Origin of the sequence: Streptomyces sp. NRRL F-5122 (genome assembly GCF_001507435.1) — a bacterium.
GTDB classification, from domain to species: Bacteria; Actinomycetota; Actinomycetes; order Streptomycetales; family Streptomycetaceae; genus Streptomyces; species Streptomyces lannensis.
Window position 1 is genome coordinate 1 of sequence record NZ_LMWH01000281.1, and the last position, 55,505, is coordinate 55,505.

The following is a 55,505-nucleotide window of genomic DNA, read 5'->3' on the forward strand; positions in this document are numbered from 1 at the left end:
GGAGCACGGCGCCGCCGATGTCGGTGAACGGGACGTACACGCCGCTGAGGGTGAGCGCCTCGGAGTAGGTGATCAGGTGGGCGAACCACAGGCGCAGGGTGGCGGGATCGTCGAAGATCCTCTCGAAGACGGGGCGGAGCGCGTCCAGGTCGAGCAGGGTCTCGTTGACGTCGAACACGACGATCGGTCGCTCACGCATCACACGCCTTTCGTTGCAGCCACAGGCCATCAAAGGCAAGGGGAGTGTGGAACCGCCACGGCACCGGCCTCTTCCTCGGGCAGCGCCATCCCGCCACCGCAAGGAAGGTGTCCCAGCCGGGCGGCCGCCGCATCGGACCCAGCGACCGCATCCATCGGACGCAGGTCCTCGATGGACCGTATGGCCCACAGACCGGGCGGGGCAGACGGCCCGAAGCCGGCCGCGGGCGGGCGGGCCCCTGGCGCCCGCGGGGCTTCACGACGGCCGCCGAGCACAACTCCGGGCCGCCCCTTCCCCGTCTAGTCCCGCATGATGCGGGACAGCCACGGCGTCAGCCGTATCATCCCCGGCACCAACTCCTGGTAGGTCTCGTCGCCGGGCAGCGGCACCACGAGCCGCAGGCCGGGAGGAAACACCCGGCCCTTGGTGTAGGCGAGGCCGCCGTAGACGGACCTGAGGAACGCGGGGACCGAGTCGCGCGGCACGTCGTGGAAGTCCACCCCGTCCACGGTGATCTTCGCGTCGTCCTCCGGGAACAGGTGCACGCTCACCGACGGCGCCCCCCCGAGCTCCACGAACGCCTCGTGCGGCAGTGAGCCGTCGGCGTCGAGTACGGCGAAGACGCCGGCCGACGTGCGCCGCGAGGTCTGGTCCGCGCCGATGTCGTCGGTGACCGACACCTCCAGCGCGTACTCCTTCGCGATCGCGCGGACCGCGGTGACGGCCGCCTCGGTGGTCGGCAGATGCGCGTTCTCCATGACCTCGATCATGCCCGACACCGGCCCCGGCGCGCCCTGTTGAGAACGAACCCAACTCTGCGACGCGGGAGGGATGTTGCGGCCGCCCCGGATGCCGGCAGGGGCGTACGGAGGAGCGCGGCGCGCACCTGAAGGCGCCGTCTCCCGTGGGCGGCGGCCGGGTCGCCCTGCTCGCGTGACGGGTGTTTGTGCTGGTGGGGGCCTTGCCCGAGGGGAGGGGGAGTGGGTCGTGCAGCGGATGTGGTCTGCGCTACAACCATCCGGCGGCCCGCGCGGTCTTACCTGATGACCGATACGCGTGGACAGTGCTCTTCACGGGGTGTGAAGGCTTTCACGGTGGTTTGCCGTGCCTTGTGTGCTGTCCGGCGTGCCTGATCGTCACCAGCGACACCGTCATTTGGAGCAAGGGGGAACTTTCTCATGCGTGCTCGCAGCATCCTGGTCGTCGCGGCGGCCTCCGCCGCCGCACTGATCCCGGCGGCCTCCGCCGTCGCGGGGACGGGCCCGGCCCCGGCACCCGCCAAGCAGCACCTCACGGCCCGTTCCACCGCCCCGTCGGAGGCGGGCAACCCGCTCACCGCCACCGCGCAGGCCGCGGGCGTGTGCGCGGACGCCTACCAGATCGGCGCCACCGCCTACATCAACCGGGCCGGCGCCCACGTCGCGTCCGTCAAGCAGTTCTACTCGCCCTCCTGCAAGCGCAACTACGGCTACGTGTGGGTGTGGCAGAGCTTCCGCAGCAAGATCAAGGACTACGACGTCAGCGCCGGCGTCTACAGCTACTCCCGCGACCAGGTCGTCGGCCAGGACTGGTGGAACGCCACCAACGGCCAGGAGTTCTGGTCGCTGCCGGCGGCCACGGTGAGCGAGTGCACCGCGGCGATCGGCACCCTGCGCGCTCCCGGTGACCCGGTGGCCGGGCAGGCCGTCACGGCCAAGCGCTGCTGAAAAAGGCGTCACCCCTGCCCGGGGTCCGGCCGGCGCGCGGCGGCCGGACCCCGGCACGGTCCGCTCCCGGAGGGGAGAACGGGCTGCGTTCATGCCTGTGCGGTGACCCGCAGGACGGCCTGGCTGCCCTCCACGATGTACAGGTCGCCGCTGCGGCGGTCGACGGCCACGTCGAACGGTCCGGCGAGGGTGGCCGTCAGGGCGGGGCCGCCGTCGCGGCCGGTGGTGCCGAACGAGCCGCTGCCGGCCACGGTCGTGATGCGGCCGCCCTGCACACGGCGGACGACGTTGTTCAGGGTGTCCGCGATGTACAGGGTGCCGGCGTCGTCGATGTCGATGCCGTGCGGTGTGTTGAGCGGGGCGGCCGCCCCGCCGTCGCCGGGCCGGCCGGGGGTGCCGGTGCCGGCGACGGTGCGGATCCGCCCGTCCGCTGCGATGCACCGGATGCGATGGTTGTAGGTGTCGGCGACATACAGGGTGCCGGAGGCATCGACGGCTATCCCGCAGGGATGGTTCAACTGGGCCCACTCCGCGCGGATGCCGTCGCCGTTGTAGCCGGCGGTGCCGGTGCCGGCGAGGGTCCGGATGGTCCCGTCGCCCGAGATCATCCGGATGCGGTTGTTGTAGGTGTCGGCGACATACAGGATGCCGGCGCCGTCCACCGCGAGGGCGTGCGGATGGTGGAGCGAGGCGTGTACGGCAGGGGTGCGGTCGCCGCTGTATCCGGCCCGGCCGTCACCGGCGACCTCGACGAGCACGCCCGCCTGATCGACCCTGCGGATGCGGTTGTTGTAGGTGTCGGCGATGTAGACGGTGCCGTGCGCGTCCACCGCCACACCGTGGGGGTGGTTGAGGTGCGAGCGGGCCGCGGGCAGGCCGTTGTCGTAGCCGATGCTGTTCATGACCCCGGCGACCTGTTCGGTGGCGCCGGTGACCTGGTGCTGGCGCACGACGGCGTCGAAGACGGTGACGTCGAGGGCCGGCTGCGCGGACGGGGTGCGGATCTGGAACTGGCAGGCGGCGCCGGACACCGTCGTGGTCAGCGCGAGGGTCTGCGGTGAGTCGGTCAGCACCACGGGCGCGGTGCGGACGTCTTCGGCGCCGTTGTAGAAGTCGAGATACACGGTGCCCGACCCGCGCACGCTGACACAGCAGTCGAGGCGCGCGCCGGCGAGCACGCTCGGCACCGCGTACAGCCAGGTGTTCGCTGCCACGTCGGTGCCCGTCCAGCGGACGGCGCTGCGCCCGTCCACGGTGGCCGGCTCGAGCAGCAGGCGGGCCGGGCCGGTCGCGGAGGTGGCCTTCCAGGCCAGTGTGCCGGTGGGCGCGCCGAATCCGCCGGCGAGTTCCTGATCGCTCCACGAGGACGGCGCCGCTATCCGCCCGACGACGCCGGCGGTACTCGCCGCAACGTAGATTCGGCCGGCCGCATCGACGGCGGTGCCGTGGTTGTCCCCGAGGACGCTCTTGCCGCCGGCGATCGGCACGGCCTGCCGCAGGTCGAGGCCGGCCGCCGGGCCGCCGAAGCCGCGGCGGTCGGTGCCGTCGCCGGCGATGGTGCTGATCGTCGCCACGTCTGCCCTTCCCTCCCTGTGCCCGTCCCGGTGCGTCTCAGCCGCTTTGGCCGACGGCGGTGACGCGGGTCAGCGGCAGCGGGGCGATGACCTGACGCTGTCTCAGGTAGCGGATGAAGCCCTCGCGGTCGCGGTCGCCGCGGACCGGGTCGGTGAAGGAGGTGAACGCGCTCGTGCCGTCCGCGCCGATCAGCGTGTAGCTCAGGCCGGCCAGCCGGTAGCTGCGCCCGGCATCCAGCACGGTGTCGTCGATGAACACCGCCTGCGGGTCTATCCGGGAGCCGGGCGGCTTGCCCAAATCGACGCTGTAGCGCACGTTGTGCGAGACGGCCAGCGGCGCGAAGGCGATGGTGCCGCCTTGCCGGGCCGTCCACTGGCCCTCCAGTGCGGCGTGGACGGCGGCCCCGGTGACGGTGACGGTCAGTACGACGGCGCCGTAGCCGAACGCGTTCCACGCCTCGCCGAAGAGCACGACACCGTCCTCGCCGCCCGGCACATCGCCTTGCGCCCAGGTGAGTCCGTCGCCGCCCAGTGCTGCCGATCCCGTGGCCGGGGCGGTCGCGAAGAGTGCGAGGTCGGCGCGGGAGCCGTCCTGGTTGGCCAGCCAGTACACCGCGTCGGCGGCGAGGTCGCCCATCGTGCTTTCGCCCAGCGCGTTGGCGGTGCGGGAGAAGCCGGCGCTCTGCCGGGCCACGGGCTGCGCGTAGCGCCGGGTGGCCTGATCGACCCAGTAGTCGGCGATGGCCTGGATCTCCGGGTCGGGCGGCACGTCGTGCGTGGTCGGGTGGTTGACCGAGGTGGTCAGCTCGCGCACCACCTCACCGGTGCGCGGGTCCAACCGCAGCACGATCTCGCTGATCAGCTGTCCGTGGCAGCCCGCCTCGACCACCGGCCGGGGCCGGCCGAGCGGGTCGGGCAGCATGCCGTTGAACGCCGCGTGCCAGTGCCCGGTGACGATGGCCGCGATGTCGGGGGAGGCCTGGGCGGCGAGCTGGAAGCAGAACCCCGTCGGGTCGCTCAGGCCGTTGAAGTCCGTCCCCGCGGCGCCCCCGTCGTGCATGCTGACGACGATCGCGTTCACGCCCCTGGCTTTGAGTTCGGCTGCGTAGGTGTTGACGGTGGCGATCTGGTCGAGCTCGCCGAGACCGGGCTGGTACGACGTCGAACCGGTCACCGTCCCCAGCACGGTCAGGTGGATGAATCCCACCGGCAGCCTGCGCCCCTTGCCCGCGTCGACCCACACGATCGAGTACGGCGGCACGATCGACAGTCCCGAATCCGCGTACACGATGTTGGACGTGTAGAAGGGGAAGTTCGCGCCGCTGAATCTTTTGCCGGTGGAGTCGGTGAAAGAGCCGTCGAGTCCGGGAACGCCGTAAGGCTTGCCCTTCTCGATGTGGTCGATCAGGTATTCGGGGAAGCGCTGGTCGAGTTCGTGGTTTCCGACCGTGCTGAACTGCAGGCCGAGCTTGTTCAGCACTTCCACCGTCGGCTCGTTGGCGAGCGAGTCCGCCTCGAAGGTCCAGCCGGAGAAGTTGTCCCCGGACGCGAAGAAGATCGAGTTCTTCCGCCCGGCCCGCAGCCTCTTCAGATGCGCCGCCAGATATCCGGCACCGCCCACCACGACCTGGTCCCCGGCATGGTCGGTCAGGACGTTGTAGCCGCCGACCTCCGCCGGCTGGAGGTAGCCGTGCAGGTCGGTGATGTTGAGCAGCTGCACCTCGACATGGCGGTCCGGATTCGGCTCGATCGCGTTCGCCGACGCGTACGCGTGCTGACCGACACCGGCCCATCCCGGTGCCCCGACCAGCGCAGAGGCAATCGCCCCGGTGCCGGCGCGAAGAAAATTGCGCCGCCCGATGTTGTCACCCTGGGACATGCTCACCGAACTTCCCGTCCGACACGATCAGTGCCGGAAGGGAAGTTATCCACGCAACGGGACAGGCGAATGAATGCCCAGTGGGTTCCCGATGCACGCATCATGGTCCGCACCGAATGCCCGGGTGAACGGGACGGTGCCGGCGGGGTGTTGCCACGTAAAGAGCCGAAAACGTCGGTGAACTCTTCCGGCCGTGGGCGACGTTCCGGTCGGCTTTCGCCGAAAGCCGTGGCCGCCCCTTTTCCCTCCGCGGGTGGTCTCGGCGCTTCCCGGGCCAGGACGACCGCGCGCACCGGCTACCGGAATTCGGGCATACAGCAGGCGCGTGCAGTCCGTGCCGGCGAGGACACCGGTGACCGCACCGGGGCGCCGCCCGCCACCGACCGCCCGCGACGCAGGCGATCAGGCTTCGTGACGGAGGCGGAGCCCGCCTGGCGACGGCGGCCCCTCACAGTCCGGAACCGAGCCGCCACAGACCGTGCGTGCCCGGGCCCCTGACTATGCCCCTGTCCTCGGTTCCCGCGCCCTCTTGGCGCCGGAAGCGCCCACCGTTGTGCCGTCCCGGTCCCGACGCGCTCCGATGTCGCCGCTGCCCGCCCCGGAGGACACTGGTGGCGTACCGAGCTCTGAGGCGAGCCGAAAGCTGATGACTATGGGTGCATCTCATGCCACCGAGCGCGGCGGCCACCCCAAGGTGGCCCACCCAGAAGACCCGGCGGCCCACATCATCGTCGACGACAGGGGCACGGTGGCCGGATGGAGTTCCGCCGCCCAACGGCTCCTGGGCTACCCCGTCCACGCGATGCTGGGACGCCCGGTAACGGACCTGCTGGCCGATACCGGGCCCCCGACCGACCCGCGCCCCGCCGATGACGCCTTCGCGGTGCGGCTGCGGCGCGCCGATGGCGCCGTTGTCTCCTGCCAGGTGGGCATCCGCCCCGAACGCGCCGGGCAGGCGGGAACGAGGTGGCAGGTGACGCTCGCCTGCGCGCAGGAGGAAAACCCGACCGCCGCACTCGACCACGCCCTGCTGGACACCCTCTTCACGGCCTCACCCGTAGGCCTGTACCTCCTGGACCCCGAGCTGCGGATCATCCGCTTCAACCCCGCGGCCGAAGGCATGGAGAACACCTCGATGGCAGAAGCCGTCGGCCGGCGCCCCACCGAGGTATGGCCGGACTTCGCGGTGGAGATGGTGGAACGAATCATGGAGCAGGTCCGTGCGACCCGGCAGTCGGCGATCGCCGTCGAAAAGCGGATGTACCCCCCGGGAGACCCCGACCACGAGCATGTCTACTCGGCCTCCGTCTTCCCGCTGGAGGACCGTCACGGCCGGCTGCTGGGCATTGCGGACGCCACCGTCGACGTCACCGCCCGCCACCTGGCCAAGGAGCGGCTGAACGTGCTGGCCCTGGCCGGTACCCGGATCGGGGCGACCCTCGACGTCCTCGACACCGCCTGCGGACTGGCGGAGGTGTCCGTGCCGGGGCTGGCCGACGGCATGGCGGTGGAAGTGCTGGAGTCGGTCCTGGCCGGAGAAGACCTCGTCCCCGGCCCCGTACAACCCGACACCGTGCTGCGCCGCGCGATCGTCCGCATGCGGGACGAGGAGAATCCTGCAACGGTCGGCGACCCGGAGGGCAGGGTGAGTGCCGCCGAGGCCCTCGCCGACTTCCAGCCGCGCATCCTCGACCCGCTCAGCGCTGTCGGGCGCCGGGCCATGGCCGGCCTGCCGACCCACCGCGATGAGCCGCACTCTCTGATGGTGGTCCCTCTTGTCGCGCAGGACCGGGCTCTGGGACTTGCCACGTTCTGCCGCTGGGGAGCACGCCGGCCCTTCGAACAAGACGACCTGACCCTGGCCGCAGAACTCGCCCAGCGCACCGCGGCATGTCTCGACAACGCCCGCCGCTACTTGCGTGAACGCAATTCTGTTGCCGCACTGCAGCACGCTTTGCGCCCGGGCGGCCTGCTCCCCGAACACACCATGGACGTGGCCCATGCCTACGTGCAGGCAGGTTCCGGCGGCGACTGGGTCGATGCCGTCCCCCTCTCCGGCGCCCGCGTGGCCCTCGTCGCCGGCCGCGCGCCAGGCCACGGCCTGCAGACCGCCGCAGCCGCAGGACGGCTGCGCGCCGCGGTCCACACGCTGTCGGACATGGACCTGCAGCCGGACGAACTCCTCGCCCGACTCGACGACCTGGCACGCCGGCTCAGCAAGGAAGACGGCCACAACACCCCACGGCCGATCCCGGACAGCGACGCCAGAGAGGCCGGCGCGACCTGCCTCTACCTGATCTACGACCCGGTATCGCTGCGCTGCTCCATGGCCAGCGCCGGCCACCCCTGGCCCGTGATCGTGCACCCCGACGGCACCACCGTCACCCTGGACCACCCCATCTGCGCCCCCCTGTGCTACTCCGACGGGCCGTTCGAAAAGATCGACATCGACCTCCCCGAACACTCGATGCTCGCCCTCTACACCCCCGGCCTGTTCCAGGAACAGTCCGAAGTCCAGGCCCGCGAGCACATAGCCGACCTCCTCACCGGCTACACCGGAACCGTGCGCCAGGCGTGCAGCATGCTCACCCAGGCACTCGTCCCACCGCACCCCCACGAAGACGCCGCCGTCAAGGTCGCCCGCACCCACTCCCTCAGCCCCGCACGCGTCGTGTCCTGGGACCTGCCCAGCGACCCCTCCGTGGTCTCCACCGCCCGCTCCCTGGTCACCGAGCAGCTCACGAGCTGGGACATGAGCGAGACGACCTTCACCACCGAACTCATCGCCAGCGAACTGGTCACCAACGCCATCCGCTACGCCAAACCCCCCGTCCGCCTCCGCCTTATCCGCGGCCACGTCCTGACATGCGAAGTCTCCGACGGCAGCAGCACCTCCCCCCGGCTGCGCCACGCCCGCACCACCGACGAAGGCGGCCGCGGACTGCTCCTGGCCGCCCGCCTCTCCGAACGCTGGGGCACCCGCTACACCGACGACGGCAAAACCGTTTGGGTCGAACAGAGCATCCCCGAACTCGCGACCGCATAAGGACGCGTGGAAGGCCGCCGGCTGCGCTGGAACACGCAGTGTCCACACAGCTCAGGTGTCGTCTCAGCCGGTGTAACGGCGGTGGCGGACGAGGGCACCCTGCGATGCCGCGGCGAAGGCTGCCGACCTGGCGCTCCAAGTCGGCCCCGCGGGCGGCAGCCTAGACCTTCGCGTCCGGCTCCCATTCCTGGGCCAGGAGCCCGAGCAGCACCTCATCCAGGAACTCGCCCATCACCCAGGCCGAGGAGCGCAGCACACCCTCACGGACGAAGCCGTTGCGCTCGGCGGAACGCAGCATCGCGGCATTGTCCGACAACGTCTCGATCTGCAGTCGCTGCAAGCCGCGCACGACGAAACCGTAGTGGCACAGCACCGCGACCACGTCGGTGCCGTACCCCTTGCCGCGCGAGGACGGCAGCAGCCCCAACCCGATGTGCGCGGACCGGTTGTGATTGTCGATGCCCCACAGCGTCGCGGTTCCGACCAATGCGCCGCGATCCAGCTCCACCACAGAGAACGGGACGTGCCCCTGTTCCTTGTCGTCCACCACGAGCCGCGAGTCCTTCGATCCGGGCGTGATCGGCCGCCACGGCCCGCTTTCGGCCCGGGAGGAGTTGACCACGTCATCGTAGAGCTCGGTCCGCAGGACCGGGATGTCGTCCTCATGCCGGGCCCTCAGCCCGACCTTGCTGCCCCTTAGCATGCAGGCTTCCTATCCGACCGGTCCGGCCGGCGGCAAACCAATACTGATGCGAGCCGCCGCACCCCTTCGCACGAGATGCCCTCACCCTTCGCCTTGAATCCCCGAGTTGACCTCGAGCGGCGCGGCGATCCCCACGGCCCGCTCGTAGTGTTCCAGCACAGGGACAGGTTCCTGCTCAGAGTCAGGTCCCTCCATTGGAGCCGCAGCCTTGGTAGACGGTGAGGGCCGTCGGTGGGAAGGGCGACCTTCAAGGTGCTGAAGGTGCGCAGCCATCGAAGCGATCGCTGCGCAGCGGAGTGTCGACGCCTCCCGGGGGAACACGTGTGCCATCAACTCATGAAGGGGCGACAGGCATGGAGATCTCAAGCATCATCAGCGCGATCGTCATCGGCATCGTGATCGGTGTCCTTGGCCGACTCGTGGTCCCTGGCCGACAGCACATCGGCATCCTGTGGACGATCGTCATCGGCATCATCGCCGCCTTCATCGGCACGGCCATCGCAGCGGGCATCGGCGTCGCCGACACCGACGGCGTCGACTGGATCGAATGGCTCATCCAGATCGCCCTCGCGGCAGTGGGCGTGGCTGCACTCAGCAAGGTCAAGGTGCGCCACTGACAGACGACTTCAGCCCCTAGCGAAACCTGACCAGCTCGGTTTGCCGCGCCTGCAGGTGACACTTTGCCCCGCAGGCGCGGCGGCCGCGTTCTGATGGTCATGCTGCCCTCCCGGCGGCCAAAACGCGCACGCTGTGTACCGAGAAGAGTTGGTCCAGCGGGGCGAACGGCCCTCCGGTCACAAGTCGTCGGGTTCTACCTGAGTCTGCAGACGTGCACCGATGTCCATAGCCCATTCCAGAGCCCACGCCCGCAGGGCGTCGATCTGCCCGGACTCAAGCCCGTAATCTGCGTAGTCCTGGTCATCCCACCATTCCGTGCCGGCCAGGCGGTCGCGAAGGTCTTCCAGGTTGAAGTCGTACCGTGCGTGCCGTCGACCCAGGTTCTCGAGGTCTGCTTGGGAATGGTGCTGGGAGGCAGCATGGACGTCGATGAGATCGCGGACCGCGCCTCGGTCGGCGAGGGCTCTCACCTTCGTGCCGATCACGTCGTCCAGCGACAGTACAGGGCCGTACTCGCTGGACACCGGCGGATGCCACAGGACTTCTTTCAGGATCGACCTCGCACCGTTCGCCGGAACCGGGATCGGTGGCCAGGAGACGGCCCGAGAGCGCTCCGACCTCGATCTGTTCCACCTGCCAGCCCTGTGCTGTGAGCCCGTCGCTCACCACGCGGATGATCTCGCTGATCGGTGCCGGGTTCTCGGTGGCCACATCGACGTCCTGGGAGAGGCGGTCGACCAAGCCATGGACTTGGACGGCGTAACCACCGGTGATCACCAGCGGGTATGGGCTCCCACTGCCAGGACGTCGGCCAGGAGGCGACGGTGCAGTTCTGACAGCCTCACGCGGCCGTGGCCCCGCCCGGGCGCAGTTCAGGGAAGCGGATCTCCCAGGCGTCGCGGAGGGGACGGCTGATCAGTGTGCGCAGCACCGGCCACTGAGCAATGAGCAGGTCACGGTCGAGGAAAGCGGTCAGGTCCTGACGCTGCCCTTCCGTCAGAACGGTGCGGTAGAGGCTCATCCGCGAGCGGGCCTGGCTGAGCCCGTACGAGCGACGGCCGGACCAGACCACGTGCAAGGGCAGCTCCACCGTGCCGGCCACCGGACCGGCGAGCTCGTCCAATGAGGCCGGCAATCGCCGGGCGTACTGCTCGCGCAGCGTCTCGAATGCGCCCGGTGCCGGGGAGGAGGCGGACATGCCTGCCAGTATCGCCCCTCGAGCACCGTGATGACCACGCAATCCACGCGATCGCCCCCGGAGGCTCAGCCGCCCGATGCATGGATCGTCGGCGTCACCCCCCTGTGCTTCGCTGCCATCGGATCTCACCCTCGTGCCATACGCCGGTGGGAGTGAGCCCGGCGGCAGCGGCGACGGCAGCCGATGCCCGATGTTCGGGATGGATGTGGGCGATGACGGTGTGCACCGGCTGCCGGCCGAGCCAGTCGACGAGTCCTTGGGCTGCTTCTGTGGCGATGCCCCGCCCTTGCCACGGGGTCCCCACCACCCAGGCGATCTCGGCAACCAGGCCGTCCGTGGACGGACCGACCGTCGCCTGGACTGTGCCCGTCAGACAGTCTTCGTCGCGGAGCAGGATCACCCAGTTCAGCCAGGACACGGCGGGTTCGGGAGAGCCCGCGGTCATGCGCTGATAGCGCGAGCGCAGAGCGTGCAAGGTGTCCGGAGCACCGCCGATAAAGGTGTGCAGGGCCGGATCGGACAGCACCGCGGCCATCTCCTCGGCATGCTCAACTTGCAGCGGAAGCAGTATCAGTCTCTGGGTGCCGATGGCCTCCGCCACGAGCCTGCTCACGCAGCCACCGCCTGTGGGCGCAGAAGCGCCTTACTGCCGGATGGGTATCCGATCCCGCCGGACGCGCCGACGTCCGCCCAGGTGCCCGACGAGGCAGAGATCGCCCAACGCACCCGACCGCCGGTCACAGGACCACGGGCGTCCATCCGCAGTACCGGTCCCGTGAACAGCTGGTCCACGCTCATACCCTCCACCCTCGCACCGTGCCGGGCCGGTCAAGCATCGGGCACCTCCATCGAGGCGGCCGTGCCGCGACCAGAACCCCCCAAGGCGAAGACCGTCTCCCGCTACACCCGGAGCCGTCTCCAGCCCCGGCAGTGTCTTCTGAAGCCTTTGCCGCCGTCTACCGGTGTGGAAACTACTACGGCAGCGCCCGTACCGACTGGTCCGGGGGCCCTTACCGAGGTCCGTACCGGGGTGAGCAGGTCAGCTCGGCCCGCGTGACCGCGGCATCCGCACACTCCGCTCCATGGCGGCCCTTACGGCGGCAGGCCCCCGTATCGGGTGAGGCGGGGAGCGGGCCCTGCACGTGAGGGCGGTGCGGCCGCAGTGCGCGGCCACACCGCCAGGGTTCTCTGTCGCCTCAGGTGCGCTGCCGACAACGGAGACGGCCTTCTCGGGCAGCCGTTCGCGTCGTAGCAGGGGACGGGGTCAGCCCGTGCAGCGGGGGACGCTGTGGAGGGGGGCGCAGTTGGCCGGGAAGTTCCTCACGACGGAGCTGCGGATGAGGTCCACCGGGAACGGCGGCAGGGTCGCGTTCGGCTGGGCTTCCATGCGTGCGCTCGTGCCGATGAACAGGTGCAGGAAGCTTCCGGGGTTCGAGATGCCGCCGCCGGAGCTGCCGTTGGAGGTGTTGCGGGTGACGGTGCTGCGGTAGAGCGTCGTCGGCTCGTCGGCGCCGAGGCGGATGCCGCCGCCGTCGTTCCGGGCGATGTTTCCGCTGACCTGGGTGGAGTTCAGCCGCAGCGGCCCGGTGTGGAGGTTGATCGCGAGGTTGACGAGGCCGCCCCCGAGGTCACCGGAGTCGTTGTGCTCGACCGACGTGTTGGTGAGCGTGGTGTTTCCCGCGGTGGCGAGACCCCCGCCCCAGATCCCGCTCGCGTTGCCGCGCAGGGCGCCGCCCTGCATCGTCATCGTGCCGTTGGTGGCCACGCCACCGCCGAAGGCCGCCCGGTTGTAGCTGACCGTGGTGTTCCTCAGGACGAGCGTTCCCTGCTGGTTCCAGATCCCGCCGCCGGTGCCGGCCCGGTTGTTCCTGACCGTCGAGTCGGTCAGGGTGAGGGCGCCGCCGGCGTTGAGGATGCCTCCACCGTCGGAGTCGTCGGCGCCCGTCTCGCCGTAGCGCACGGTGACCGACTTCAGACTCAGGCTGCCGCCCGCCCGTACGTGGAAGATGCGGAAGGGTGCGGCGGCATTGCGCTCGATGGTGGTGTCGTCTCCGGTGATCCATACCTTGCCGGCGATCTCGGGCAGACCGTCACCGGGGTTGTCGGCCGACGTCAGGGTGTAGACGCACCGGGGGGCAAGGACGATGCTGCCGCTGCCGCTGGTGTTCGCGTTGGTGATGGCCGTCTTCAGTGCGGCGACGTCGTTGCACGGGACGCGGGTCGCCGGCTGCGCCTGCGCGGGCGCGGCAGGCAGCAGGGCCAGGCACAGGCCGAGGCCGGTGACGGCGGTGACGGTGGCGCGTCTGAGCGTGTCAGTCATGCGGGTTCCCTTGGCTGTGGGGGGAGGTGAGGCGATCCGGGCGACGCCCAGCTACCGAGCCTTCGCTCCCTGAGCGCCGGTGATCACCACTCAGGCATACCTGATGATCAGTCAGGTATATCGGGGGTGCCCCCGCCCGGCGCACTGCGGTCCAGCCGTTCGGACGCACCGCCGAGCCCCGGGCGGGCCATGGGGTTCGCTGGGGTGGCATCCAGGCCCTGAAGATTCCCGTCGAAGGCGATCAGAGGCCGGCGCTCCGGGACGAGCCGACACCTGGCCCGGTGGGGTCTCTGGGCCGAGTAGCAGCGCGGAGACGCTGAGTTCGAGCCGCACCTTGTCGCTGAGCAGGATGTTCCCGGCCGCGAGGAGGACGTTCCAGGCGAGGCCCCAGTCGCCGGAGGGTGGCCGAGCCCTCGAAGCCGATCCGCCGCTGCCGTCGGGGTCGCGGACGGCGCCGCCGTAGCCGAGGCCGAGGCGCAGCGGCGGTTCGACGTTCTTGATCCTCAGGTTCCCCCGTCATGCCGAAGACGCCCCCGCCCAGGGGACGACCGCGATGGACCGGAAGAGGATGAGGGGGAAGGCCGCGGCGTCCAGGAAGCCGGGGCCGGCGATGCGGGAGTCCCGCACCGGGACGCCCGGGTCGAGGCTGCCGGTCTGCACGCTCACATGGGCCTCGGAACGGGCCGGCCGGGGGGCGTCGAGCCGCCCGAAGCCCTCGAAGGCCGTGAATCCGCCCCACACGTCGGTGAGCATGGCGTGCCGGACGGAGAGGCCGACCGCGCTGTGGACCGGGCCGACATGACGTACGCACCGGTCACTTCCTCCCGAGGAGGAGCCGGGGGAGTGCTCTCCGCGCCGTTCCCGGGTATGGCGGGTCGACCTCTTCGGACGGGGTGGATCTCGGGGGCTGCGGGTGGCCCTGCCGGCGAGCAGGGCCACCCGCGGAGGCTTACCGCTGCTGCGCGAACCAGTCGGCGAAACGGGTCGCGGCGAGCTGCGCGCCGGGGCCAGGGACGAGGGAGTCGTCCTGCAACTCGGACCCGTAGTACCGGGCATGCGGGTCCGCGACGACCTTGCGGGAGTCTTTCTGGGAGGTCAGCACGTCACGCACCAGATCGTCGAAGCGGAACACGTCCGGGCCGGCGATCTCCACCACGCCGTTGAGGGGCGCGCCGGCCGCGGTACGGGCGACGGCCGTGGCCACGTCGTCGGAGTAGATGGGCTGGAACTTGACGGGCGCGATGCGCACCGTGTCGCCCTCGGTGCCGGCGTCCGCGATGCCGTTGACGAACTCGAAGAACTGCGTGGCGTGGACGATGGAGTAGGGAATGCCCGACGCCTTGATCAGCTCCTCCTGGGCCAGCTTGGCGCGGAAGTAGCCGTTCTCCGGGAGCCGGTCGGTGCCGACGATGGAGAGCGCGACGTGGTGGGTGACGCCGGCGTCGGCGTTCGCCTTCATGAGGTTGCCGGTGCAGGTGCGGAAGAAGTTCATCACCGCGTCGTCCTCCCACGAGGGCGAGTTGGAGACGTCGACCACGACCTGCGCACCCTGAAGGACCTCGGCCAGACCCTCACCCGTCAGGGTGTTCACGCCGGTGTTGGGGGAGGCCGCGACGGCCTCGTGCCCGTGCGCGTTGAGCTTGCTGACGACCTTCGAGCCGATGAGCCCGGTTCCGCCGATGACTACGACCTTCATGAATGGAGTCCTCTCGGGTGCTGTCGTGCGCGGAGCGCACGGGACGGTGACTCGCCCACCGGCACCGGTAGGTAGGTGTTCGCCGGTATGACCGAGCAGCAGGGCAGTTTGTGACAGGGGTCCCGGCCCGGCGGGCCCCCGGTGCCTCCCCTGACCCTCATCGACCTCTACGCTGCTTCTTGACCTACGCAGACGCTGCGACGACCTGTCCGAGATCTTCGCGACCGGGCGACGTCTCCAAGCACGCGTCACCGGTGCCTCAAACGACGGCGATGCGAGTCTGATGGCGCAGGTTCCAGCGGCCCAAGGCATCGCGATCCACACGCTCCACGTCGGCCCACCCCTCGACCAGGCGCATGCCCCGGTGGCTTCCCGTCTCTGATCTGGCACGGACGACGGCCACACGCACCGCCTGCTGCGGATCACCCGCCTCGGGAACGAGGTAGAAGGCCCGAAGGGGAGACCCTTCCTGCGAGCGATGATGAAGCTCGACCAGCCACCCGTGGATGCTCATATCGTCTGCCCTCGCGTGTCGCGGTGAGCCAATCGGTTCACCTGGCTACAAGGCCAGCGTGGACATCCTGCGCCCGCGACAACCAGAGCCGCCTCGTTCCTGGGACTGCCATGACCATGTCCGCCCCAGACAGTCCCACCTGCCTTCCACCGGTTCAGAGCCCGAGGCAGCGGAAGCTCAACCGCGTACGAGACGGTGGACCCGTCCGCAGGACCGCATCCACCCGAGCACTCCGCCAGCTCATCCGCTCCGCCACCGGGTCGGCTCGGGAGGGTGGCCCTGGGAGACCGTAGGCTCGGGGAACTGCGTTTGCGAATCCGGCGTACACCCCGGCCGGGGGTGTGACAGCGAGCAGCCGGCAGGCACTTGGGCCCGACACGGTCAACCACCACTCCCAGGACGCCGTACGCGGTGCCCGGAGGATAGAAGGCGAGCGCTTTTCCGTCGCAGCCGTCAACCGCGATCTCCGAAGCAGGCGTCGTCCAGTTGCGGGCGGTGACCCCTATCCGGTCATGGCCTGGGTGCCGAGGACGGTGAGCAGGGTGAGGCGTTCGGCGTCCTCGGTGCCGGGTTCGGCGGTGTAGACCATGATGCGCAGGTCGCTGCCGGCCACGGTCAGTACATCGCAGTCCAGGCGCAGCGGCCCGACTTGGGGGTGGTCGATGGTTTTGCGAGCGGCTTCGTGACGGCCGACCGCTCCGGAATCCCACAGTTCGGCGAAGCGGTCGCTGTGCTCGCGCAGTTCGTCGACCGCGGGGCCGGAAGTGCGGGGGCCTGAGGCACGCCGGCCGCGGGCCTGCCATGGCCCCTCGGCTTGAGGTTGCGATAGACGTCGCGCCTGGGAGCGGCGCCCTGGCGTTGCGGGAGGTGTTGCGCAGCTCAACGGCCGGCGTGCATGTCATCCCAGGTCAACAGCCCGAAGCTCGTGGCCGGTCTGCCGGTGTCCCTCCCTGCGTGCCTTCTCGCACCCTGAAGGGCGTCTTGTGTCCGCGCCACCGTGGCGTGACGCTGCCGGTGCGACACGGCCTGCGGGGTCAGCCTGCCGTTGCGGCGGCCTGTTCCTTTCTGCGCTGCCGGTAGGCGCGCATGGACGCGCGGGAGGCGCACTTCGGGCCGCAGTAGCCGGCCGAGCTGTTGCGCGTCCGGTCGAAGAAGCAGAAGTGGCAGGGTTCGTGACGGCACGCCCGCAGCCTGTCCCACACGCCCGCGTGGGCGAGTTCGGTGACGTTCGCGAGTACGGTCGCGAACAGCCCGGGGATGCCGGTCCGCGTGCCGGCCAGGCTGGCTCCTGCAGCAGTGACGACCGTGGTGAGGGGATACCGGGTCGAGAGGCCGCGCAGCTGCTCCTCCGCCCGGGCGATTGCCTCGGGTGTGGTGTTCTTGTCGCCTGCATGCGCCAGCAGCACGGTGATCAGGGCGTCGCGCAGTTCGCGTGCTCTGGCAGCGTCGGCTTCGGTGACGTGGGCGCTCCCCGTGACCAGGCCCTGCTCCTGCAGCCAGGTGTGCATGGTGCGGGCGTCCGCGAAGCGCTCGGGGAGCCGCCGGGGCCCCGAAGCGTGCGTGTTGAGGAAACGCAGGAGTGTGTCGGCGGCTGCCGGCTGGGTCAGCGGACTGCGCTCGGTCGCGGGTGCGGGCATCGTGCGCGCCTCCTTTCCCGGTCAGTCTAGGTTGCCTCCCGTTAGGGGTGAAACCGATACGGCCTTCATCCCCTCCCGGTCCGGTGAGGTGTGTCACGAAAGCCCGGATTCACGCCGGCGCACCTTGGTGGGTTAGTGGCTAATCGTCTACGGTCCTCACCAAGAAGAGGGGCTGAGCCGCTCCTGGAGGTACGGCTCGAAGCCTTCGGTGATCCGGCCGGTACCCGGCGTGCGCGCACGGTACGGCTCCGCCGCCCTCGTCCCCCTGAGCCGGTGACCCGCCCGTATGCGGCGCGCCACCGTCAACCAAGAAAAGGACTCTCCATGTACATGAAGCTGGAACTGGCCGTGCTGCCCGTGTCCGATGTCGATCGGGCCAAGGCGTTCTACGAGGCGGCGGGATTCCGCCTGGATCTGGACAAGGCCGTTCATACGGAGTGGCGCGCGGTGCACCTCACCCCGCCGGGCTCGGAGTGCTCGGTGATGTTCGGTACGGGGCTGACGTCCGCCGAACCGGGCTCCGCCCAGGGCCTGTATCTGGCCGTCCTCGACATCGAGGAGGCCCGTGCGGAGCTGATCGCCCGTGGTATCGAGGTGAGCGAGGTCTTCCACGACGCCGGCGGGCTGCTGTTCCACGGCCACGAGGACGGGGAGATCACCCACCGGCGGGAGGGGCAGGGGCGGCTCGCCGGTCCGCACCCCGACCGCGCCTCCTATGGCTCATTCGCCACCTTCAGCGACCCGGACGGCAACGGCTGGGTGCTCCAGGAGATCAAGCAGCGCTTCCCCGGGCGCTGACACCGGCTCCCTCCCGCAGGGCCCGTTTCGATCCGGCGGGTCCTGCACCCAAATAAGAGCATATGCTCGTTTTCTGTGAAAGGAATTCCCGTGAACATGCCCCCCGCGGAGCCGTCCGGGCAGGACAACCCCGGCCCGGAGCCGGTGTCGCACCGTGCCGGCGCGGACTGTCCAGGCGTGCCTTCGTCGGCGGTGCGGCCGCCTCCGCCGTCGCCGCTGCCGGTCTCTCGCCGGCCGGCGGCCTGCCGTCGGCCTGCCGTCGGCCTCCGCCACCACGGCGCCTTGACGCGATGACTGCGTCATCATGTCATTGCTTCATGCTGTACCCCACACCCGCCCTCACTGACAGCGACAAACGAGTCCTCCAAGGCATTGAGCGGATGCGCACCTTGCTGCGCCACCAGGTCCGCTCTGAAGCCAAGTGGACCCCGGGCCTGCGGAAGTTCCTCACTGCGGATGCTGTGGCAGCTTCCAACTCCATCGAAGGATTCAAGGTCGCCACCGTCGATGTGGAAGACCTGATGGACGGTGAGCGGGACGTCGAGGTCTCCGACGAGAATCGAGAGGAGACCCTCGCCTACCAGCGCATGGTGACCTACATCCAAACGCTCCACGACGCCGCGGACTTCACGTACAGCACGAGCTTTTTCAACGCCCTGCACTGGATGCTTCAAGGCCACCGTCACCACCCGCGCAAACCCGCCGGACAATGGCGCCGCAGCCCCGTCTACGTCACCGACGCCCGCGACCCAAGTATTGCCGCCTACACCGCACCTGATGCCGAGGCAGTCCCCTCACTTATGCAGGAGTTGGTCGACTGGCTCAACGCCGGCGACACCACCCACACCTTGGTCCGGGCAGCCATGGCACACCTCCATTTGGTCTCCATCCACCCATGGGCCGACGGCAACGGCCGGATGTCTCGCTCGCTTCAAACGCTGATAATCGCCCGGGAAGGAGTCCTGGCTCCCGAGTTCTCCTCCATCGAGGCCTGGCTGGGGCGGCCGGGCAACACCTGGGAGTACTACCGGGAACTCGCCAGCCGCGGCGCCCACTACCTGCCCGACCAGGACGTGTCCAGCTGGCTCCGCTTCAATCTCACCGCTTACCACCAGCAGGCTCAAACCGTGCAAGGCCGCCTGACCCGAGCAGGCAACGTCTGGGGAGCTCTGACCGACTTCACCCAACAAACAGGCCTCGACGAACGCATCGTCGCCGCCCTCCACGACGTTGCCATGGCCGGACGAGTACGCCGCTCCCGTTACGAACACGCCGAAGGCCTCAGCCTCCAGCAGGCCCAACGCGATCTGCGTGACCTCGTCGCCTCCGAAGTGCTCAGACCCGTCGGGCGCACCCGCGCCCGCTACTACACCGCCGGAGCCCGCTTTCCCCAGCAAGCACTGGACATCGCCCGCACCCCTATGGCCCTCATCGACCCCTACACAGCTGCCTGACAGACGCTGCGCGAGACCTGCCTTGAGATCTCGACGAACCGGCCAGCGCTTCGTCGAGGCCACCCCCGACCCCACGTCTACACCAACGGATCGACGGCGCGGACGCGCAGCCGTACATCACACCTGCCGACCGCACATCCCGCAGCGCCGTACCGGCAAGACCGGGCGGCGCTGCCGCTGGATCCTGGGGGATCCGTCGCGGAGACCAGGAGCGGGAGTCCGGCCCGGGCAGTGCAGAGGTATCCCCTTCGCTACCCTCGCCTGTACTCCGGGGTCAGGTCCTGGGTGCCGATCACCGAGAGCAGCTCGAACTGCTCCACCGCCGGGGTGCCGACTGCGGGGGTGAACCACAGCAGCCGCTGACGGCCGTCCTCGCTGAACAACGACAGGCAGTTGACCTCGATCGTTCCCAGAGTCGGATGGACGATCCGCTTCCGGTCGTTGCGCCGCACGGCGACGTCGTGCTCGGCCCACAGTTCGGCGAACTCCGCCGAAGCCTCGATCAGGTCGTCCACCAGATGGCGCGCCTCCTCGTCCTGGCTGCCGCGGCGGGCCACCGCGGCCCGCAGGTCGGCCGTGAAGGCGTGCGCATGGTATTCGTGATCCGCCTCCGGGTAGAGCTGCCGCCTGTCTGGTTCGGTGAACCACCGGTAGACCAGGCTCGCCCGCCGCCCCGTATAGGCCGACTCGTCGCCCACCAGCGCACGTGCCAGCGAGTTCTGGACCAGGGCGACGTGCAGATCGGTGACGACCATGGCCGGTGTGTGCGGCATCCGGCTCATCAGGTCCAGCATGCCCGGGTGCACGTGCGATGCGGCGCTTCCCGCAGGCGGCACAGGCCGGCCGGCCAGGTGGTACAGATGGTTGCGCTCGTCGAGATCGAGCCGCAGCGCGCGGGCGAACGCGGCCAGCATCTGCTCCGACGGCTGCGCCCCGGACCCCTGCTCCAACTCGGTGTAGTACTCCACCGACGCCCCGGCCAGATGAGCGACCTCATCACGTCGCAGCCCCGGAACACGGCGCCGGGGACCGCCCGGCAGGCCCACATCGGAAGGCCGGATCCGGTCGCGGCGCGACTTGAGGAACGCGCCGAGCTCGTGAAGGTCCATGCCACCAGTCTCGCTGCTGCCGCACCCGTTACCCAGGGGGTGGCAACCCCTGGGTAAGCGCCATCTGCCTTTTCGGGCGTTCGCGACCGACAGTGATGGCGGCAGCCCACGGCGCTGCCGCCATCACACAAGCCCCCTAGGAGCCGGATATGCCCTTCGCGAACTTCAAGGTCCCTGCCGGATCCCTCACAGCCGAGCAGACCAAGACCCTCATCGCCCGCACCACGGACCTGTACGCCGAGATCTACGGGGAGGCGGCACGCCCCACCACCCTCGTCCTCGTCGAGGAGGTTCCCGACGGCGGCTGGGGGATCGCAGGCACCGCCCTGACCCTGTCGATGATCCAGAGCAGGCACGACCAGGGCTGAACCTCCCACCCGCCCTCACTGACTACTGATCATTCAACGAATCGAGTTTTCGTCATGGCTTCCACCCAACCGGCCACGGACCGCCCCGCCAAGATCGCTCTTGTCACGGGAGGCAACCGCGGCCTCGGACGTTCCGTCGTCGAGTCGCTCGCCGCCGCAGGCACCGACATCGTGTTCACCTTCCGCTCCCACGAGGAGGAAGCCAAGGAGGTCGCCGACGCCGTCGCCGCACTGGGCCGCATCGCGGTACCACTGCACCTGGACACCACGCAGCCCCAGACCTTCGCCGCGTTCACCGACCGGCTCCGGCAGGCCCTGGAGACGAACTGGGGCCGCGACAGCCTGGACATCCTGGTCAACAATGCAGGCTTCTCCGGGAGCACCGTCCTCGGCGCCACGGACGAGAAGACGATCGACGAACTGTTCGCCGTCCACGTCAAGGGCGTCTACCTGCTCACCCAGGCCGTCGCCGCCGCCGAGGAGGGCGCCGAGCCCCTGCTCGCGGACGGCGGGCGCATCATCAATCTCTCCTCCGGCCTGGCCCGGTTCGTCACCGCCCCCTACGCCGTCTACGCGGCGATGAAGGGCGCGGTGGAGGTCCTCACCCGCTACTGGGCGGTGGAGCTCGGGTCCCGCGGTATTTCGGTGAACACCATCGCCCCGGGACCCGTGGCGACCGACTTCGCCGACGGCTACCTGCGCGCCAGCCAGGACGTGCAGAAGGCCATGAGCGGCATGACGGCCCTGGGACGCATAGCCCACGCCGACGACATCGGCCCCGCCATCGCCGCCCTGACAAGCGAGGGAACCCACTGGATCACGGGCCAGCGGATCGAGGCCAGCGGAGGCTTCCGGATGTAGCCGGACACTGTTCCCGGCACAGGGCCCGGCCGGAGCGCCTTGCTTGGGCGGCGGGAAGCGGGCGCGGAGGGTCAGGGCCAGTGGCGTGACGGATCATGCCGGCCTGCGGCAGCGTCGGCCCGCCCCACGGGCTCCACCCCGGCCGGTGCAGGCCGCCCCGCACCACCTCGGCCGGAGCAGGACCCGCCCGCCGTGCCGAGGAAGTTCTGCGGCGGGGCGGGAACATGCGCCGGGTGCCGGTGGTTATGGAAGGCGTGGTGGTGAAGGGGACAGTGTCCCCGGGCCTCACCTATTGCCCATGAGGACGATCGTTCGGCTGAAGCCTCATGGAGCCTTTCGCCGCGTAGGCGACCTCGTCACTGCCGGTGCGAGACCGACCTGCTTGCCTGGGCGTGGACGCTCACGGTCATTTTCGACCTCGACGAGATGTCGGGCCCACGGCCGGAACCTCACGATCTGCCGCTCCTGCTGGGGCTGTTGCCAAAGAAGCCAGGCCGATAGCCAGCAGGGGAGGGCGCCACCTGCATCCAGCGAAAGAACCGTCTCTATCGGGGTGGCCGCACCCGAGTGCGGGGCGCGGCCTTGCGCGTTCCGATGTCTCAAGCGGCGCGCGTCACGTCTCGATCAGCGGACGAGGCGGATCAGGTCGATGTCGATACGGAAGGGCACCGCCGCCGTCTTCATGCGATCCCGGTGAATGCCAGTGGCGACATAGGCGCGGGTGGTTTCGTCCAGCTCGTATGTGTGGATTACAGGGAGGCCGCCTTCCTCCTCGATACGCCAATAGTGGGGAATGCCCGCCTGTGCGTACGTGAACGGCTTCAGCGACCTGTCCCGGTCGGCCGATTCGTCTGAGACCACTTCGATGGCGAGGGCTACCTCGTCGGGGAGATAGCACGTACGGTCCGGGTCGTAGGGAACCGTGACAGCCAGGACGTCAGGCTCGGGCCGTGTCTTCGTATTCAACTTGACCGTCATGTCCCGGTCGATCTCGAATCCCTCGGGGGCCTGATCGTCCAACACGGTCGTAAGCCGGGTGACGACGCGGGCGTGCCAGGAACGCTGCGGCGACACCATGAAGCAGCGCTCCATCGATCAGCTCGGTGTGCCGGGGGAGACCGGGTGCGTTGTCGAGGTCATCGGCTTCCCACCCACTCGGCCGAGGAGGCAGCATCCAGGGCGGGAGCGCGTCCCAAGCGGTAGTCATCGTCTCCTCCAGGTGCCCTGGCCAGCTTATCCGCCGGCGTCGCATGGCCAGCGGACGGCGGCGATGGAGGCTGAGAGCGAGACACCGCGAGGCCATCGACTGGACCGGGAGGGATGGGAATCGGAGGCGTCTGCGCCGCACTGTGGACCACCCCGCATCTGCGGAGAACACTCAGCCGAGGCGCACCTGACAGGTCCTCAAGCACTCTGCGGGACAAGGCAGTTAAAGGTGCTCCCGCGGGAGCACCCCACGGGGTGTGCCGCGGGCAGCCGATCCGGCCCGATGTGCCGACCGGGAGCGGAAGAGTACAGCCGCCGTGACTCGTCATCCGGCTTTCGTCGTTCCCGGTGCCTGGGTCCTCTCGCGCCGGAAGCGGGCGGGTGTCGTGCCCAGATGGGCCCGGAAGGCGCGTGAGAACGCGGACTCGGAGGAGTAGCCGACCTGGCCGGCGACGCTCGCCACGGTCGCGTCGGTGGTGGTGAGCAGTTCCGCTGCCGCCATCAGCCGCGCCCGGGCGAGGAAGGCGCCCACGGTCGTCCCGGTGTCCCGGCTGAAGTGGCGCAGGAAGGTGGCGCGGGACATGGCGGCCGCGCGGCTGAGCCGTTCGATCGTCCAGTCGGCCCCCGGCTCGTTCAGCATGCCCTCGACGGCCGACGCGATCCGGCCGTCGGCCGCCGCGGTCCACAGGGTGGCCCCCGTGGCCTCGCCCCGCGCGGTCCGCAGCACCATCGCCAGCAGCACGGTGCACAGGGCGGAGAGGATCGCCGCGGTGCCCTCGCCCTCGCGTAGCGCCTCACCGCGCATCAGGGCGCTGAGCATCCGCAGCACCTCGTCGCTCTCGGCCGACTGCCCGAAGGAGACGTGCACCGGGTCGGGCAGGCTCGCGAACAGCAGCGAGCCCGCACCGGCGTCGAAGGTGTAGTGCCCGCAGAAGAGGTCGATGACGGGCTCTTCGCCGTGCTCGCTGCGCGTGGTCACGAACGCCTCGCCGGCCGTCTCCGCCGTCCCCGTCGGGCCGGCTTCGCCGGCGGTGATCACCCGGTGCGGGGCGCCGCTCGGGATCATCACCACGTCCCCGGGGCGCAGGTCGAGCAGGACCGTGCCCACCTGCAGCCGGCATGCGCCGTCCAGCAGCACATGGAACGGCGCCTCCAGCTCGCCGTAGGCAGGCACGTTCATCCTGGTGCCGGCCCCGAGCAGGCAGCGCTTGTCGAGGGCGGCCCCCAGGCGGGCCATGCGCAGCAGCCGGCTGACTGAGTCCACGGTGAGACTTTCGGGCAGGAAAGCGAGACGGTCGAGTCTATTTGTACCAGCGCAGGGCGTCGCAGACTCGAGGCATGGAGATCACCACAGCGCTCACCGCGGATATTCTGGTCATCGGCTTCGGCAAGGGCGGCAAGACCGCCGCCCGTGTACTCGCCGACGCCGGCCGCCGAGTGGTCCTGATCGAGCAGTCCGCGAACATGTACGGCGGGACCTGCCCGAACGTCGGCTGTGTACCGACCAAGATGCTCGTCCACTACGCCACCACCAAGCGCCTGCAGGACGACGCGCAGCAGTTCTTCGCCCAGTCGGTCGCCGGCGTCCGCGCGCTGACCAGCGCCTTCCGCGCCGGCAACTTCGAGGCGCTGAACGGCAAGGACACCGCGACGGTCATCACCGGCACGGCCCGGTTCCTCGACCCGCACACCGTCGCGGTGGGGGAGGGACGGGACCTCATCACCGTCACCGCCCCCACGATCCTGGTCAACACCGGGTCCGAGCCGGTCATCCCCCCGATCCCCGGCCTCGCGGACAGCTCCCACCTGGTCTCCAGCACGGAACTCACCCAGACGCAGAACCTGCCCGAGCGTCTCGTCGTCCTGGGCGGCGGCTACCTCGGCCTGGAGTTCGCGGGCATCTACCGGCACTTCGGCACCGAGGTCACCGTCCTCGAAGCAGCCGACCGGCTCCTTCCCCGGGAGGACGAGGACATCGCCGAGGCCGTCCAGGAGATCCTCACCGGCGACGGCATCCGCATCATCACCGGCGCCAAGGTCACCGAGGTCCGCGACAACGGCGCCGTCTCCACGGCCGTGTACGACAAGGACGGCCGGACCCACACCGTCGAGGCATCCGCGCTGCTGCCCGCCACCGGGCGCCGCCCCGTCACGGACGGCCTCCATCTGGATGCCGCCGGCGTCCACACCGCGCCGAACGGCGCCATCGTGGTGGACGAGTACCTGCGCAGCAGCCAACCGCACATCTACGCACTCGGCGACGTCAACGGCGGCGAGCAGTTCACCTACATCTCCCTGGACGACGCCCGCATCGTCCTGGACCAGCTCCTGGGCGAGGGAAAGCGCATCACCGGCGACCGCAGGGCGGTGCCCCACACCCTGTTCATCACCCCGCCGCTCGCCACCGTCGGACTGACCGAGAGCCAGGCACGGGCACAAGGGCTGAACATCACCGTCGCGCGGGAGAAGGTCGCCGACATCGTGGCCATGCCCCGCGCCTACACGGTCGAGGAGACCCGCGGCGTCATGAAGTTCATCGTGGACTCGGACACCGACCTGATCCTCGGAGCCGCCCTGCTCAGCATCGACGCGCAGGAGATCATCAACACCGTCGCGCTGGCCATGCGGCACCACATCACCGCAACCCAGCTCCGCGACTCGATCTACACCCACCCGAGCTCGACCGAAGCCCTCAACGAGGTCTTCGACAAAGTCCTGCCCTGACCGGCCCGGCCGCGCACCCGGCGGGCATCCGCCCCGACACGGCACACGGTCAGAGGCACCTGCCGCGGGCCGGGCACGCCACATCGACGCAAGCCGGAGTGCGTGTGGCGCGGGTCGAGGCGGTGCGGTGCGCAGCGGCCGCCGCCACCGCGACGACACCGCCTCGGTTCGCCGGATGGCGTCACACAGCGCGGCTTCCCACCCCCGGGAACCCGGCGCAAGCCGATCAAGGCTGCCTCAGTCCACGGACCGGGCGTATACCCGAAAAGCCTCCCATCGCATGCCGCACTGCCCCTCACACGGCGCCGACGCGACTGTCCCCCCGCCATGAGACACCGTGACCGCTCGACGAGGCAGGGACACCCCGTGCACACGTCGGGAAGAGATTCCAGCCGGCGACGGAGATGATGCAGAAGGAAGAAAAAGCCGTCGCCCCCTTCGCTGTGCGGCCGGGCCCGGCCGACGTCCGCCGTCGACGACGTGTGCGCCGACGGCACCGTCGAACGAGGTCGATCAGCCGGCCCGCCTTCCCCAGGAGAAAACGACCATGCACCACCAGAAGAACAGGCCCTTCGAACTCGCCGACGTCCAGATGCACACACGCCGACTCACCGACGACGTATACGCCGTCATGGCGAGCGACGTCGACGACACCGACCACACCGCGACCACGCCGGTTTCGCCGTGGGTGATTCGGGAGTGCTGGTGGTCGAATCGCTGAGCAACGGCCGATTGGCGTCCCAGGTCATCGGCGAGGTGCGCAAAGCGACCCCGCTGCCCATTCGATTCCTGGTCAACACCAGTTTCCACGGCGACCATTGCTTCGGAAATTTCGCCTTCCCGGCGCAGACGGTGATCATCCATCATGAGGCGACCAAGCGTGTCATCGACGAGCGCTTCGAGCAGGACCGCGCCTTCATGATCGACCTGCTCGGCCCGAACGCCGGCATCGAAGAGGCCGTGGCCCGCTCAGCGGACGTCACGGTCACCGGGTCGTGCTCCCTCGATCTGGGAGGCAAGCATGTGGACATCGAGCACATCGGCTACGCCCAGACCGACGGCGACCTGGTCGTGCGCATACGCGAGGACAACATCGTCTTCGTCGGGAACATGCTGCAGGCGCCGCCCCCGGCGTTCCCCTGGCTGTTGGAAGGGCGAGCCGACGAGGCACTCGTCACCTACCGGCGCCTGCACGACATCCTCGACGACGACACCCTGATCGTGCCGGGCCACGGCCGGACCATGCACCGTGCCGACATCCTGCATTCCATCGCCTACCTCGAGAAGCTGATCAGCCTGGCGCGGGACGCCAAAGACAACAAACTGCCCGCCGACCAGGCCCGCGAGGCGCTCGCGATGAAGGAATACAGCGACTACAGCATGTACGAATTCATCCACTTCCAGGTCAACATCCCCGCGGTGCTGAGCCCGCAATGAGCGGCGAGCGCACCATCCGCGACACCGAGGCCTCTCCACCGACCCGGCAGCAGGAAGAGGATGTTGACGCGGCAGAGCAGCCCAGACGCCGATAGACGGCGGTGCCGGCCCAAGGCGGCCTTCTGCCAGGAGCCGCACTACGCATCCGGATTGATTGCGGCGACCTTTCAACGGCGTCACAACGCGGCCGTTCTTTCGCCTGCCGCGGCGGGTGCGTAGGGCGCGCGCCAGGCATCGCCAGGTCCGTGTGCGAGCCGCAGACGACGACCGGCCATGGATCCATCCCCGCTCACGGTCCGGTGACGGGGGACACAGGGGTCTGGTCGCGTAGGCACCAGTCCAGTGCGGCCGGCCATGGGCCGTATCCGTCCTGGGGGGTGATGTGGCCGGCGGCGGGCAGGACGTCGCAGTCCAAGCCGAGCGCGGCGCTCCACGCGCGTGGGTCGGCGGGCGCGTAGGGGTCGGTCGCCGAGACGACCACATGCGGCGGTTTGGTCGACGCGGCGGTAAGGAGTTCACGGTCGATGCGATCGAGCCTGAACTCTTCATTGCCGTTGGCCACGGTGAACGCTTGGTCACCGAGCGGGGACACCAGCAGTACCCGGGTGACACGCAGGTCCTCGGGCAGGCTCTGGGCGGCGTGCAGCCACAGGGCGCACCCCAGGGAGTGGCACACCACGACGCGTTCCTGGTCGCCGAGTTGGGCCAGCTCGGCGTGCAGCAGATCGACCCATTCGCTCATCGACGGCTGCTCGGGTGAGGGGAACTGCGGATAGAGCACCTGCTCGCCCCGCTGACGCAGGGCCTCGGTCAACCACCACAGCCAGTGTTGCCGCGGACGACGATGCTGCACGCCATGCACCATGAGGAAGCGCCGCGCCGGCGGAGGTGAGCTGGGCATCTCGGTACCTGTCTCCTTCGTCCCGAACCTGATCTACAGGTTGCCGCTAACTCTAAGGCCGCAGTGCAGATGATCTTCCGAAGTGAACCGGCGGAGGCGCGCTGAAGCCGGGCGACACCTGGCAGGGGGAATCCCCTCAACCGTGCCGCACATCCTGGCAGTCCACGCCCGGCAGCCGCGTCCTCATCACTTCTTGGCCCGCACGGCAGCGGGCTCACTGGCCCAGACACGGCGGGCGCCACGGCTGGGGCACGCAACGGCCGCTTCGACCTCCTGGCCGCCGAACGACCTCGGTTGCACCCTGCAGGCTGCCCTGCTCGAAAGCGAGGAACGCCCCGTCGGCTATGCCCGGTATCTATTCCTCGACCCGCGTGCGAAGGACTCCTGCGAGCGGGAAACCGTGGCACACGACCCCGTCGCCTCGCTCCGCAGCCAAGCAGGGCGAGCCCTTCCCGACAGCACGCTGACTGCGGTGAGCGGCGACCTCTCGGCCCACAGCAAGGAGCTCCAAAAGACAAGGGCGGCGAATGTCGTCCGCTTCCACCACACCGGGGACGAAGCTGCGCACCACTCGATCGCGGGCCGACTCGAGTTCCCCTGGGAGGCCATGCAGCTACCGTCGATCCCGGCCTCACATGGGTGACCTGCACAGCTGAATCGGGTGGCCCGTCAGCCGACGCCCTTTCGCTACGGCCCAGTTGGCCGGCCCGGCAGGGACTGCGCCGACGCGCGTTGCTCCCCGGGGGTCTCACACCCGGGCCTCAACTCGCCTGGGCGATCAGCTTCCTGATCGCCCAGGCTGCTGAACAGCACAACAGGCGTTCATGCCCAGAGGGCAGTTCAGGACCTAGCGCGTACTTGGAGACGCACCCGCCCGGGATCCAGGTGCGGCTCCAACTGGTTCCGATGTTTCCATCCTTCCCCCGTCGATTTCAGAAAGGGATAAAGCCATCGTGATCCGCCTCTGACGGGCGCCGGCGCAGCCAGGAAGGCGTTGAACGCCGCATGTGGCCGGCATAAGCGCCGGCGACCACGCCGCCCTGAGACCGGTCCGGCAGATCGCATGCCGGAGCCGCGCCGGTGTCGTTGCGGTCGGCGTGGGGCAGGCGATCTTTCGGTCGTGAGAGGGCCCGTCTCCTCCGGCCTGCCCACCCCGCCTTCGCCGCCCAACTCGACGCCTTACAGGGTCAGCCGCGCCTTTACCCACCCCCGGTCCACCGGTGCAGCTCGGCAGAACATGCTGACAGTGATTGGGCAGGTCCGCCGCACGCCGGAAGGACCACCTCCCTCTCCCCGGGATGATCACCGCAAACCCGGTGTGCGCACAGCATCGGAAACATCCCGCGAACAGCCTTTAGCCACCCAAAGTAAACAAACCGGATTAATAGGGTCGGCTGTGTGTGGTACTCGCTGCGGAACCCCGACAGAACGGACGCACCATGATCATCAAGAGCATGCACGAAATGGGCATCCGCAGCGAACACGCCTACCTGGCCGGCATGGCATCCATCGGCCTCTCTGTTGCCGCATGGGTAGGCAGCCTCAAGGTGGAACCCGGCGTCAACGTCGCCCGCGCCGACCGGTGGGGTATCTACGTGGGCGAATGGGCACCCACATTCTTCGGCCTCGGCCTCGCCCTGTCTCACTACGAGCAAGAGGACGGCACGATCACCGCAGGAAGCGTCCACGAGCTCCGAGAGAGGCAGAGGGCAAGCTGACCGCATACCGGCACCCGCCGGATCCTTTGCCACCGTGGACGCTGGCGGGTGTCATGGCATGCCCGACCTCCCTACGGCTGCCGTTCCCGCCCACGGTTAGAGCGCCCCGTGTGGTGCGCGACCGGCACCCGGCCCTCTCCGCGGCCTACGGCGATGGTGCTGCTGAGCGACACGGGTGCCGGCGACGCCTTTGCCCGGACGCCACCTGGGCCGCAGTCAAAGAAATAGGTCGTTTGCGGTACAGCGCTTTAGCCTCTCCCATCGGCGCGCCGGCGCGGCAGGATCCACTGACCGCGCAGGGATGGGGGGCAGGGATGCGGGCAGAAAGGTTCGGGCCCGTGGCCGAGCGTGCCCTGGTGCGCCGGATCGGCGCCGTCGTCGTGTCTCTGGCAGCGCTGGGCACTGCGGCGGGGCAGGGATGGGCGCAGCCCCGGTCGGCGCCGGTGGATCGGGCCGCCTTGCGCACTGAGAGGGCCGTGGCGACCCCCTACGGCAGTGCCCGGGGGGAGAGCGGCGGATGGCTGCCCAGCAGCGACCAAAACCAGCCGCCGCAACGGCCCGGGACCACCGCCGTCCGCGTGTTGCCCACGACCGCATCGCACGGCATCGCCCTGACGCCTGGAGGCACGGCTCTTTCCGTTGGTGTCTCCCCGTCGTCTGCGTCGGCCGACTACGCCCCAGTCACCGAAACGGTCAAGGGCAGGGTGGGAGACACCGTCGTGGTCCGGTTCGGAGTGGCGAACCGGGGCCCCGGCTCCCCGGACGGCTGGATCATTCGCGGTGGTGCCCCCGGCCGGGACCACGGTCACGTCCATTCCCTGGGAAGGGGACGACGACGATCGCAGATACTCGTGCCGGCCGCCGCAGGACAAGGACAACAACTTCTTCCTGTGCGAGATCTCGCAGCGGCGTGCCCCAGAGCCTGGGTCCTCGGTCACCATCGGTTTCCACATCCGCATCGACAAGCGGATTCCCGGCGCCGAGGGCTCCATCACCGTCTACGGTCCGAACGACCCCGTGCCCGGCAACGACCACGACGCGATCCCCGTCGAGGCCGCCCCTGCGCCGCTGTGGCGGTGGCAGAACCCGCTCTGGCGCTGGCAGCATTGGGTGCTGGCGGCTGGGGTGCTGGCCTTTGCGGCTTCAGCGGGCAGGTGGTTCGTCAAGAGCCGGTGGCGGGACAGGTCCTAGCGCCGCCCCGCCGCCCGTCTCCTCGGCGGCGTTCGTGGTGGGGCCGCGCCTCGCGGCAAGGCGAGCAGGGGAGGCGGCGCCGTGATCGAAGTGGTGGACGCGGTGCCGCGACCAGCACGAAGGGTCGCCACCCGAGGTCACCGCAAGGCTCCGCCCAGCCCTCCCACGGCGCGCAGACCTCCCGGATACGGTGTCCCCGACCTGAGTGCCAAGGAATTTTTCTGTCCGCCTGTCGATCCGCGTCTGCCTCGTTCGACCTTGAGGAGAGAGGGCCGAGAGACGGCCCTTCTACCAAGGAGACCGAAGATGGCGAAGTACATGCTCATCATGCGCGGCACGGACGAATCCGTCGCGAAGATGATGGCCACGCCCTTCGAGGAAATGCTCGAGACGGTGGGCCGCTTCAACGAGGAGTTGATCCGCGCCGGCGTGCTCGTGGCCGCCGAGGGCCTGGACGACCCTGCACAGGGTGTGGTGGTCGACTTCAGTGGTGAGACGCCGGTGGTCACCGATGGTCCGTACGGTGAGACGAAGGAGCTGTTCGGTGGCTTCTACGTGATCGACGTGGCATCGAAGGAGGAGGCCGTCGAGTGGGCCAAGCGGCTCCCGGCGGTCGCCGGCTCGAAGTGCGAGGTCCGCCGCGTTCCGGGCATCGAGGAATTCCCGCAGGACAACGAGTGGATCATCAAGGAGCGGGCATGGCGCGAGAGGACCGGCCAGCTGTGACGCCCGAGGCCGCCGGCGGCCCGCCGAGCGCCGAGTCGGCACGGCGGGCCGTCGAGGCCGTCTGGCGGATCGAGTCCGCACGGATCGTAGCCGCGCTGGCCCGCTACACCGGGGACTTCGAGCTCGCCGAGGACGTCGCGCAGGAGGCGGTGACGGAGGCGCTCGTCACCTGGTCGCGCGACGGCACTCCGACGCACCCGGTGAGCTGGCTGCTGGCGACCGCGCGCCGACGCGCCATCGACAGCTTTCGCCGCCGGTCGGCACTCGACGCGCGGTACGCCGTACTCGCAAGCCGGCTCACCGAGGGCGACCTGAGCTCGGGCGTGGTGGACCCGCCGGGCCGCTCGGAGGACCTGCCGTGGGATCCCGACCGGATCGACGACGACGTCCTCGCGCTGATGTTCATCTCCTGCCACCCGGTGCTCTCGCCCGAGGCCCGCGTGGCCCTGACGCTGCGAGTGGTCGGCGGCCTGTCCAGCGAGGAGATCGCCCGGGCGTTCCTGGTGCCCACACCGACGATTCAGGCACGGATCACGCGGGCGAAGAAGACCATCGCCGCGGTCGGAGTGCCGTTCGAGCTGCCACCGGCACAGGAACGGCACAAGCGGCTCGGAGGTGTGTTGAGCGTGCTGTACGTGATCTTCACCGAGGGCTCGACGGCGACGACCGGTGACCGCCTGCTGCGCCCCGACCTGGCGTACGAGGCCATCCGACTGGCCCGGATGCTGGCCGCCTTGCAGCCCGATGACCCGGAGGTGCATGGGCTGCTTGCCCTCTTGGAGCTCACGGCCGCACGCTTTCCCGCACGCACCGGCCCGGATGGCGAGGCAGTGCTCCTGGAGGACCAGGATCGGCGCCTGTGGGACCGGTCGGCGATCCGTCGCGGTGTGGCCGCGCTCGGCCGCTCCTCGGCCCTCGGACGCGGCCTGGGACCGTACGGTCTGCAGGCGTCGATCGCCCTGTGCCATGCGTCGGCGTCCTCGGTGCGGGAGACGGACTGGGAGCGCATCGTGCTCCTGTACGAGGCACTGTGCCGCCTTGCACCCTCACCCATCGTCGAGCTCAACCGGGCCGTCGCCATCGCGATGGCTGAAGGCCCGCAGCAGGCGCTGCCCGTGGTGGACGAACTGGCGGCCTCCGGCCGCCTGTCGGGCTCGCACCTGCTCCCGAGCGTGCGTGGCGAGTTGCTCATCCGGCTCGGCCGGACTGCCGAGGCACGGACCGAGCTGGAACTCGCCGCTCGCCTGTGCCGCAACGCCCGTGAACGATCCGTGCTGCTGCGCAAGGCAGTTGCGCTGGGGTGACACCGGGTGCAGCCCGGCGAGCAGCCGCCGGGCGGAGCCCGCCCCTCGCTGCCTGCTGGCGGGCGTGGACAGGCTGGTGGACCTCGGCGATCGCCTCCGGGGAAGGCCTGAAGCAGCGATGTTCGGCGAGCTGTCCCATCACCCGGGCGCGCCCGAGGGGAGCTCGGTGCGGCGCCGGGGCCGGCCGGCCAGGCGCAACCCTGGGCGAGAAGGGTCCGTGAACCGTTGGCGCTTGGGAGTCGACGACGGCTCATGGCCCCTGTGTGTTTGTCGCACCCGATGGGGAACGCAGCCAGCAGCCCGCGCCGTCCCCACCTCGGGCGTGGCGTACCGCAAGGGCGCCCTGGTCTCGGGTGGAGACCAGGGCTTCGATCAACGATCGGCGTCACCCCTGCGCCGGGTGCCGGGGGAGCAGGGCCCGCTCATGCGGCGGGGGTGAGTTCTGCGCGGCCGAACAACAGCGCGTACCCGGAGGGGAGTTGGCGCAGGATGCGGGTGAGGAGGTCGGGCCCGGCCAGGGCTGCCACCGCACACAGGACTGAGCCGGTGTCCCAGCGAGTGGTGGCCACGGTGGCGCCGGTGCGATCGGCGAGGTCCTTGACGAAGTCGAAGCCGGTGAGGGGCTGGATGTCGGGAATCTGCCCGGTAAGGGTCTGTGCGGCTTCAAGAGGCAGGCGGGCGGCCAGCTCGACGCGTTCGTCGCCCGTCAGCTGACGTCCAAGGCCGGCAAGGACCAGGCGGACGGCTTCCTCGGCCCGTTCCCGCGTGGGGTAGGCGCCTTCGTAGCGGACCTTCTCCAGCAGCTGCTCGTACGTCATCGCGGACAGGTGCTGGAAGGGCGCACGCCTGTCGGATATCACTGCGGTACTTGCCTTTCTGATCGGTCCGGTGCTGGTGCGCGGACACCGGGGATGGCGGTGGTCAGGTGGGCTGGGGGCGGCCGAACAGCAGGTCGTATCCCCCGGGGAGCTGGAGCAGGATCTGCCCCAGCAGGTCGTCGCCGACAGCGTCGGCGACCGTGCTGAGGACGGCGCTGACGTCCCAGGCCGCGGTCTGTTCGGTGGCTCCTTCGATCCAGGCCGCCGTCGCGCGCACGAATCGCTCGGGTGAAAGGGGTTCGGCGCTTTGCAGCGGGTTGAGCAGGATCAGGGCGAAGTCCTCCGGCAGGCGAGCTGCGAGCTGGGCGCGCACTTCACCGACCAGATGGGCGCCCAGCAGCGCGAGGACCACGCGGGATGCGCGTTCCGCCTCCTGCCGGCTGTCGTACTTGCCGCGTTCCTGGACGTAGTCGAGGAACGCTTCCCATCGCAGGGTCACGTCGCCCCGCCACCCTTCGTTCGTTTCCGTGGGTTGCGGAGGACGGGATGAAGGGGAGATCAGATGCCCGTCCTCCGCCGCCGTTCGACCCGTATCGGCCGGTTCAGCCGGAGATCTCCTTGCGGTCGGAGCCCGCGCCGATGGCGATCTTGCGGGGCTTGGCGCGCTCGGCGATCGGGATGCGCAGGGTGAGCACCCCGGCTTCGTAGTCGGCCTTGATGCGGTCGGTGTCCAGCGTGTCCGCCAGCACGATCTGGCGGGAGAAGACACCCAGCGGTCGCTCCGACAGTTCCATCTGCACGTCGTCGGCCTTCGTCACGGGCCGGCGTTCGGCCTTGACGGTCAGCATGTTCCGTTCGACGTCGATGTCGATCGCCTCCGCGCTGACGCCGGGGAGGTCGAAGGCCACCACGTACTCGTCGCCCTCGCGGTAGGCGTCCATCGCCATCGCGGCCGGCCGTGACCAGGTGCCCGGTCCCAGCAGCTGCTGCGTCAGCCGGTCGAGCTCACGGAAGGGGTCAGTGCGCATCAACATCGTGAAACACCTCCAGCAGGTTCAGGCAGTTGCTGCCAATGCGCCTCACTGAGACCGTTGTAACATGTCATCCAATGGATGACAAACATGATGTCGTCCACACGATGACAGACCTGAAGGAGGTGCCATGACCCCAGCCGACCAGCCGGCCTCGTCCCACGCCGACGCCCAGAGCCCGGCGTCGTTCCTCGCCGCCGCCTCGGCCCTCGAAGCCATAGACGAGGCCCTGCGCGGCGCCCATCTGAAGACCCCCGACTCCTCCGACCTCGGCCTCGGCCCGGAGCAGGCCCTCGCCTGCCTCCTGCTGCTGCGGCAGGTGCGCGAGCAGCTCGCCGGATGGGAGACCGGCCTGATCGAAACCGCCCGCGACGCGGGAGCCAGCTGGGCCGACCTCGCCCACCCCCTCGGCGTCGCCAGCCGCCAGGCCGCCGAACGGCGCTACCTGCGCAACCGGCCCGGGCCCGCCGGAACCACCGGCGAACAGCGCGTCCAGGCCACCCGCGAACATCGCGCCGCCCAACGCACTGCCGCCACCTGGGCCCGCCGCAACGCCGCCGACCTGCGCCGCATCGCCGGCCAGATCGCCGCCCTCACCGACCTGCCCACCGCCGCCCGTCGCCCACTGAGCCAACTCCATGCGGCCCTCGCCCACGACGACCCGGCCGATCTCCTCCACCCGCTCGAAGCCGCCCGCCCCCACCTGACAGCCACCCACCCCGACCTCGCCGCCCAACTCGACGCCCTCACGGACCCCGCCACGCCTCCACCCACCCCCGGCTGACCACACGGCACCACCGGGCTCACCCGCGCAAGCTGTCGGTATGCCGGCCATCCAGCGGCCCGTCGCCGCAGGTCGCAGCCAGAGCATGGATCTGCCGAATGCAGAAAACCGCGCCAGAATGCAGATATGAGCGTGCTGACCATCAGGGACGTGCCCGAAGATCAGATTCGTGTCCTCAAGACCCGTGCCGCCCAGGCCGGGAAGTCCCTCCAGGCGTACCTGCACGAGCTGATCGCTGCAGAAACCACCAAGCCGACCATAAACGAAATGGCTGCACGACTGGAGCGCGAGGCCGCCGCGGAGTACGCCACTGACGACGTGCTGGCAGCGATCGACGAGGGCAGGCTGGGCGGTTGATCGCCATCGACACGTACGCGCTAGGGGTCCGCCTGACCGATCACGGCGCCACAGCGCGACACTCTCCCCTTTGTGGGAACGGGTTCGCACTTCCCACGCCAACTCGAGTGCCTACGACGCACAGTATGTTGCGCTGGACGAATCCCTCGGCCGCACCGCTGATCACCTGCGATGGGCGGATCAAGCGCAACGGTGCAGCCTGGTGCGCTCGACCAGGCGTCCCGGCGTGACGACGCGGTAGAGCGCCCGCGGACGGGAAATCTGGCCTACCGCTGCCGAGAAGGGATAGGCGACAGGGCTTCGGCGGTGTTGTGTGAGGCCCGGTTCGTGGCGGTCTGTCAGCTCGGTGGCGCCCCGGAACGTGGCAGGCACGGGCTTCCAAGATCATGGAGTTCTCTACGCCCCGTGATCCGAGTGGAAGACCGTGCCTGTCGACGCATCATCGCTGACCCCGCGTGCCCTTGACCAGCTCCGCCAGCATCCCGAGGTCGTATCCGACGAGGTCCCGCGCCTGCTGGAGCGGCTGGCCGAGGTGCCCGACCCGCGAGACCCACGCGGCGTACGGCACGTGCTGGTTGCCGTACTCGCGCTGACCGCGTGTGCGGTTCTGGCGGGGGCGACCTCTGTGTCGACAGTCAGCGAGTGGATCGCCGATGCCCGCCGCACATCCTGGACCGCCTTGGTATACGCCTCGACCCACTGTTCCCGAAGCGGTTCCTGTCTGCGGAAACGACGGTCCGGCGGCTGCTGGCCCGCGTCGACGGCGACGCGCTGGACCGGGCGGTCGGACGCCGGCTCGCCGACCGCCGTCCGAAGGCGACCGGACTGCGCGGCCTTGCAGTGGACGGCAAAAGCCTGCGCGTTTTTCGCGGCCAAAGCGAAGGGCCACAAGATCCACCTGCTCGCCGCGCTGGAGCACGCCATCGGCCTGGTCCTGGCCCAGCTGGACGTCGGAGAGAAGACGAACGAGATCACCTGCTTCGAGCCGCTGCTGGGCACCGTCGCCGACCCGGCAGGAACCGTCGCCATCAGCGACGCGATGCACCCCCAGCGCGAGAATGCCGACTACCTCCTCGGCCGAGGCGCCCACTACATCGTGATCGTCAAGGGCAACCAGAAGAAGCTGCGCCGACAGCTCAAGTCCCTTCCCTGGAAGGACATCCCGCTTCAGGGACGCACCCGGGGCATCGGCATCGGCCACGGCCGCTCGGAGATCCGCCGGATCAAGGCCGCCACCGTGAACAGCCCCCCATTCCCCGGAGCCCGCCAGGCCGTCCAGATCAAGCGCCGCCGCACCGACCGCAAGACCGGCAAGACCACCGTCAAGACGGTCTACGCCGTCACCAGCCTGACCGCCGAGCAGGCCACCGCGGCCCAGTTCGCCGAACTCGTCTGCGACCACTGGAAGATCGATGCCTTGCACCATGTCCGCGACACCACCGTTGCTGAGGACGCCTCCCAGCTGCGGACCGGCAACGCGTCCCGCGCGATGGCCACTTGGCGCAACCTCGCCATCGGAGCCCTCCGCACGGCCGGCGTGAAGAACATCGCGGCCGGCCTCCGCCCGCAACGCCCGCGACCCTTGCCGCCCCCGCGCACTCCTCGGCCTCGGATGATCACGAACCGGACGTCATGCGACTACGCCGAAGCCCTGGCCGTATAGGGCACAGCCTTATTCGTGATCGGTGGAGAGGGCGACGTGCCGCCAGGCGTCCATCTCCTTGCGGAAGGTGTCCAGTTTGGCGTCGAAGGCTTGCAGGGTGTCGGCGCCGAGCGGGAGGCGCAGGGGCGGTTCGGGGGTGGCGGCGATCTCGACGATGGCGTGGGCGGCCTTGACCGGGTCGCCGGGCTGGGCGTGGTTCAGGCTCGCGGCGGCTGCACGCATCGCGCCGACGGTGGGCGCGTAGTCGTCGATCGCGTCGGGTCCGGTGTGCAGGCTGGCAGGATCGAGGAAGTCGGTGCGGAAGAAGCCCGGTTCCACGAGCGTCACGTGAATGCCCAAGGGTGCCAGTTCGGTGTGGAGGGTCTCGGTGAAGCCTTCGACGGCGAACTTGGTGGAGGCGTAGATGCCCCAGCCCGGCGCGGTGGCGAAGCCCACGATGGAGCTGATGTTGATCACGTGGCCGGAGCGCTGGTGCCGCAATACCGGCAGTACGGCGCGCTGTACGGCGAGCGGGCCGAACACGTTGGTCTCGTACACCGCGCGGACCGCGGCGTCGTCGGACTCTTCGACGGCGGCGAGCAGGCCGGTGCCGGCGTTGTTGACCAGGACGTCGATCCGGCCGAACCTTTCGACCGCGGCGTCGACGGCCGCTTCGATGCTCTGCGGGTTGGTCACGTCCAGCGGCGCGGTGAGCAGTGCGTCGCCGGCGTCGGGAAACTGCTCGCGGACGGTTTCGGCGTTCCTGGCGGTCGCGGCCACCTGGTGGCCGGCGGCGAGGGCGGCACGGGTGATTTCCAGGCCGAAGCCCCGGGACGATCCTGTGATGAACCAGACGCTCATTGTGTTCTCCAGTTTTCAGGCAGTGGGCAGGTTGAAGGCAGCGCGGTTTTGGGCGATGAAACCCTCGACGTCGAGGGGGTCACTGCCGCCGATCGTCTTCACCAGGTCGTTGGTGCCGGCGAAGACGCCATTTCGGTAGTCGACGGCCACGGCGAGCAGGTGCTGGATGAGGTGGTCCGGCGCGCCGCGCCCGTGCAGGATGGCGGCGAATTCGTCGAGTTCGATGGGCACGTAGGTGACTTCACGGTCCAGCGCCTTCGACATCTTCTCGGCGATCTCGTAGTGGTTGAGCTCCTCGGCTCCGTACAGCGGGTAGATCTGGCCGACGTGCGGGGCGGGGTCTTCCAGGATGGCCGCGATCACCTTCGCCTGGTCGCTTTCCGCGATGGGGGCGTGGCGTCCGTCGGCGAACGGCAGGCGCAGTTCGCCGGTGCCGTCGGCCCAGGTGTCGATCAGCCACTGGGCGAAGAAGGTCGGGCGGATGTGGGTGACCGGGACCGGGGCTTGGTCCAGGACACGTTCGGCGACCCAGTGCTGGCGTGCCGCGTTACTGGCGGTGTTGCGGCGGGCGGAGATCTGCGACATGTTCACGATCGCCTGGACCCCGTTCTCCTCCGCCGCCTGGGCCACGTTCACGGTCGCGTCCATCAGGCCGGGGCGGATCGGATAGGTGAAGTAAAGGGCGTCGATCCCCTTGGTCGCCCGGGCCAGGGAGTCCAGGTCGAGGACGTCGCCTTCCACGACGTCCGCCCCGAGGTCGGCGAGCCGCTCGGCACGTCTGTCGAGTCCGCGGACGAGTGCGCGGACGCGGTGACCGTGCTGGAGCAGGAGTTGGGCGGTGTGGCCGCCGGTCTTGCCGGTGGCCCCGATCACGAGGAGGTTGCGTTCCATGAGGGAGATCTCCGTTTCTTGAGGGGGAGCTGGCTGGAACTCCAGCGTCAGTCCTTCGGGCGGATGCCGCGGATGATGGGGGAGAGGCGGTGCGCTGCCCCTCCATCAGGAGGCCGTGGTTGCTTGCGCTCCGGCCCCGAGTGGCTGCGGCCGTGTGGTCAGGGTGTGTGGCGGGACCGGAGGGCGAGCAGCGCGGCGGCTGCGGCGATTCCGGCGCCGCCCTGGACCGACCAGGCATGGTCGAACCCGGCGGCCGTGGCCTGGGGAGTGAGAGCGACGAGCAGGGCCACGCCCACGGCACTGCCGATCTGCCGGCTCATGTTGAGCACGGCGCTGCCCGTGGTGGCGCGTTCGGGTGCGAGGGTGCCGGCGGCGGCGAACAGCGGCGCTTGGGCCAGACCGCCGGCCAGGCCGACCAGGATCAGGCCGGGGAACATGCCGCCCCAGTAGTCGGGGGTGGTGTGCACGGCCATGAGCCAGTAGCCGGCGGCCAGTGTCATGGCCAGCGTGCCGGTCACGGCGGGGGCGGTGCGTCCAAAACGGATCTGGAGGGGGCCGGCGTTCATCGCGAAGGCGATCGAGGCCAGGGGCGCCGGGGCGATGGAGACCCCTGCGTGCAGTGGGCTGAAGTGCCAGACCTCCTGCATGAACAGGGCGGTGCTGAGCAGGACGATGGCGAAGCCCGCGGAGAACAGGAATAGAGCCACGGTGGCGGCGGTGAATTCTCTGCCGGCGAACAACTGCCTCTCGATCACCGGTGCCTTGGCATGCAGGGTGCGCTCGACGGTCGCGGCGGCGGCCAGGGCGGCCGCGGCGAACAGGGCCACGGTGCGGATGTCCGCCCAGCCCCACCCCGGCCCCTGGACGGTGGCCAGCACCAGCAGGCTCACGGCCAGCAACAGTGCGAGGGCGGAGACCGGACCCGGCAGAGCGGCGCCCTTGGGCTGACGGACCTCGGGCAGCAGCAGCGCTCCGGCGATAAGAGTGGCGATCCCGATGGGAACGTTGATCAGGAAGATCCACCGCCAGTCGAGGGTGACGAGCAGACCGCCGAGGGGCGGGCCCGCCGAGGCCGCGACCGCGCCCACGCCCGCCCACAGGCCCACCACCAGGGTGTGCTGGCGCTTGGGGAAGCTCGGGTAGAGCAGGCCGAGCGAGGACGGCACGATCATCGCCGCGCCCACGGCCTGGACGGCGCGGGCGGCGACCAGTACGCCGAGACTCGGTGCGGCGGCCGCGACGGCGGAGGTGAGGGTGAAGACCCCGACCCCGGACAGCAGTACCTTCCTACGTCCCCAGTGGTCCGCGATCCGGCCCGCGGGCACAAGCACGGCGGCGAAGACGATCGCGTAGGCCGACAGAACCCACGACACGCTCGCGACACTCACGCCCGGGAACGACCGGCCGATCCCGTCCAGGGCGACGTTCACGACGAAGAAGTCGAGCTGTGCCATGAAGGCGACGGCACCTAGCACCGCCATGATGCTCCAGCGCCGCGGATGGCCCGCCTCCGCGGCTGCCACGGCCGGGCCGGCGGGCCTCGCCGATGTGGCGGCTGCCTGCGGTGAAGCCTCTGGGGACACGTCGTCCGCCCTTCCACAAAAAGGGGCTGTCAAGCCCTTTTGGGCTGGGCCTCATGGAACACCAACAAAAAAGGGCTGTCAAGCCCTTTTTTGTGGTAGGGTCGGCACCATGACTGCAAGCAGCGAAGCGTCGGCTCGGAGGCTGACCCCCAAGGGCCTGGCCACGCGCGAGCGCATCATCAAGGCGGCTGCGGAGCTGATCTACGAGCACGGCGTGCAGAACACCAACAACGAGCAGATCCGCGCCGCCACCGGGGTCAGCGGTTCCCAGCTGACCCGGCACTTCCCCACCAAGGAGTCCCTGGTGCGTGCGGTGCTCGCCTGGCAGGCCGACACCATCGTCGCCCGCCATCAGGTCCCCGATCTGGGCGAGCTGGACAGCTTCGTCGCCCTGCGCCGGTGGGCCGACTCCTACATCGCCTCGCAGGACATGGTGCGCGGCGGGTGCACGTTCGGCTCCCTGGCCGCCGAAGTCGTCAAGGCCGACCCCTCCCACCGCGACGCGGTGGCCGACGGCTTCGAGCGATGGCAGGAGCTGTTCCGGCGTGGTCTGGGCGCGATGCGCGAGCGCGGCGAGCTGCGGCCGGAGGCTGACCCGGTCGCTCTCGCCCACCTGCTCGCAGCCGCATTCCAGGGCGGAGCCCTACTGGACCAGGCGGCCGACGACAGCACGCCGCTGCGCGACGCACTCTACGGAGCCCTGGCCTACATCGAGTCGTTCGCCGTAGAGAGTTGAACGGCCCAGCAATGGCCCGACACTCGGCGGCAACCGATGGGATTGCACGTTGCCCCGGGGCCAGGGCTTCGCCGTACTCGGCGGGCGTCTGTTTCCTGACCAGTTGAGCCCGAGCAGGGGCGAGCGGGCGGTCCGCGTTGCGGGCGTTGTGTCGCAGAGCGGCGGCGACGTTGTTCGCGCTGGCCAGCCGCAGGGCGCCGATGGCGAGGTTGCGCCAGGTGGCCATCGCCCGGGGCGCGTTGCCGGTTCGCAGCTGTGATGCGTCTTCGGCGAACGCGGTGTCTCTGATGTGGTGCAGGGCTTCGATCTGCCAGTGATCACGGAGCAGGGTCGCCAGTTGGGCGGGACTGCTTGCTCAGCGGTGAGGCTGGTGACGGCGCAGACGGCCTTGATGGTGGTTTTGCCAGTCTTGCCGTCGGTGCGGCGGCGCTTGATCTGGATGGCCTGCCGGGCTCCGGGGAAGAGCAGGCTGTTGACCGTGGCCACCTTGATCCGTCGGATCTCCGAGCGTCCGTGACTGGCGCCCCTCACGTGGCCCTGCAGCGGGATCTCTGTCCACGGAAGGGATCTGAGCTGCGTGCGGAGCTTCTTCCGGTTGCCCTTGACGATCACGATGTAGGGGGCTTCGGGGCCGAGGAGATAGTCGGCGTGCTCGCGTTGGGTGTGCATGGAGTCGCTGGTGACGACCACCCCGGCCAGGTCGGCCATGGTCTCCAGCAGCGGCTGGAAGCAGGTGATTTCAAGCTCAGGACAGCGAAGACACCGTAGGCGGCGCAATGGCCTCCCAGGCGAATCCGTCCGGGTCGGTGAAGGCGCCGGCGGTGCTGCCCAGGACGATGCGGTGGGAGCCGGTGCCGTCGGCGGGGACGCCGAGGTCCTTGGCCAGACCGCCCCGCTTGTACAGGGCCAGCTTGACCGGATGGGACCCGCCGGCGGCGAACTCGGCGTACTTGCCGCCGAAGCTCCTGGCCACGCTCAGGCCCCGGCCGACGTAGAACTGCTTGCTGGCCTTCACATCCTCGACGCCCAGCAGGAGCACGACCTCGTCGATCTCGCGGGTGGCCGGGCCGGTGTCCTTCTTCGCCGAGGTCGCCACCTTCCAGATCGTTCCGTCCGGAGCCTGGACGACGCCGCCGTAGCCCCACAGCGATTTCGCGCCGGGCTTGAGCACCGCGGCCCCTGCGGTCACGGCGGCGCCGAGGAAACTGTCGACGGTGGCCGGCCCGGACACCGTGAGCGCCAGGGTGAAGCCGCGGAACCCGATGGACTGCGCCTCGGACGCGCGCAGGCGCAGGTGTGCGTCCACCCCGAAGGCGGTGTAGAAGCGGTGGGCGGCATCGGAGTCGGCCACCTCGAGGGTGACGGATGCCAGGGACAGGGTGGGTGCGGTGGTTGCCATGGCCATCACGCTAGATGCTGCTCGGCGGCCGGCGCTTCTCGATTCCTGACCGGTCTGGCCACCTGCTTCGCCACGCACGCCGGCATCCCCTCCACCGTGACAGCAAGCCCCCCGCCACCGGCCCTACGTACGGCATCGGTGCAGTCGGCCGCCGCATCGGCCACACGGCGCCGGAAGGCCCCGGGAGGCATACCGACCAGCTCGGTGAAGCGGGTGGTGAACGTGCCCAGCGACGCGCAGCCGACCGCAAAGCAGACCTCCGTCACGCTGAGGTCGCCACGCCGCAGCAGCGCCGTCGCACGCTCGATGCGACGCGTCATCAGGTACGCGTACGGCGACTCGCCGTAGGCGGCCCGGAACTGCCGGCTGAGGTGCCCGGCGGACATGCTCACACCGCGGGCGAGCTCCTCCACGTTCAGCGGCTGCGCGTACTCCCTGTCGATGCGATCACGGACGCGACGCAACCGCGCGAAATCGGCCAGCCGCTGCGCCTGGACACGCGCACGCCGCCACTCGGGCCGACACATAGGATCACTCCCCATTCTTTCCTCTTCCCACGACGCCTGTGAGTGCCTGGGGGCGACTGCCGCGGCAGTCGCCCCCAGGCACTGGGTGATGAGGACCGACCCAGTCGGGCCGACCAGTCGCTTGAGCAACCACCGGACACCAACGGGACAGGCTCGTCGGGCCCTTGCCCGGTGCGACAAGGACGCGGACGAGGCCCCTTCGGGCGGCCGGCAGAGCGGGGCAGGGCGCCTCGCCGGTGGTGTGCCGGGTTCATGTAGAGGCGTCGCGGCGCCGGCCGTGAGGGCAGCATCGCTGTCCGGTTCAGTCTGATCTTGCGAGGAACCCCGGGTCTTCAGACCCGGGATGGCCAAACGCGCCGGCGTGCCGTTCATCGAGGTGGACCCGGCCTACACCTCGCAGCGCTGCCCGCGCTGCGGCCACACCGGGCGCGCCAACCGGCGCACCCGGGACCACTTCCACTGTCGTCGGTGCGGCCTCGCTGGGCCGGCCGACCACGTCGCCGGGGTCAACATCGCCACGCGAGGGGCCACGGCGTGGGTATTCGTCAACATGCCCGACCCGGCCCCCGCCTGAGCGGGGACCGGCAGATGTGACCCGTGACCGCCCAACAAGCTCGGTCGTTCACGTTTACGGCCGAGTAGTTGACCGAAGCTCCTGGATGCGGACCAGGTTGCCCGCGGGGTCACGGAAGGCGCAGTCACGGATGCCGTACGGCTGCTCGGTCGGCTCCTGGACGACCTCGGTGTCACCGGCCTGCACCTTCTCGAACGTGGCGTCGAGGTCCGGGGTGGCCAGCAGGATCCACCCGTAAGTGCCCTTGGCCATCATCTCGGTGATAGTGCGGCGTTCGTCCTCGGTCACCCCGGGATCGACGGCCGGCGGGGCCAGGAGGATGGACGTGTCGGGCTGACCGGCCGGGCCGACCGTGATCCAGCGCATCCTGCCCTGCCCGACGTCACTGCGGACCTCGAAACCGAGGACGTCGCGGTAGAAGGCGAGCGAGGCGTCCGGGTCGTCGTGCGGCAGAAAGCTCGTGTGAATGGTGATGTCCATGGCGGCAGGCTAGAAGGAGCCTCGTCGCGTGTGCTTCTCAATTCCTGATCGATCTTCCGGGCCGCGCTCGCATCCTGCACTGCCGCAGGGACCACGGGCGGAGGCCGCGTAGCAGCAGCGGAAGGCACTACTGCCGTGCACCACGTCAGGACGGGCCCACCATGCCTGCCTCGCCCTCGCGACAGTTCGACACCCGCACCGTTCAAAAAGCGCCTTACCACAAGCCCCTGGCCACCCGTGGCTGACAGCCTGCCGAACTTCCCTGCCCAGCTTCCGGAGCAGTGCCCGGGCTCCACCCCAGTCAGCCGCGGTCACGGCGGCGGTTTCTCGTCGCTGTAGTGCAAACGGAGTCGTTCGACCATCGCTGCGGCCTCGCTCTGCCCACCGCGAGGCGCGTCAGGCCATTCGTCGACGCGTTGCCACCAGTACGCGTGGGGAGTCCCGGGATATCGAGGCAGGAGGTGGACGTGCAGATGCGGCACGTTGTCCCCGATGACGGCGGCGTACACGTGCTCGGCCCCTCCGGCTTCCCGGAGGGCGCCGGCGGCTCGGGTACACCACACCCCCACCCGCTGAGCTTCCGCCTCGGTGAGATCAGCAAGACCAGGAGCATGTCGGCGGGGTTCCACCAGAAGGTGACCGAGATAAACCGCGCCTGCGCCACCGGGAGCTTGCGGTGACAGATGGGAGACCACTACCAGGTCGTCCATCCACACAGCACCTCCCGGCATCAGCGAGTCGTCTCGGTGCTTGCGGCAAACGAAACAGCCGCTTGCCGCGCCTTCATCCGCCATGAGACCTTCCCCCATCTCCTCCGCAATGGCTGAGGCCCACCATCAGAGCAGTGCGGTTCATGCCCTGACAATGGCTGACCCATGAGGTGGATCGGCACGGATGGCCGAGTGTGTAGAAGCTCCGGACTGCGCAGTGCAGGCGGGGAAGTTGACGCACTGCGATGCTGCGGTCTGCACGCGTTGAGACCGCCAAAGACCTTCCGACGCCCGCCCTACGCCTGCGCCGCCGACTTGAGCCGGACAAGCGGATCCATTGTGAGTCAGATTTCGTCTTCCATGCCGATGGCCTTGCGAAGGTTTTCCTGCGCCTTGCGTGCCTGGCCCTCGTCCTGCTCCAGCAGCGCTGCGGCGATCGCGTCCAACTTCCGTTGGATCGCGTGCTCGGCCCGCCGTTCTGCATTCTTGAGCAGGGCAAGCAACAGCAGGGTGACGGACGTCATCAGGTCCCCGGCCAGCAACTGCCAGGTGACTTCCAGTCCCGCGGCGTGTGCGGCGATGAACAAGGCGACCAGGCCCAGGCAGACCACGTAGAACGTTGGCGAGCTGGTGAAGTTCGACGCGGCTTCGGAGAACCGCTCGAATCGTCCCCTTTTCCCTGCTGCGGGATGTCGAACGAGCATGGGCCTGTGCCTTCCGCAGGAGGGGCTGGGGAATGATCGAGTACCCCCACGGCAGGCGCCAACGCGTCCCAAAGCATCCTGGACAACGGCCCGTCGGCGGAACGCCATTCGACTGCCGCACTGTCGGCCAGCATTGCGGCGGCCACATCAAGCGTTTTGCCGGAGCCACCACGGCAGCGTTCAGGCCGCCCTCCCGTGGTTCTGAAAAGGAGCCGGGGGCTGTGTCACCAGGCGCTGGCGCCACCGTCGACTGCGTAGTTGGCCCCGGTGATGTAGGAGGCGCGGTCTGACGCGAGGAAGGCACCGAGTTCGACGATCTCCTCGGGCCGGGCGAAGCGCCTGAGGAGGGTTTTCGCGGTGATGGCCTCGCGGGCGGCCTGGTTGTCGCCGAGGTCGCGGTCACTGGCCGGGGTGAGCACGGGGCCGGGGCTGATGGCCACTGCGCGGATCCCATGGGGTGCGCCCTCAAGAGCCATCTGCCGTGTCATGCCGATGACGCCGGCGTTGGCCGCGGTGTGCCCGACCATCGGGGGGTTCTGTCCGGCGATCATGCCGGCCATGGACGCGACGTTGATGATGACGCCGCCGCCGCGGCGTACCAGGTGGGGCCAGGCGAACTCCGAGACGAAGAAGGGGATGTCGAGCTCGCCGGTGATGGTGGCGTGCCAGTCCTCGACGGAGAAGTCGGGCATCGGGCCGAAGCGCAGCGAGGCGGCATTGTTGTAGATGACGTCGAGACCGCCGTAGGCGGCCACAGCGCCGTCGACGAGGCGGTGCGCTTGCTCGGGGTCGGTGAGGTCGACCGGTGCGATGGCGGTCATCTCGCCGCCTGCCTGGCGGACGAGTTCTGCTGTTTCCTCGTTGGCGTCGGGGTGGATGTCGGCTCCGACGACCTTCGCGCCTTCTCTGGCGAAGACCTGGGCCGCGACGCGCCCCATGCCGGCGCCGGTGCCGGTGATCAGTGCGATCTTGCCGTCAAGAAGAGATGTCATGGGAATGCTCCTGGTCACATTGGTGTGTGGGGTGGGTTGGGTGGCGCCGCGGCCCCCCGGGCGCACGCTGGAGGTCGCGCCCGGGGGGCCCGGTGTCCGGCCGGGGTGTGTGCTGCGGCCCGGTGGTGTGGGCCGTTCGAGCGGCTATTTGGTGGTGGGGTGAACGGTGCCGGGAGGCGTCTGACCGCGCAGCTCGTCCAGGAACACTCCGAAGTTGCCTTCCGACCAGTGCTCGACGGACTGGCCGTGGATGACGCGGTCGATGGAGATGCCGCTGAGCTGGACGTCGCGGCCGGAGGCGGGGATGCCGAAGACCGTGCCGGTGTGGCGGCCCGCGAAGCTCCAGCGGGTGACGACCTTGTCGCCCTCGACGATCTGGTCCAGGACGGTCATCTTGAAGCCGGTGAGGCCGGCCTTGATGTTCAGGTCGCCGTTGATCCAGTCGTCCCGGTTCTCGGGGCCGTTGAAGCCGTGGAGCACCAGGTCCTTGGATATGTAGCGGTCGAAGCCGGCGGCCAGGTCGCCGTTGTAGCTGGCGTAGTACGCCGAGGCGACCTGCAGCGGCGACAGGTAGTGGTGGTGGGCCGAGTGAGCGGACGGGGCGGCGTGCGGTGCCGGGCTCTGAGCCGCGGCAGGGACGGCCACGGCGGTCAGCGCACCGGCGACGGCCAGACCGGCCACGACGCCGAGCACCTTCTTGCGTCCCGCGGACGCGGTAGCGGTGACGGTGGGGGCGGCTACGGCCTCACGGGTCTTGGTGAAGATCACGGGGGCACTCCTACAGCTGAGCATCGGCGCCCGACGGCACCGATGTGATTGACGCGTCAAGCATCTGCCTGAGCTTGACACCCGTCAAGCAGTTGTCGGATTCAACCCTCCCGCGACCTACCGGCCAGTGACCGGCATGGAAGACTCAGAACACCAGCGACTGCCTCGCCGCCCTGCCGGGGCTGCGGACCCGCACCCCGCTCACCAGGTACGACGGGTTGTCCCGGCCGGCGTGACCGGCTCGGTGAGCGGGGCAAGAGCGATCGGCATCGGGCGGAACAGGGCTGAACGGAGCGAGGCCAGAGTGACCGACGGAACACCGCACGAGGCGCCGACGGCGATGACGCGCGGCAAGTACGCCCCCGTCCGGCTGCCCGAAAGCGAAATCCTCCGGCGGGGCCTGGACACCTTCGCCGAGCTCGGCTACGCCGCCACCACCATGAGGGAGCTGGCCCGGCGGCTCGGCGTGAGCCACAACTTCATCCACGAACGCTACGGGTCGAAGGACGACTTCTGGCGCGCGGTGGTGGACTTCGGGCTGCAACACGGTCAGCCCGCGCTCGACCGGCTTCTCGCCGACTGCCACGACGCTGAGGAGCGCCTGCGAGCCGTCATCGTCCACCTGTACCGGCTTGCCGCGAACGACTCCGCCATGAACCGGTTGCTCACCGACGAGTCGACCCGGGACTCCGGTCGCCTGGACTATCTCCACCAGCGGTTCATCAAGCCGTTCTGGGACAGCATCGAGCCGACCGTCAGCAGCCTCATGGCGGCCGGCCGCATCCCCCGTGTCCCGGTCCACATCCTGTACTTCGCCGTCACGGGCCCCGCACTCGCCCTGGCCCAGGACCCGATAGCCGACCGGCTCAGCCCCGACGACCGGCCGACGGCGCAGCATGACAGGACCGCCATGGCCGACGCGCTCTCCGCTGTCGTCCTGCACGGCCTGCTCCCACCGCATGCATGAGACAGCCCTCTCCCGCCCTGGCTTGACCTTTAGCGTCCGGTGTCGAATGGTGTGTCGAACTTGATCACTCGGTTCGGGAATCGGCGCACATGGAGGCGGCCTTCGGCTGAGCATGTGTTCCGACCTCGCAGCGAGCCGGTTCCCCGCGTCCTCAATCGTCGACACCGGATGGTGTGACTTGCGCCATTTTGACTCTTTTGGCGTGGTTGTAGAGTCGCCTCGCTCGAGGACAGCCCACTGCACTGGTCGGCGTGCCGGGCGCCGCCGAAAGGAGCAGTGGAATGCAGGCCGATCTCTCCCCGGTCATAGCCGCCACCACCCAGTGGCTCCTGCGTTCCTACCCTCATGACGGCGGCCCTCTGGGAGCGTCGCTGGCGGAAGCTCAGGCCCGCCAGGCGGTGACGGTCGCCGCATGGCTGCGCTACCCCACAGCGACGGATGCTGCCCTGCTCACGATGGCGGGCCCAGGCGGCTCGGGTCGGCTGGACTGGCTCGTGGGGTCCGAAGCCTCCGGCACAGACGTTGCGGACCATGCGTGGCGGTCCTGGGTCGACGAGGTGGTGGCGAGTTGGGCGGCATGCCTGCTCACCGCGACTGCTGCTGCCGCGCAGGCCGTGGCGCATCTGGCGGAGTGCGAGCATACGGGCGGACTGACGTTTGATTTTCGTCGGCTGGTCAGTCCCGACGACCGCGATCGGCAGGCCGCGGTGCTGCTGCGTCACCCCGATCTGCTGGCGCCCGTCGCGGACCTGCACCGGGCCGCACTGCTCGAGCGCCTGGCCCAGGGCTGGAGCAACGCGGCCTGAACAGCCTGCGGCGCGCGCCTGCCGCAGAAGCAGCCGGTGACCGCCCCCCACCCTCGCAGGCCGGACACGGCTACTCGTCCCGAACTGCGCCGGCAGCAGTACCGGGATGTTCTCTCCTGCCGGTGGCAAAAACACCGCCAGTTCGGTTGCGGCCTTGCACCTGCTCGCCACCGGACAGGCCCGTGACCGCAAGCCCGCGCACTGCCCGGGCGACGTTCGTCGCGTACCTGTGAGGGTGACCTCTGCGTTCGTGCCGCGCACGTTGACAGGTCAGTGGCGTGCCCGGCCGGCCTGCCGCGGGCCGTCGCCCTCATCAACTCCTCTGGACGGGTGAGACACCCCGCCGTGCAGCACGCGGCGGCGGCAATCGGCTCGCGCAGCACCGAGCATGGCCGGGTACCGTCCGGCGCCAGGTCGCACCACGCGGCGAAGGGGCATGCCCCGCAGGCCTGTCGAGGAGGCAGATGTGACCTTCAACCCGCTGGAACAGCGCGGCATCCCGCTGGACCGTCAGCTGCGCAATTGGCGTGAGATGAACGTGCAGCCGATCGACCCCGACCGTGGCGACCCCTACACCCGGTGCCGGATCATCACGATGAACGGCATCGAGGTGGAGGCGATCCTCTTCAGCCACCAGCTCGTCCGTAACACCGTCGATCCCGAGGTGAAGCGGCAGCTCGCCCGGACCCGGTACATCGAGGCACAGCAGCAGAAGGTCGTGAACTGGCTGCTGCCGGGCGTCTCCTCAGTGCTGGAGACGACGATCGCCTACGAGCAGGTTGCGGTGGACCTGACGGCGTGGGTCGCGCGGATGGAGCCCGACCCGTACCTGAGGCAGGCCTACCAGTTCGGGGTGCTGGAGGACTTCGACCACCTGTACCGGTACGCGAACCTGTACGAGATGATCGAGCACCGCAAGGCGGAGTCGATCGTCGACAACCTCACCGAGGTCATGCCGGGCCGGCCCACGAAGTTCCACCACCGCGACCCGTACGACAACGTCCGCGAGCCGTACGACAAGAACGAGGCGAACCCGCTGTCGAAGCTCCACGCCCTGACGATCATGTCGGCGGAACAGCAGACGATGAACTTCTACATGAACACCGGCCCCACCTACATGGAGCCGATCGCCCGTCAGCTCTACCAGGAGATCGGGCTCATCGAGGAGGAGCACGTCACGCACTACGAGTCGCTGGTCGACCCGGGCGAGACGTGGTGGGAGCAGCTGGTCAACCACGAGTACAACGAGTGCTACCTGTACTACTCCTTCATGGAGCAGGAGCGCGACCCCAAGGTGAAGGCCATCTGGGAGCTGCACCTGAACATGGAGCTGGAACACCTGCACACCGCCTGCGACATGATGCGCCGTTACGACGGCCGCGAGCCGCAGGAGGTCCTGGCGCCGGAGCTGCCCAAGGTGCTGGCCTTCGAGCCGAACAAGCAGTACCTGAGAGGGCTGCTCGACACCCAGATGGACCTCACCACGCTCGGAGCCGGCTACGTGCGTGAAGCGCATGAGCGGTTCGAAAAGATGCAGGAACAGATCCACGGCGGGGAAGAGCCGCCCAGCGAGCGGGTCATGGCCGAGCACGACGACATGTTCGGCCGCGAATACCGCGTGCAATCCGAAGGCGAGCACCCCGACCCCGCCATGCGCGAGAAGTGAGGCAGCCGAACATGTCCGAACCGCGCACCCCTCAAGCCCGCGACGACAAGGCCAAGGGCACCGACGTCGTCGCTCTGCTGATGCGCCAGCACGGCGACATCCGCAACCTCTTCGACGAAGTCGAGCAGAGCAAGGGCAAGGAACGCCGCAACGCCTTCCACCGCCTGGTGCGGCTGCTGGCCGTCCACGAAACCGCGGAGGAAGAGGTCGTCCATCCCTTCGTCCGGCGGATGGTGCCCGGCGGTGAGCAGGTGGTCAAGGACCGCCTCGCCGAAGAAAAAGCCGCCAAGGAAACCCTTGCGACGCTCGACAAGATGGACACCGATGACCCGAAGTTCATGCCGCAGCTGATGAAGCTCCGCAAGGACGTGCAAGAGCACGCCCGGGCGGAAGAACGCTACGAGTTCATCCACATCCGCCGCACCACCGACGCCACCAACCTCGCCGCCATGGCCAAGGCGGTCAAGGTGGCCGAGGCCATGGCTCCCACTCATCCTCATCCCGGCGTCGAGTCACTTGCCCGCAACATGGCCCTGGGCCCCGTCGCCGCCCTCATGGACCGCACCAAAGACGCAGTCCGTAAAGCCATGGGCAACGACTGAGCCCGATGCGAACCTCACTACAGCCGGGCGCCACAAGCAGCCCCTCAACTCGTAAGAACCAAGGGGAGTAGGCGGAGTGCTGCAGGCGCGCACATCTACAGCGGCGCACCGCTGGCACAGCGCCACCTGACACAGACGCTCGCACAGCAGGAGTCATGAGCCCCGCCACGGACCGGCTGGCATGCGGCTGACCAGCAGACAAGCGCATCACCCAAAAGGGTTGCGGGCCGTAGCGGATACCGTTTCCGGCGCCCCGTACGTGCCACAGTAATTCCCAACGGTGAGATCCCCATAGGGCCCGCCTCACCGCGCTCCCTCATCTGGCGAGGCGGGCCACGGGGATCGAACCTGCGGACGCGCATGTCGCATAGCCTGCCGGGCGAAGAAGCTTGGGCGCCACACCACGTGTGACGCCCAAGCTGACATGCATGGCGAGCAGCCCGTTGCCGGTGAAACAGGCTCTCCTGCACGTTGGCGTCCTGGCTTTCTCCCGGAGCGCAGGAGCCTGGATCCTCGAAGAGTGGCCAGGAACGCCCTGGGATGAGGACGACCGCAGGCACGGCCGGGCCGATCTCGGCGATCGTGGCGGTGCGGCGGCTGCCGTCCGTCTGCGTGGTTGTGGGGCGTCAGACTGCGCTCCACGCACCGCTCACCACGTCTGCAGGCATAGGCCTTTCAACGCGGGGCACCTGAGATCTGCTCGACGACGCTCGCAGTGGAGGAGTGGCGTTGGGCCCTGTACGCGGTCTGTGCCGCGCGGTGGCCTTCGCCCGCCACGCGAGCTGTGCTTTTTGGGAGAGGAGCCACCATGATCCTTCCGGTGGAGAAGGAACTGCGCGCTGCACTGGCGAGATTCGCTGATGCGCGCATCGAGCACGACGTACGGCCCACCGGCGACACCGGCCGGGCTCTGGAGGACGCCACCTACACGCTGTGCGTGATGACGGGGACCCGCAACGCCGAGCAGGCTCTGCTGGCAGCGGATGCATTGCTGCACCGCTTGAGCGCCGACCGCGAGGGCTCCATCCAAGAGGACACCAGGCTCGCCGCGTAAGCCCGGACCCGCCCACCGACATGTTCCGTTGGCGCCCCTGGCCTTGCCCGGAGCGCAGCTGCCTGACCCGCCGAGCGCGTGTGCAGACCTGCGCCTGCCCGGGGCAGGGCGGGGGCCGTCGGCGACGGCGCACGCCTGTCACCACTTGCGGCCAGACGCCTACCGGGATCCTCCTCGCGGGGATGGTTGACCGGCGATCCATGCGACGTAAGCCGACGGGTACTGACCCGTCCCGACTCAGCCGGTGGCGAGAGAGCGCCACTTGTCGGCATGCATCACCGGTGTTACCGCGATGGCGCGGAAGCGGCCTGGCGTGCGGAAGGTGATCATTACCTCGCGCGGTTCGTCACCGTCGCGCACCTCGGCGATTTCGGAACGGGAGATGTGCCAGCCGGCGGCCCTGACCTTGAGATCCGAGTCAGATTTGAAGTGAAGGTGGTCGTCACAGACCTCTACGACGCCGGCGATCTTCTGACCGGTTCCGGATGCTTCAAACGCGGTTGCGTCGGCCATCAGAGCACGCCCGGCATTCACTGCATCGACGATCTGCTCAATCTGAGCGTTCGCCTTGCGACGGCACCACCAACTGCGAAGTCCCACCCGGCTCCCTTTCCCCGGCTACTGCATTCGCCAGCAGTGTGCATGGCCGGGGTGATCATGCAACGCGCGGGGCCCTGTCCACGCCGCCCCAGCCGGTACAACCCCGTTGAACGTCGCAATCGTCCCATGTGAGGCGGGGCTGCCGAGGCCGTAGTCAGAACAGCGGCACCCCGCAGACCCAGGCGATCGACGTGCCCGCGACGGCAGGGGGCCGGCACGCATGCACTGCCGCCCGCACACGGCATACGCCCTCGGCTGACAGGCTCCGTCCGGGAGTATCGCGTCTGGGGCCTGTGCAGGAAGCTGGAGCCGCGCACAATCAGCGGGTAATTGCGTATCCGCAGACCGCCACCGACGCCGTCATGGAGGTGGTGGCCCCTCGCCAGTTGACCGGCAATGCCCGCCTTTGTTGAGACCACCACCTCCCGGATGAGAGCCTCCATGTGGGTTCCTGTGATGGACTTCTCGCCTGTGGGCTATCTTGGCCGCTTGCGTAAAGCCCGTCATTCCACGGCAGTTGATTCGGGGGACAGATGAATCTCCAAGGCGCGTACCTGGGCATGGCGGCTCAGGCGGTCACCTTGCTGGGGGAACCTGAAGTTGCTGCGTCATGGGAGAAGCCCAGCGCGTTGGCGGAGATGACGGTCGGTGGTCTAGCCGGCCACCTCATGTACCAGATTTTCTCTGTCAGTCCCGTGCTCCAGGCGCCGGCGTCCGCGGAGGCACCGATCCCCCTACTGGAGCACTACGCACGTGCCGCGTGGGTTGATGAGCCGCTCGACGGCGAACTCAACACGGGCATCCGGGCGAGAGGGGAGCAGATCGCCTCCGAGGGCGTGCAGCCGCTGCTGGAGCAAGCTCGCGCTGCTCTCGCCGAGCTGCAGGCCGAACTCCCGGCGATGCCGGGTGACGGGGCAGTGTTCATCCCCTGGGGAGGGTGGGCATTGACCCTCAACGACTTCCTCGTGACAAAGATGATGGAACTCGCCGTGCACATGGACGACCTTGCCGTGAGCGTGGGAATCACCACCCCCGAGATCCCCGGAGCCGCGTTCGAACCCGTACTCACCCTGTTGACGCATCTGGCCGTCCGTCGGCACGGTCAAGCAGCATTGCTGCGCGCCTTGTCCCGGGTGGAGCGAGCGCCATCAGCGATCAATGCGCTCTGAGCCACACCGTGTGACTCGAGGGGCATGGCGCAGATTTCGCGAGGACGAGACGCTACGGCCCTGCGTTTGAACGCTCGGCCGACTGCCGGCGTGGGTTGAGGAGAACTCGACTCGGTGATGAGAAAGGGACAGCTGGTCGTCCACGCCACGGCACCCGGCGTGGGTGTGCCTGCATCCGTGTCGGCGGCTGCAGGCACACCCAGACTGCACGCAGACGACGCCGGGGTATCTGCGGTGCTCCCCGCGATGTCTTCAGTTGAGGGTGCCCATGCGCGCCGGCCTGGTCGTGCCATGGACCCGCCGTGCGTGGGTGGCGTAGCGGCGGCGCCCGATGACCGGTACCAGCAGGCGGACGGGTAGCGGTGCGTGGGCAAGTACCGCCTTGATGACCGCAGGGTCACCCTCATACATGGCCATGCCGAAAGCCAGCGGCAGGTCTCTTTTGGGGGTTGCGGCCATGCCGTGCTCGCCGAGCTCTTTCCATTCCGCGGCGGTGACGTGTTTCTCGGCCAGCGGCAGGATCCACTTCTCTTCGGTCGTCATGTGTGCCAGGAGGACAGCCAGCAGCACCTCGAAGACACCGGCGAGTTCCTCGCCGCCCCGCGCGGTGGAGCGCCAGGCGGGCAGGAGCCCGGTTGCCTCGGCATGTGCCTTGTCGATGGCGTGATGCTGTTCTTCCATCATGGGCACGATGGACGCGGCCTCCTCGCCTCCTCGTTGGAGGAGCTTGGGCCACAGCAGGAGGTCCTCACCTTCGTGGTGTGTGTGCAGGATGCGGCACACGAGTTCCGCATGGGCGCCTACGATTTCGGCGCGTGCGGTGTCGCCTGGGGCGACGTCCCGGATCAGCTGAGGAAGCAGCCGAAATTCGCGGCGCAATGCGGCATGGGCCATGTA

55 protein-coding genes and 5 pseudogenes (1 of these 60 running past the window's edge) are annotated in these 55,505 nt (G+C 69.1%); 26 read left to right on the forward strand and 34 right to left on the reverse strand.

Annotated features, from left to right (window positions below; genetic code table 11):
• Both ADL25_RS39760 and ADL25_RS39765 read right to left on the reverse strand, forming a co-directional pair.
• Positions 1-199, reverse strand: a pseudogene (locus ADL25_RS39760) (haloacid dehalogenase type II); the annotation flags it as partial.
• A gap of 299 nt (positions 200-498) precedes the next feature.
• On the reverse strand, positions 499-957 hold the full coding sequence (locus ADL25_RS39765) for a hypothetical protein (protein WP_059132864.1): 459 nt from the start codon (positions 955-957) through the stop codon (positions 499-501).
• Positions 958-1,377: 420 nt separating this feature from the next.
• On the opposite strand from ADL25_RS39765, the gene ADL25_RS39770 reads away from it, so the two are divergent.
• Positions 1,378-1,905: a hypothetical protein gene (locus ADL25_RS39770; protein ID WP_059132806.1), complete on the forward strand. Its 528-nt coding sequence runs from the start codon at positions 1,378-1,380 to the stop codon at positions 1,903-1,905.
• 89 nt (positions 1,906-1,994) lie between these two features.
• Here ADL25_RS39770 and ADL25_RS39775 read toward each other — a convergent pair whose 3' ends face one another.
• Together ADL25_RS39775 and ADL25_RS39780 are read right to left on the reverse strand one after the other, a co-directional pair.
• On the reverse strand, positions 1,995-3,479 hold the full coding sequence (locus ADL25_RS39775) for a hypothetical protein (protein WP_059132807.1): 1,485 nt from the start codon (positions 3,477-3,479) through the stop codon (positions 1,995-1,997).
• 37 nt (positions 3,480-3,516) lie between these two features.
• Positions 3,517-5,358 (reverse strand): bifunctional metallophosphatase/5'-nucleotidase, encoded by a 1,842-nt coding sequence (locus tag ADL25_RS39780; RefSeq protein ID WP_079050911.1) that lies wholly within the window; start codon positions 5,356-5,358, stop codon positions 3,517-3,519.
• A 652-nt stretch (positions 5,359-6,010) separates the two neighbouring features.
• Between ADL25_RS39780 and ADL25_RS39785 the strand changes: the two genes are divergently transcribed.
• Positions 6,011-8,404 (forward strand): SpoIIE family protein phosphatase, encoded by a 2,394-nt coding sequence (locus ADL25_RS39785; RefSeq protein ID WP_199839294.1) that lies wholly within the window; start codon positions 6,011-6,013, stop codon positions 8,402-8,404.
• Between the two features lie 160 nt (positions 8,405-8,564).
• Here the strand turns inward: ADL25_RS39785 and ADL25_RS39790 are convergent, their stop codons facing one another.
• Positions 8,565-9,107 (reverse strand): GNAT family N-acetyltransferase, encoded by a 543-nt coding sequence (locus ADL25_RS39790; RefSeq protein WP_059132808.1) that lies wholly within the window; start codon positions 9,105-9,107, stop codon positions 8,565-8,567.
• A gap of 353 nt (positions 9,108-9,460) precedes the next feature.
• Between ADL25_RS39790 and ADL25_RS39795 the strand changes: the two genes are divergently transcribed.
• Positions 9,461-9,724 carry a GlsB/YeaQ/YmgE family stress response membrane protein gene (locus ADL25_RS39795; protein ID WP_059132809.1) on the forward strand — a complete coding sequence of 88 codons (264 nt, stop codon included), beginning with the start codon at positions 9,461-9,463 and terminating at the stop codon, positions 9,722-9,724.
• Between the two features lie 177 nt (positions 9,725-9,901).
• On the opposite strand, the pseudogene ADL25_RS39800 reads toward ADL25_RS39795, so the two are convergent.
• From ADL25_RS39800 to ADL25_RS39845, 9 genes and pseudogenes are all read right to left on the reverse strand, one after another.
• A pseudogene (locus ADL25_RS39800) lies at positions 9,902-10,570 on the reverse strand (nucleotidyl transferase AbiEii/AbiGii toxin family protein).
• Positions 10,567-10,923, reverse strand: coding sequence for a hypothetical protein (locus tag ADL25_RS39805; RefSeq protein ID WP_059132810.1), 357 nt, complete (start codon positions 10,921-10,923; stop codon positions 10,567-10,569). Before ADL25_RS39805 ends, ADL25_RS39800 begins: the two are co-directional and overlap by 4 nt.
• Positions 10,924-11,017: 94 nt before the next feature.
• Complete coding sequence (locus tag ADL25_RS39810; RefSeq protein WP_059132811.1) at positions 11,018-11,536, reverse strand: GNAT family N-acetyltransferase; 519 nt, start codon at positions 11,534-11,536, stop codon at positions 11,018-11,020.
• Positions 11,537-12,187: 651 nt separating this feature from the next.
• The gene (locus ADL25_RS39820; protein WP_059132813.1) at positions 12,188-13,243 is read right to left on the reverse strand and encodes a hypothetical protein; all 1,056 of its coding nucleotides are present in this window, start codon (positions 13,241-13,243) and stop codon (positions 12,188-12,190) included.
• Between the two features lie 516 nt (positions 13,244-13,759).
• On the reverse strand, positions 13,760-13,996 hold the full coding sequence (locus ADL25_RS51220; protein WP_059132814.1) for a YceI family protein: 237 nt from the start codon (positions 13,994-13,996) through the stop codon (positions 13,760-13,762).
• Between the two features lie 196 nt (positions 13,997-14,192).
• A complete protein-coding gene (locus ADL25_RS39830) occupies positions 14,193-14,939 on the reverse strand; it encodes an SDR family oxidoreductase (protein WP_059132815.1) in 747 nt (248 codons plus the stop codon).
• Between the two features lie 259 nt (positions 14,940-15,198).
• Positions 15,199-15,453, reverse strand: coding sequence for a hypothetical protein (locus ADL25_RS39835; RefSeq protein WP_059132816.1), 255 nt, complete (start codon positions 15,451-15,453; stop codon positions 15,199-15,201).
• 502 nt (positions 15,454-15,955) lie between these two features.
• Positions 15,956-16,204, reverse strand: a pseudogene (locus ADL25_RS39840) (transcriptional regulator); the annotation flags it as partial.
• A gap of 283 nt (positions 16,205-16,487) precedes the next feature.
• Entirely contained in the window at positions 16,488-17,090 is a 603-nt protein-coding gene (locus ADL25_RS39845; protein ID WP_059132817.1) for a CGNR zinc finger domain-containing protein, read from the reverse strand.
• Positions 17,091-17,414: 324 nt separating this feature from the next.
• Between ADL25_RS39845 and ADL25_RS39850 the strand changes: the two genes are divergently transcribed.
• The gene (locus tag ADL25_RS39850; RefSeq protein ID WP_059132818.1) at positions 17,415-17,888 is read left to right on the forward strand and encodes a VOC family protein; all 474 of its coding nucleotides are present in this window, start codon (positions 17,415-17,417) and stop codon (positions 17,886-17,888) included.
• Between the two features lie 317 nt (positions 17,889-18,205).
• The gene (locus ADL25_RS39855) at positions 18,206-19,342 is read left to right on the forward strand and encodes a Fic family protein (protein WP_059132819.1); all 1,137 of its coding nucleotides are present in this window, start codon (positions 18,206-18,208) and stop codon (positions 19,340-19,342) included.
• Between the two features lie 251 nt (positions 19,343-19,593).
• Here ADL25_RS39855 and ADL25_RS39860 read toward each other — a convergent pair whose 3' ends face one another.
• A complete protein-coding gene (locus ADL25_RS39860) occupies positions 19,594-20,451 on the reverse strand; it encodes a helix-turn-helix transcriptional regulator (protein WP_059132820.1) in 858 nt (285 codons plus the stop codon).
• A 149-nt stretch (positions 20,452-20,600) separates the two neighbouring features.
• Here ADL25_RS39860 and ADL25_RS39865 point away from each other — a divergent pair, with 149 nt between their 5' ends.
• Positions 20,601-20,819, forward strand: a complete 219-nt coding sequence (locus tag ADL25_RS39865) for a 4-oxalocrotonate tautomerase family protein (RefSeq protein WP_059132821.1) — start codon at positions 20,601-20,603, stop codon at positions 20,817-20,819.
• 54 nt (positions 20,820-20,873) lie between these two features.
• Positions 20,874-21,680: an SDR family NAD(P)-dependent oxidoreductase gene (locus ADL25_RS39870; RefSeq protein WP_059132822.1), complete on the forward strand. Its 807-nt coding sequence runs from the start codon at positions 20,874-20,876 to the stop codon at positions 21,678-21,680.
• A gap of 624 nt (positions 21,681-22,304) precedes the next feature.
• Here ADL25_RS39870 and ADL25_RS39875 read toward each other — a convergent pair.
• Together ADL25_RS39875 and ADL25_RS39880 are read right to left on the reverse strand one after the other, a co-directional pair.
• A pseudogene (locus tag ADL25_RS39875) lies at positions 22,305-22,887 on the reverse strand (Uma2 family endonuclease).
• Between the two features lie 324 nt (positions 22,888-23,211).
• Positions 23,212-24,150: an AraC family transcriptional regulator gene (locus ADL25_RS39880; protein WP_059132823.1), complete on the reverse strand. Its 939-nt coding sequence runs from the start codon at positions 24,148-24,150 to the stop codon at positions 23,212-23,214.
• 74 nt (positions 24,151-24,224) lie between these two features.
• On the opposite strand from ADL25_RS39880, the gene ADL25_RS39885 reads away from it, so the two are divergent.
• The 3 genes from ADL25_RS39885 (at position 24,225) to ADL25_RS39890 (ending at position 27,047) form a co-directional block, all read left to right on the forward strand.
• On the forward strand, positions 24,225-25,610 hold the full coding sequence (locus ADL25_RS39885; protein ID WP_059132824.1) for an FAD-dependent oxidoreductase: 1,386 nt from the start codon (positions 24,225-24,227) through the stop codon (positions 25,608-25,610).
• A gap of 547 nt (positions 25,611-26,157) precedes the next feature.
• Positions 26,158-26,331 carry a hypothetical protein gene (locus ADL25_RS49450; protein ID WP_159045120.1) on the forward strand — a complete coding sequence of 58 codons (174 nt, stop codon included), beginning with the start codon at positions 26,158-26,160 and terminating at the stop codon, positions 26,329-26,331.
• Positions 26,316-27,047, forward strand: a complete 732-nt coding sequence (locus tag ADL25_RS39890) for an MBL fold metallo-hydrolase (protein ID WP_059132825.1) — start codon at positions 26,316-26,318, stop codon at positions 27,045-27,047. The genes ADL25_RS49450 and ADL25_RS39890 overlap by 16 nt, the downstream gene beginning before the upstream one ends.
• Before the next feature lie 289 nt (positions 27,048-27,336).
• On the opposite strand, the gene ADL25_RS39895 is transcribed toward ADL25_RS39890, so the two are convergent.
• A complete protein-coding gene (locus tag ADL25_RS39895; protein WP_059132826.1) occupies positions 27,337-27,948 on the reverse strand; it encodes an RBBP9/YdeN family alpha/beta hydrolase in 612 nt (203 codons plus the stop codon).
• A gap of 193 nt (positions 27,949-28,141) precedes the next feature.
• Here ADL25_RS39895 and ADL25_RS39900 point away from each other — a divergent pair, with 193 nt between their 5' ends.
• From ADL25_RS39900 to ADL25_RS39920, 5 genes are all read left to right on the forward strand, one after another.
• On the forward strand, positions 28,142-28,591 hold the full coding sequence (locus tag ADL25_RS39900) for a hypothetical protein (RefSeq protein ID WP_147318098.1): 450 nt from the start codon (positions 28,142-28,144) through the stop codon (positions 28,589-28,591).
• Positions 28,592-29,387: 796 nt separating this feature from the next.
• Positions 29,388-29,666: a hypothetical protein gene (locus ADL25_RS39905; RefSeq protein ID WP_059132828.1), complete on the forward strand. Its 279-nt coding sequence runs from the start codon at positions 29,388-29,390 to the stop codon at positions 29,664-29,666.
• A gap of 783 nt (positions 29,667-30,449) precedes the next feature.
• On the forward strand, positions 30,450-30,857 hold the full coding sequence (locus tag ADL25_RS39910; RefSeq protein WP_159045122.1) for a hypothetical protein: 408 nt from the start codon (positions 30,450-30,452) through the stop codon (positions 30,855-30,857).
• 306 nt (positions 30,858-31,163) lie between these two features.
• Positions 31,164-31,583, forward strand: coding sequence for a YciI family protein (locus tag ADL25_RS39915; RefSeq protein WP_059132830.1), 420 nt, complete (start codon positions 31,164-31,166; stop codon positions 31,581-31,583).
• Positions 31,556-32,887: an RNA polymerase sigma factor gene (locus tag ADL25_RS39920; RefSeq protein ID WP_059132831.1), complete on the forward strand. Its 1,332-nt coding sequence runs from the start codon at positions 31,556-31,558 to the stop codon at positions 32,885-32,887. The genes ADL25_RS39915 and ADL25_RS39920 overlap by 28 nt, the downstream gene beginning before the upstream one ends.
• Positions 32,888-33,309: 422 nt before the next feature.
• Here the strand turns inward: ADL25_RS39920 and ADL25_RS39925 are convergent, their stop codons facing one another.
• The 3 genes from ADL25_RS39925 to ADL25_RS39935 form a co-directional block, all read right to left on the reverse strand.
• Positions 33,310-33,747, reverse strand: a complete 438-nt coding sequence (locus ADL25_RS39925; protein WP_059132832.1) for a DUF2267 domain-containing protein — start codon at positions 33,745-33,747, stop codon at positions 33,310-33,312.
• 61 nt (positions 33,748-33,808) lie between these two features.
• Positions 33,809-34,204 (reverse strand): DUF2267 domain-containing protein, encoded by a 396-nt coding sequence (locus ADL25_RS39930; protein WP_059132833.1) that lies wholly within the window; start codon positions 34,202-34,204, stop codon positions 33,809-33,811.
• 103 nt (positions 34,205-34,307) lie between these two features.
• A complete protein-coding gene (locus ADL25_RS39935; RefSeq protein WP_059132834.1) occupies positions 34,308-34,739 on the reverse strand; it encodes an Hsp20/alpha crystallin family protein in 432 nt (143 codons plus the stop codon).
• A gap of 127 nt (positions 34,740-34,866) precedes the next feature.
• On the opposite strand from ADL25_RS39935, the gene ADL25_RS39940 reads away from it, so the two are divergent.
• On the forward strand, positions 34,867-35,520 hold the full coding sequence (locus ADL25_RS39940) for a hypothetical protein (RefSeq protein ID WP_059132835.1): 654 nt from the start codon (positions 34,867-34,869) through the stop codon (positions 35,518-35,520).
• A 126-nt stretch (positions 35,521-35,646) separates the two neighbouring features.
• A complete protein-coding gene (locus ADL25_RS39945; protein WP_059132836.1) occupies positions 35,647-35,877 on the forward strand; it encodes a FitA-like ribbon-helix-helix domain-containing protein in 231 nt (76 codons plus the stop codon).
• A gap of 439 nt (positions 35,878-36,316) precedes the next feature.
• Here the strand turns inward: ADL25_RS39945 and ADL25_RS51710 are convergent, their stop codons facing one another.
• On the reverse strand, positions 36,317-36,445 hold the full coding sequence (locus ADL25_RS51710) for a hypothetical protein (RefSeq protein ID WP_267889301.1): 129 nt from the start codon (positions 36,443-36,445) through the stop codon (positions 36,317-36,319).
• Between ADL25_RS51710 and ADL25_RS39950 the strand changes: the two are divergent.
• Positions 36,446-37,333: pseudogene (locus tag ADL25_RS39950) on the forward strand (ISAs1 family transposase); the annotation flags it as partial.
• Positions 37,334-37,549: 216 nt separating this feature from the next.
• On the opposite strand, the gene ADL25_RS39955 reads toward ADL25_RS39950, so the two are convergent.
• The 3 genes from ADL25_RS39955 to ADL25_RS39965 all read right to left on the reverse strand — a co-directional run bounded on the left by ADL25_RS39955 (position 37,550) and on the right by ADL25_RS39965 (position 40,752).
• Positions 37,550-38,380, reverse strand: coding sequence for an oxidoreductase (locus tag ADL25_RS39955; protein ID WP_059132837.1), 831 nt, complete (start codon positions 38,378-38,380; stop codon positions 37,550-37,552).
• A 15-nt stretch (positions 38,381-38,395) separates the two neighbouring features.
• Positions 38,396-39,271 carry an NmrA family NAD(P)-binding protein gene (locus ADL25_RS39960; RefSeq protein ID WP_059132838.1) on the reverse strand — a complete coding sequence of 292 codons (876 nt, stop codon included), beginning with the start codon at positions 39,269-39,271 and terminating at the stop codon, positions 38,396-38,398.
• 158 nt (positions 39,272-39,429) lie between these two features.
• Positions 39,430-40,752, reverse strand: a complete 1,323-nt coding sequence (locus tag ADL25_RS39965) for an MFS transporter (RefSeq protein WP_059132839.1) — start codon at positions 40,750-40,752, stop codon at positions 39,430-39,432.
• 211 nt (positions 40,753-40,963) lie between these two features.
• Here ADL25_RS39965 and ADL25_RS39970 point away from each other — a divergent pair, with 211 nt between their 5' ends.
• Complete coding sequence (locus ADL25_RS39970; protein ID WP_059132840.1) at positions 40,964-41,590, forward strand: TetR/AcrR family transcriptional regulator; 627 nt, start codon at positions 40,964-40,966, stop codon at positions 41,588-41,590.
• A 745-nt stretch (positions 41,591-42,335) separates the two neighbouring features.
• On the opposite strand, the gene ADL25_RS39980 is transcribed toward ADL25_RS39970, so the two are convergent.
• Together ADL25_RS39980 and ADL25_RS39985 are read right to left on the reverse strand one after the other, a co-directional pair.
• Positions 42,336-42,989 (reverse strand): glyoxalase, encoded by a 654-nt coding sequence (locus ADL25_RS39980; protein ID WP_416070667.1) that lies wholly within the window; start codon positions 42,987-42,989, stop codon positions 42,336-42,338.
• Positions 42,990-42,994: 5 nt separating this feature from the next.
• A complete protein-coding gene (locus ADL25_RS39985) occupies positions 42,995-43,516 on the reverse strand; it encodes a helix-turn-helix transcriptional regulator (RefSeq protein ID WP_059132842.1) in 522 nt (173 codons plus the stop codon).
• Between the two features lie 343 nt (positions 43,517-43,859).
• On the opposite strand from ADL25_RS39985, the gene ADL25_RS39990 reads away from it, so the two are divergent.
• Complete coding sequence (locus ADL25_RS39990) at positions 43,860-44,090, forward strand: zinc ribbon domain-containing protein (RefSeq protein WP_059132843.1); 231 nt, start codon at positions 43,860-43,862, stop codon at positions 44,088-44,090.
• A 54-nt stretch (positions 44,091-44,144) separates the two neighbouring features.
• Here the strand turns inward: ADL25_RS39990 and ADL25_RS39995 are convergent, their stop codons facing one another.
• The 5 genes from ADL25_RS39995 to ADL25_RS40015 form a co-directional block, all read right to left on the reverse strand.
• Entirely contained in the window at positions 44,145-44,570 is a 426-nt protein-coding gene (locus ADL25_RS39995; RefSeq protein WP_059132844.1) for a VOC family protein, read from the reverse strand.
• A 311-nt stretch (positions 44,571-44,881) separates the two neighbouring features.
• On the reverse strand, positions 44,882-45,379 hold the full coding sequence (locus tag ADL25_RS52475) for an HIT family protein (RefSeq protein WP_416384760.1): 498 nt from the start codon (positions 45,377-45,379) through the stop codon (positions 44,882-44,884).
• Between the two features lie 245 nt (positions 45,380-45,624).
• The gene (locus ADL25_RS40005) at positions 45,625-45,984 is read right to left on the reverse strand and encodes a low affinity iron permease family protein (protein WP_059132846.1); all 360 of its coding nucleotides are present in this window, start codon (positions 45,982-45,984) and stop codon (positions 45,625-45,627) included.
• Positions 45,985-46,208: 224 nt separating this feature from the next.
• Entirely contained in the window at positions 46,209-46,976 is a 768-nt protein-coding gene (locus ADL25_RS40010) for an SDR family NAD(P)-dependent oxidoreductase (protein ID WP_059132847.1), read from the reverse strand.
• Positions 46,977-47,120: 144 nt separating this feature from the next.
• Positions 47,121-47,744: an ester cyclase gene (locus ADL25_RS40015; protein WP_059132848.1), complete on the reverse strand. Its 624-nt coding sequence runs from the start codon at positions 47,742-47,744 to the stop codon at positions 47,121-47,123.
• 304 nt (positions 47,745-48,048) lie between these two features.
• Between ADL25_RS40015 and ADL25_RS51235 the strand changes: the two genes are divergently transcribed.
• From ADL25_RS51235 to ADL25_RS40040, 5 genes are all read left to right on the forward strand, one after another.
• Complete coding sequence (locus tag ADL25_RS51235) at positions 48,049-48,711, forward strand: TetR/AcrR family transcriptional regulator (RefSeq protein WP_059132849.1); 663 nt, start codon at positions 48,049-48,051, stop codon at positions 48,709-48,711.
• 281 nt (positions 48,712-48,992) lie between these two features.
• Positions 48,993-49,517 (forward strand): hypothetical protein, encoded by a 525-nt coding sequence (locus tag ADL25_RS40025; protein ID WP_059132850.1) that lies wholly within the window; start codon positions 48,993-48,995, stop codon positions 49,515-49,517.
• A 466-nt stretch (positions 49,518-49,983) separates the two neighbouring features.
• Positions 49,984-51,183: a hypothetical protein gene (locus tag ADL25_RS40030; RefSeq protein WP_059132851.1), complete on the forward strand. Its 1,200-nt coding sequence runs from the start codon at positions 49,984-49,986 to the stop codon at positions 51,181-51,183.
• A gap of 11 nt (positions 51,184-51,194) precedes the next feature.
• Positions 51,195-51,785, forward strand: coding sequence for a hemerythrin domain-containing protein (locus tag ADL25_RS40035; protein WP_059132852.1), 591 nt, complete (start codon positions 51,195-51,197; stop codon positions 51,783-51,785).
• Between the two features lie 808 nt (positions 51,786-52,593).
• Positions 52,594-52,839: a DUF5133 domain-containing protein gene (locus tag ADL25_RS40040; RefSeq protein WP_059132853.1), complete on the forward strand. Its 246-nt coding sequence runs from the start codon at positions 52,594-52,596 to the stop codon at positions 52,837-52,839.
• Positions 52,840-53,076: 237 nt separating this feature from the next.
• Here ADL25_RS40040 and ADL25_RS40045 read toward each other — a convergent pair whose 3' ends face one another.
• Complete coding sequence (locus ADL25_RS40045; protein ID WP_147318100.1) at positions 53,077-53,439, reverse strand: hypothetical protein; 363 nt, start codon at positions 53,437-53,439, stop codon at positions 53,077-53,079.
• Positions 53,440-53,972: 533 nt separating this feature from the next.
• On the opposite strand from ADL25_RS40045, the gene ADL25_RS40050 reads away from it, so the two are divergent.
• Entirely contained in the window at positions 53,973-54,608 is a 636-nt protein-coding gene (locus tag ADL25_RS40050) for a maleylpyruvate isomerase N-terminal domain-containing protein (protein ID WP_059132855.1), read from the forward strand.
• Between the two features lie 252 nt (positions 54,609-54,860).
• Here ADL25_RS40050 and ADL25_RS40055 read toward each other — a convergent pair whose 3' ends face one another.
• On the reverse strand, positions 54,861-55,505 hold the 3' portion of the coding sequence (locus tag ADL25_RS40055; RefSeq protein ID WP_234381243.1) for a hemerythrin domain-containing protein. 45 nt of this gene lie beyond the right edge of the window; only the last 645 of its 690 coding nucleotides appear in the window; the start codon falls outside the window, past its right edge; it ends in the stop codon at positions 54,861-54,863.

Bases quoted from the DNA above. Each gene is read 5' to 3' on its own strand.
- ADL25_RS39765 (WP_059132864.1), bottom strand. From the start codon at position 957: ATGGAGAACGCGCATCTGCCGACCACCGAGGCGGCCGTCACCGCGGTC.
- ADL25_RS39770 (WP_059132806.1), top strand. From the start codon at position 1,378: ATGCGTGCTCGCAGCATCCTGGTCGTCGCGGCGGCCTCCGCCGCCGCA.
- ADL25_RS39780 (WP_079050911.1), bottom strand. From the start codon at position 5,358: ATGTCCCAGGGTGACAACATCGGGCGGCGCAATTTTCTTCGCGCCGGC.
- ADL25_RS39785 (WP_199839294.1), top strand. From the start codon at position 6,011: ATGGGTGCATCTCATGCCACCGAGCGCGGCGGCCACCCCAAGGTGGCC.
- ADL25_RS39790 (WP_059132808.1), bottom strand. From the start codon at position 9,107: ATGCTAAGGGGCAGCAAGGTCGGGCTGAGGGCCCGGCATGAGGACGAC.
- ADL25_RS39795 (WP_059132809.1), top strand. From the start codon at position 9,461: ATGGAGATCTCAAGCATCATCAGCGCGATCGTCATCGGCATCGTGATC.
- ADL25_RS39805 (WP_059132810.1), bottom strand. From the start codon at position 10,923: ATGTCCGCCTCCTCCCCGGCACCGGGCGCATTCGAGACGCTGCGCGAG.
- ADL25_RS39820 (WP_059132813.1), bottom strand. From the start codon at position 13,243: ATGACTGACACGCTCAGACGCGCCACCGTCACCGCCGTCACCGGCCTC.
- ADL25_RS51220 (WP_059132814.1), bottom strand. From the start codon at position 13,996: ATGCTCACCGACGTGTGGGGCGGATTCACGGCCTTCGAGGGCTTCGGG.
- ADL25_RS39830 (WP_059132815.1), bottom strand. From the start codon at position 14,939: ATGAAGGTCGTAGTCATCGGCGGAACCGGGCTCATCGGCTCGAAGGTC.
- ADL25_RS39835 (WP_059132816.1), bottom strand. From the start codon at position 15,453: ATGAGCATCCACGGGTGGCTGGTCGAGCTTCATCATCGCTCGCAGGAA.
- ADL25_RS39845 (WP_059132817.1), bottom strand. From the start codon at position 17,090: ATGCCCGCACCCGCGACCGAGCGCAGTCCGCTGACCCAGCCGGCAGCC.
- ADL25_RS39850 (WP_059132818.1), top strand. From the start codon at position 17,415: ATGTACATGAAGCTGGAACTGGCCGTGCTGCCCGTGTCCGATGTCGAT.
- ADL25_RS39855 (WP_059132819.1), top strand. From the start codon at position 18,206: ATGCTGTACCCCACACCCGCCCTCACTGACAGCGACAAACGAGTCCTC.
- ADL25_RS39860 (WP_059132820.1), bottom strand. From the start codon at position 20,451: ATGGACCTTCACGAGCTCGGCGCGTTCCTCAAGTCGCGCCGCGACCGG.
- ADL25_RS39865 (WP_059132821.1), top strand. From the start codon at position 20,601: ATGCCCTTCGCGAACTTCAAGGTCCCTGCCGGATCCCTCACAGCCGAG.
- ADL25_RS39870 (WP_059132822.1), top strand. From the start codon at position 20,874: ATGGCTTCCACCCAACCGGCCACGGACCGCCCCGCCAAGATCGCTCTT.
- ADL25_RS39885 (WP_059132824.1), top strand. From the start codon at position 24,225: ATGGAGATCACCACAGCGCTCACCGCGGATATTCTGGTCATCGGCTTC.
- ADL25_RS49450 (WP_159045120.1), top strand. From the start codon at position 26,158: ATGCACCACCAGAAGAACAGGCCCTTCGAACTCGCCGACGTCCAGATG.
- ADL25_RS39895 (WP_059132826.1), bottom strand. From the start codon at position 27,948: ATGCCCAGCTCACCTCCGCCGGCGCGGCGCTTCCTCATGGTGCATGGC.
- ADL25_RS39905 (WP_059132828.1), top strand. From the start codon at position 29,388: ATGATCATCAAGAGCATGCACGAAATGGGCATCCGCAGCGAACACGCC.
- ADL25_RS39915 (WP_059132830.1), top strand. From the start codon at position 31,164: ATGGCGAAGTACATGCTCATCATGCGCGGCACGGACGAATCCGTCGCG.
- ADL25_RS39920 (WP_059132831.1), top strand. From the start codon at position 31,556: ATGGCGCGAGAGGACCGGCCAGCTGTGACGCCCGAGGCCGCCGGCGGC.
- ADL25_RS39935 (WP_059132834.1), bottom strand. From the start codon at position 34,739: ATGTTGATGCGCACTGACCCCTTCCGTGAGCTCGACCGGCTGACGCAG.
- ADL25_RS39940 (WP_059132835.1), top strand. From the start codon at position 34,867: ATGACCCCAGCCGACCAGCCGGCCTCGTCCCACGCCGACGCCCAGAGC.
- ADL25_RS39945 (WP_059132836.1), top strand. From the start codon at position 35,647: ATGAGCGTGCTGACCATCAGGGACGTGCCCGAAGATCAGATTCGTGTC.
- ADL25_RS39955 (WP_059132837.1), bottom strand. From the start codon at position 38,380: ATGAGCGTCTGGTTCATCACAGGATCGTCCCGGGGCTTCGGCCTGGAA.
- ADL25_RS39960 (WP_059132838.1), bottom strand. From the start codon at position 39,271: ATGGAACGCAACCTCCTCGTGATCGGGGCCACCGGCAAGACCGGCGGC.
- ADL25_RS39965 (WP_059132839.1), bottom strand. From the start codon at position 40,752: ATGGCGGTGCTAGGTGCCGTCGCCTTCATGGCACAGCTCGACTTCTTC.
- ADL25_RS39970 (WP_059132840.1), top strand. From the start codon at position 40,964: ATGACTGCAAGCAGCGAAGCGTCGGCTCGGAGGCTGACCCCCAAGGGC.
- ADL25_RS39980 (WP_416070667.1), bottom strand. From the start codon at position 42,989: ATGGCAACCACCGCACCCACCCTGTCCCTGGCATCCGTCACCCTCGAG.
- ADL25_RS39985 (WP_059132842.1), bottom strand. From the start codon at position 43,516: ATGTGTCGGCCCGAGTGGCGGCGTGCGCGTGTCCAGGCGCAGCGGCTG.
- ADL25_RS39990 (WP_059132843.1), top strand. From the start codon at position 43,860: ATGGCCAAACGCGCCGGCGTGCCGTTCATCGAGGTGGACCCGGCCTAC.
- ADL25_RS39995 (WP_059132844.1), bottom strand. From the start codon at position 44,570: ATGGACATCACCATTCACACGAGCTTTCTGCCGCACGACGACCCGGAC.
- ADL25_RS52475 (WP_416384760.1), bottom strand. From the start codon at position 45,379: ATGGGGGAAGGTCTCATGGCGGATGAAGGCGCGGCAAGCGGCTGTTTC.
- ADL25_RS40005 (WP_059132846.1), bottom strand. From the start codon at position 45,984: ATGCTCGTTCGACATCCCGCAGCAGGGAAAAGGGGACGATTCGAGCGG.
- ADL25_RS40010 (WP_059132847.1), bottom strand. From the start codon at position 46,976: ATGACATCTCTTCTTGACGGCAAGATCGCACTGATCACCGGCACCGGC.
- ADL25_RS40025 (WP_059132850.1), top strand. From the start codon at position 48,993: ATGCAGGCCGATCTCTCCCCGGTCATAGCCGCCACCACCCAGTGGCTC.
- ADL25_RS40035 (WP_059132852.1), top strand. From the start codon at position 51,195: ATGTCCGAACCGCGCACCCCTCAAGCCCGCGACGACAAGGCCAAGGGC.
- ADL25_RS40040 (WP_059132853.1), top strand. From the start codon at position 52,594: ATGATCCTTCCGGTGGAGAAGGAACTGCGCGCTGCACTGGCGAGATTC.
- ADL25_RS40050 (WP_059132855.1), top strand. From the start codon at position 53,973: ATGAATCTCCAAGGCGCGTACCTGGGCATGGCGGCTCAGGCGGTCACC.